This is a genomic window from Roseovarius sp. SK2 (assembly GCF_028807495.1).
In the GTDB taxonomy this organism is placed as follows: domain Bacteria; phylum Pseudomonadota; class Alphaproteobacteria; order Rhodobacterales; family Rhodobacteraceae; genus Roseovarius; species Roseovarius confluentis.
The window spans coordinates 166,749-223,896 of sequence record NZ_JARAMK010000001.1 but is presented as its reverse complement, the minus strand read 5'-3'; the positions used below and the strand labels follow the sequence as shown (position 1 = coordinate 223,896).

The following is a 57,148-nucleotide window of genomic DNA, read 5'->3' as shown; positions in this document are numbered from 1 at the left end:
AACAGGTCTCGATGCGGTCAAGATCCAGCCGCTCGCCAGCCGCTTGAACATTTCCCGCACCAGTTTTTATTGGTTTTTCAAAGATCGCGGCGCACTTCTGGACGCGCTGCTGGAAGAATGGGATGCCAAGAATACAGGAGCCTTCGCCGATGCCTCCGACGCCTATGCCGAGACGATCACCGAGGCCATTCTGAACCTGATTGCGGTCTTTCATGACGAGGCTTTGTTCGAGCCCCAGCTTGATTTTGCGATCCGCGGCTGGGCACACCAATCGACAGAGGTGATGATCAGGGTGAATGCATCGGACAAAATCCGGCTTGACGCGATCAGGCGCATGTTCGAACGGTTCGGGTATGACAGAAGTGATGCCGACGTGCGTGCAAGGACCGTCTATCTGACGCAGATCGGGTATATCTCGATGCAGGTTCAAGAATCCCCCGAGCTCCGTATGGCGCGGGTGCCCGGCTATGTCATGACGTTTTGTGGCATTGAGCCTGCGCCGAACGAACTCGCCAGGTTCCACGCGCGCCTTGGTGCGCGTCCGGCGGGGCAAAGTACTGAACGCTGAAAGAAAAGGCAGCTCTCAGGACATTAAGCGTACAGAGCAAATTGCACACTGCATGTGCGGCGATGCACCTTGCCATTAAGGACAGGTTCGCTGATTGCGTCGATTAACAAGAAGTTTCGACATGGGCATGGCTCGCTGTTCTTGGCGCGGTTCGTTTCAGCGGCAGCGAAAGCTCGGATCCGATGTTGTCGCATGGCACGGCGCGACGGAGTGCTGGAACGCGTGATCGGAGAATGCGAGTCAGCTGTGCAAATTGCGAAGCCGAGCCGAAAGCGACTGCCGCGCGCGTTAGTTCGGTTAAGGAAGAATAGTACGCGGGACTGTTTCAGATTCCGCCAAGCTTTGGGAGAGTGCGACGATGCCGGCGCCGAAGAACGAAAAATTCCCATTTGCCGGGTCCGGCCTGCGCGCACTTGCACTTATTGCATGTCTGTCCGTTTTGTCGCACGACGCTGCGGCCCAGTCGGACGATGCCGGAGCGGCGGCGTCGCAATCCAAGCCGGTCGGCGTGATTGTCCTCAATGCGCAGGACGTGCCCTTCGTGCTGACCGTGCCCGGCCGTGCCGTGGCTTTCCGCGAAAGCGATATTCGCCCACAGGTGACTGGTGTGATCGACGAGATCACCTACACGCCCGGCACTGAGGTTGCGGCGGGTGATCCGATGTTCCGGATCGAGAGCGACACATTTGCCGCCGACAAACGCGCCGCCGAAGCCTCGGTTACGCGGGCGGAGGCGGCGCTGGTCACCGCCAGAAACACACTGGAGCGCTATCAGACACTGAGCGGCCGGTCGGTCAGCCAGACCCAGGTCGACGATGCGGAAGTGGCCGTGCTTTCCGCGGAAGCCGACCTTGAACAGGCCCGCGCCAACCTTGAAATCGCTCAACTTGAGCTCAATCGGACCGAAATCCGCAGCCCCTTCGCCGGCGAGCCCAGCGTGGCCGCGATTTCGATTGGAGCGGTGGTCACCGCGAACCAGGCCGAGGCGTTGGCGACAGTCACGCAACTGGACCCGATTTACGTTGACCTCATTGAATCGAGCGCCCGCGTGCTTCGAATCGAAGAGATGATCCGGTCCGGCGCGCTGCGCGTCAACGGCGACATCGGCTTTTCATTGACGCTTGAGACAGGCGAGACCTACCCGGAGCCTGGGCGCCTGGTGTCCGACAGCGCCCGGGTGTCCGAGACCACCGGCACGCTCGCCTACCGCGTCGAGTTTCCCAACCCTGATCGGGTTATCCTTCCGGGACAGTTCCTGCGCGCTGACGTTACGCTGGGAATGCGCGAGGCCTTTCTTGTGCCGCAACGCGCCGCACGTCGCACAGCCGAAGGACTGCTGACATTCTACGTGGCCCGCGAAGGCAAAGCCGTGCTGGTCGAAACTCGCGATCTGGGAAGCTTTGAGAATGCCTGGGTCGTGGCCGAAGGGCTGCAGGAGGGCGATCAGTTGATTGTGGACGGGCTGACACGGTTGCGCAGTGGCGCGCCAGTGGCCCCCAAGCAGGTCAGACTGGATGACGCCGGACGCGTCGTTGAAGAAGAGGGCTGAACGTGGGAGCCTTCTTTGTCCACCGCCCCGTCTTTGCATGGGTAATTGCCATCGTCACGTCGATCGTGGGCACCTTCGCCATGATCAGTCTGCCGGTATCGCAATATCCCGAGATCGCCCCGACGACCGTGCGCGTGGAGGCGACCTATCCTGGCGGTACCGCAAGCACGCTTGAAAGCACGGTAACACGGGTGATCGAGGACCGACTGACCGGCCTGGACGGTTTGCTTTACACGACGTCGACATCTACCGCTGGCAGTTCGTCGATCACTATGGTTTTCGACGGCTCCATCGAACCCGTGACTGCACAGAATGATGTGCAGGTTCGCGTCACCCAGATCGAGTCCCAACTGCCTCAGACGGTGCGGGACCAGGGTGTGAACGTAACCCGGTCCAGCTCGTCGCTGCTTCTGGTAGGTGCCTTGGTATCCGAAAACGGGGCGCAAACCTCGACCGACCTTGGCAATATCTTCACAGGCCAAATCGAAAGCACGCTTTTGCGACAGGATGGCGTCGGTGGTGTGAACCTTTTCGGCTCGGGCTACGCAATGCGCATCTGGCTCGACCCGTTGTCGCTCGCGCGTTACCGGCTGACTGCGTCGGACGTTGTATCGGCGGTCGAGGCGCAGAACACTGCCGTCGCGGTCGGCGCTTTGGGCGACCTGCCGCTGGCGGACGGCCAGCAGGTCACAGCGACGATCACCGCGCAAAGCCAGCTTCGCACGGAGGACGAGTTCGGCCGGATCCTGCTTCGCTCCGGGCTGGGCGGGGACGCGGTCTATCTCAGCGATGTTGCCCGCATCGAGATCGGCAACGAAAGCTATGCCACCGAGGCGTGGCTCGACAGGCAATCCGCGGTAGGATTCGGCGTCAATCTGCGCACCGGCGCCAACGCGCTCGACACGGCCGAGGGGGTGCGCGAACTCCTTCGCTCGATCGAGCCCAGTCTGCCCGAGGGGGTCGCGGTCGAGATCCCCTATGACACCTCGCCTTTCGTGGAGCGGTCGATCAACCAAGTTTACATGACCCTGGTCGAAGCGGTGGTGCTGGTCCTGATCGTGCTGCTGATTTTTCTGCAAACCTGGCGTGCGACGATCATTCCGATCATCACGGTGCCCATCGTCCTTCTGGGTACGTTCGCGGCGCTGTCGGTGCTGGGATACACCGTCAACACTTTGACCATGTTTGCGCTGGTGCTGGCGATCGGCCTACTGGTGGACGACGCCATCGTGGTGGTGGAAAACGTGGAACGGCTGATTGCGGAAGAGGATCTGGACCCGGTTACCGCGACTGTGCGCAGCATGAAGCAAATCACTGGCGCGCTTATCGGGATCCTGGTGGTACTTGTCGCTGTGTTCGTGCCGATGGCGTTTTCCGCGGGTTCGGTCGGGGTGATATATCGGCAATTCTCGATCACGATAATCACCGCAATGGTCCTGTCGCTCCTGATCGCGCTCAGCCTGACACCGGCGATGTGCGCGCAGCTCTTGCGCAAACGCGGCGACGCGCGGTTCTTCGCCGCGCGGTGGTTCAACAGCGGCCTGTCCGGCCTGGTCGCAGGGTTCACCGGCTTGGTCAAGCGGCTGGTGCCTCTGCGCTTTGTGATGCTACTGGTCGTCGGCGCCATAGGCTACGGTGGCTATCTTGTTTACGAGCGCATGCCAGGTTCGTTCATTCCGACCGAGGACCAGGGCGTCGTTCTGAGTCTTATCTCTCTGCCTGCGGGAACCACGGCGCCGGTCACCGAGGCGGTGCTGAACGAGGTCGAGACGCATTTCCTGGAAAACGAACCCGACGCGGTCGAGGCGGTCTTCGGCGTTCGCGGTTTCAGCTTTGCCGGCAGCGGTCAGCATCAGGCGATGCTGTTTGCCCGGCTAAAGGATTTCGACCTACGCGAGGATCCAAGTCTTTCGGCAGAGGCGGTTGCAGCCCGCGCAAACCAGGCGCTTTTCGGTCATCGCAGTGCGCAGATCTTCACCATACAGCCCCCCGCGATTCCCGGCCTGGGCACGTCGGGCGGATTTAGCATGTATCTGCTCGATCAGGGCGGGCAGGGGGCGGATGAACTGATCGAGGCCGCGCAGCGCCTGACGGGGGCCGCCGCGCAGGACCCGCGCCTGACGGCGGTTCGGGCCGACGGGATCGACACCGAAGCCTCGCTGTCACTGGATATCGACCGGCCCAAGGCCGAGAGCTTCGGCCTCTCGGTCGACTCCGTGAACGCGATGCTGTCGATCATCTTCGCCGGACGTGACGTGAATGACTTTCTTCTGGGCAACGATCTGCGGCCAGTGATCGTTCAGGCCGATGCGCCTCACAGGATGCAGCCCGAGGATGTCGCGTCCTGGTACGCGCGAAACAGCGATCAGGAGATGGTGCCCTTCGCCGCCTTCATCCAAAGCCGGTGGGAGCAGATCGCGCCGGCGCTGACCCGATATGACGGGCTTGGCGCAATCGCGATCTCCGGCAATCCCTCGCAAGGAGGCAGTTCGGGCGACGCGATGGCGGCGATGGAGGAACTCGTAGCCTCTGAGACACCGGAATATGGCGTCGGCTGGGCCGGTATAAGCTTTCAGGAACGCGCCGCTGGCAGCAACGTGGCGATGCTTTATGCCATTTCCGCATTGATCGTCTTTCTTGCCCTGGCTGCGCTTTACGAAAGCTGGATGGTGCCCCTGTCGGTAATGCTGGCCGTACCGATCAGCCTGACCGGTGCGCTGACAGCCTCTTGGTTGACCGGGCAATCGAACGATGTCTACTTCACCGTAGGGCTACTGACGACAATCGGCCTGGCATCACGGAACGCCATCCTCGTTGTCGAGTTTGCGGAAGAAGTGCTGCGCGAGACGGGCGATATCGTGCAGGCCGCCGTCACGGCGGCACGCCAGCGGCTGAGGCCGATCCTTATGACCGCCCTGACCTTCATGCTCGGCGTCATGCCACTTGCGACCGCCAGTGGCCCCGGCGCACAGGCTCAAAACGCGATCGGTATTGCGGTGCTGGGTGGCATGGCAGCTTCGACCTTCGTGGCAACACTGTTCGTGCCGCTGCTATACGTACTGGTCAAGACGTTGGCCGCGCGGGTCTCGAAACAGGTCAGTTGAGGATGCGTTTTGCCGGTCGCCCAGCAATCCGATACGTTTCTCTCAACACAACATTGAGGGGAGCGCATGAAACCAATTCGTTCAATTGACCGGCGTGTAGCAAATATACGGGACGCAACTGCTTTCGAACCCTATGACCCCGTCACGGAACCGGGAACCTCGATCCTAAAGCTGAACACCGCGATGCCGCGCGACGTGGGTTTCTACATCTACAGGATGGAGCCGGGGGCAAGGTCGACCCCGCACCGTCATGGCGGGGCCGAGGAATTCGTGATGCTCGAGGGTGAATTGATCGACAATGACGGCACGGTCTATCGGCAAGGCGATGTCGTCTGGCTGGCACCGGGAACCGACCATGTTTCACATACCGAGACGGGATGCCTGATCGCCGTTTTCTCGGAGGGCGAGGAAACCCCGCTGGTGGGGTAAGGTGAGCGACGCCCGCCTACATTGCGGCGCGGGTTTCGGAAAGTTCGCGGTCGAGCCGTCTCTCCAGCGTACCCTGCGGTCGTGTGAACCGCGCCAGCAGATCGTAAAGGACAGGCGTGACGACCAGCATGAGCACCGCCGACAGAGACAAGCCCGCCACGATCACGGTGCCTATGGCCTGACGGCTTTCAGCGCCGGCGCCCGTGGCCATGACAAGGGGCAGGGCGCCCAGAATGGTCGATATCACCGTCATCACGATCGGACGCAGACGCAGTGTGGCCGCGCGGATCACAGCCTCGCGGGTTTCAAGGCCGTCGCTGCGCAGTTGATTGGCGAACTCCACGATCAGGATGCCGTTCTTGGCGACCAGTCCGACCAACAGGATGATCCCGATCTGGCTATAGACATTGAGTGTGAGTCCCCCAAGCGCCATCGCATAGATCGCCCCGGCCAGTCCCGCCGGAACGGTCAGCATGATCGTGACCGGGTGCACAAAGCTTTCGAACTGGGCGGCAAGTACCAGGAAGACGATCAGCAGCGACAGCGCAAGCACGAAGCCGACGCCCGCTGACGTGTCCTTAAAGGTACGTGACTGACCTTCGTACCCCAACTTGGCCTCGACCGGCAGGATATCCCGCGCGGCGGTCTCGATCGTGTCAAGCACGGTGCCAAGCTGTGCGCCGGGCTCCAGAGCTCCGGAAAGCTGAACGGATGGGAGGCGGTCGAAGCGGCGCAGGCTGGGGGCGGCGGCATTCTCTCGCAGATCGACCAGGGCCCCAAGCGGCACGAGTGTTTCGCCGTCGCCCGCCCGCACGAAGATATTGTCGATATCCGACGGCGTATTGCGGTCGTCATCCTGCGCCTGAAGGATCACCGGGTACTCTCGGCCCCGGCTGACAAAGCCTGTGACCTCGCGCGAGGCCAGTAGCGTTTGCAAGGTACCGGCGATCGTTTCCACCGATATGCCGAGGTCGTCCGCACGCGCGCGATCGATCGTGACATCGAGTTGCGGCAGATTCTGGTCGAAGTCGATCTCGGGATTGACCAGCCCCGGAATGGTCTCGGCCTCCGCTTGCAGGCGTTCGGCCCATTCCTTGACGCTCTCGAAATCTGGACCGCCCACGACCACACGCACCGGGGTGGAGTTGCCGCGCAGGCCAAGGCCGGCCGGGGTTACCGGAAAGCCACGGGCGATTGTCACGTCTCCCATTTGGGGTGCGATCTGTCCGACCACCTCTGAAACCGACATGTCACGTTCATCCCACGGGGCAAGGCGAAACACCACGAAAGAGCGCCAGGCCCGGTTGCCCCAGCCGGTAAAGGTGAAAACCGTCTCGATCACGCCGGACTGGCGCAGCGGTTCAAGAATCCCCTCGACCTGCCGCGCGGCGATATCGGAATGCTCCACCGTGCTGCCTTGGGGCGCGGTCAGCGGCACGAAACCCACCCCGCGATCCTCGCGCGGGGCCAACTCGCGAGGGAGGCCCTCGTAGAACAGCGCAGCACCCCCGGTCACGGTGAGCGCCACGGCAAGCACCACCAGTGGTGCCTGCACTGCGCGTTTCAGCAGCGCTTCGTACTTGCATTGCGCCCAACCCAGGCTCTCGGCGTCGTCTGCGGACACCCCGTCGCGCTGACGCAGCACCTTCGAGGCCAGCGCCGGGCAAGCGGTCAGGGCCACGAAGGTCGATATCGCCACTGTCCCCGCCATGACCCACCCGAATTCGACGAAAAGGCGCCCGACCTGTCCGGGCATGAAAGACAGCGGCACGAAGACGGCCATCAATGTCAGCGATGTGGCGATGACTGCAAAGGTCACCTGACGCGCTCCGCGATAGCTGGCGGCAAGCGGACTTTCCCCCATCTCGATCCGGCGCTGGATGTTTTCCAGCACCACAATGGCGTCGTCGACCACGAGGCCAATTGCAAGAAGCAGCGCCAGTAGCGTCAGCGTGTTAAGCGAGAACCCCCAGGCCGAAATCAGGATGAAGCAACCAATCAGTGACACGGGGATCGCTACGAAAGGGATCAGTGTGGCGCGAGGGCTGCGCAGGAATACGAGAATCACAAGAACTACCAGCGCCAGCGAGATGCTGAGCGCGATAACCACCTCGCGGATCGAGGCTCCGACGAACAACGCATCATCCGATCCGACGATCAGTGTCATGCCCTGGGGCAGGGTCGGCGTGATCGCCTCTATCTCGGCGCGCACGGCCTGGGAAATTGCCAGGGTGTTCGACTTGCTTTGGCGCAGGACGGCGATGCCCACCGCGTCAGTTCCATCAGTGCGTACGATGGTGCTGTCATCGGCCACGCCCGGCTCGACCCGCGCCACATCGCCCAGGCGCACGGGAAAGCCCGCCACGCGATCCAGCACCACGTCGCGGAAATCCTCGATATTACTGAGGCGGGAGTTCAACCGGACGGTCAACTGCCGGTCCTGCGATTTGACCTCGCCAGCCGGCAGCTCGAGGTTGTTGCGTCGCAAAGCGGCTTCGACATCGGCCACCGTCAGCTTGCGTGCCGCCAGCGAGCGCCGGTCAAGCCAGATGCGCACTGCGAAGGGACGCTCGCCATAAATGTTCAGATCCGCCACCCCATCAACCGTGGCGATGCGGTCGGCTATGAAGCGGTCGATGTAATCGGTGATTTCGGCGGTCGTCATCCGGTCCGACGTCACGGCCAGCCGCATGACCGGATCCGCGTCGGCGTCGGACTTGACCACTCGAGGCTCGTCGGCCTCTTCGGGCAGTTGTCCGGTGACCCGTCCGATCGCATTGCGCACGTCGTTGGCCGCATTGTCCAGATCGCGCGAGGTTTCGAATTCAAGAGTGATGCGGCTGCGGCCCTGGCGCGATTCCGAACTGATCGAGCGCAGGCCGGTGATTGCGGCAACCGCGCCTTCCAGCGTTTCGGTAATATCGGTGTCGATCACCTCGGGTGCCGCGCCACGATACTCGGTCGTGATCGTAACCACGGCGTTGTCGACATCGGGCAATTCGCGCACGGGGATGTTCTGCACTGCCGCAAGGCCGAAGACCAAGATCAGTAGGCTGGCCACCGCCGCCAGCACCGGCCGGCGTACCGCGATGTCCGACAGCGTCACGTGTCACCCTCCGACCCGTCCGATACTGGTTCTGTAGATTTGACTGTGACCACGGCGCCGTCGCGCAGCCGGCCGAGCCCGCGTATCGCCACCTCCTGGCCTTCGTCGAGCCCGGCCAGTACGGCCACCTTGCCGTCCTGCCGCGCCCCGGTTCGAACAGGCGTGCGCGTGGCCACCCCTTCGTTGATCGTGAAGACATAAGTATCGGCGGCCTGAAAAATGATGGCTTCTTCCGGCACCACCAGCGCGTCCGCTTCAGAAAGGGTGAGGGTCAGTGACATGAACATGCCCGCAGGCAAAAGACCATCAGGATTGGGTATAACGGCGCGCGCCCGAAAGGCCCGCGACACTGGATCGATCCGGCTGTCCACCGCGTCTATCTGACCCGTGAACACGCGATCGTCGAAGGCCACGCTTTGCGCTTCAACCGGCATACCACGCTGGACTTTCGCGAACAGGGTTTCCGGAAGCGAGAATTCAAGTTCTACCTGGCTCAGGTCGTCGAGGCGCGTGATCATGTCGTCGCTGGTCACACGTGCGCCGCGATCCACTTCGGCCAGACCCAGAACGCCGCCGAACGGGGCAATTATTGTCCGCCGGTCCAGCCGTTGTTGGGCCCGTTCCAACTGTGCCTCGGCCTCCGCCAGCCGCGCTACAGCTTCCTCCTGCGAAGCCTGACTGACCGCGTTTGTGCTGCGCAATTGCTCGACCCGCTCAAGAACCTGCCGGCGCTCGATCAGCCGTGCCTCGGCTTCGGCAAGATCGGCCCGCTCTATCGCATCGTCCAGCCGGACCAAAACCGCGCCTTCCTCCACCCGCCCCCCCGGCGTGATCGCCAGCTCCACGATGCGGCCATCCGCTTCCGGGACAATCTGAACCGAGTTGGCGGCGCGCGTCGTGCCGACCGCCTCGACCTTCTGATAGATGCGCTCGGTTTCGGCTCGCGCCGTTTCGACCGTGACCGGGCCCGAGCCACGAGCCTCTGCCGCTTCAGCCGGAGGCGCGAGGTAGGTCGCGTACCCCCAGTAGGCGGCGTAGCCGATCGCACCCAGGAGGCAAATCAGCAATAGCTGTTTGAATACGGACATTCGGTCGCTCCACGATCCCGCGCTGCGGGCACGGCGCCGCAATAGACAGGTCCGTGCAGGTTAGATTAACCGCGCTGAATAGCAAGCTTGGCCAAGTGTTGCATCTTGAACGGGCAGTGTATTCTTGGCCCGCCTGTCTTCAAATGTGCGTGAACGCAAACATAATCGGGTTTGGTGCACAAGTCGTGCCCACAGATGTTAATTGATGGTGCCGATCGGATCCGGTGTTATACTTAGCTTGAGATGTGCCCCAGCCCTGTCCGGACCGGTGGCGCCAACGCAACGTCAACCGACGGACCTATCGCGGCGTATGAAAAGGATTTTGCTGGCCGACGACCATACCCTGGTCCGAGAGACGATCGCGGATTTCATCAAGCGCCAGGCCGCATTTGAGGTGGCGCAGGCCGCGTCTCTGGACGAAGCGTTGAAGGTCAATGCCGAGCAAGGTCCGTTCAACCTGATCATGCTGGACTACACCATGCCGGGAATGGAGGCGCTTGCAGGGTTGACCCGAATGCGCGCGGAGTCGGGATGTCCGGTGGCGATCCTGTCGGGCACGGCTCCACCAGATATCGCGCGGCGGGCTTTGCGGGCGGGCGCGTCAGGCTTTCTGCCCAAGACACTTGCTGCGCAGCAGTTTGTGGCGGCCATTCAGCAGATCCTGGGCGGCGATGTCTACCTTCCGCAGGATTTCCTGAGTGAATCCTTGGCAGGAACCCGCGCCACGCATCTTACACCGCGCGAACTGGAAGTGTTGCATTGTGTCGCGGAAGGCAAGCTAAATAAGGAAATCGCCCGCGAGCTGGACATTCAGGAAGTGACCGTCAAGTTGCATGTGAAAACTCTTTCGCGCAAACTTGGCGCGCGTAACCGGACCCATGCCGCGATGATGGCCCGCGATCTGGGACTGCTGTAACGCTCAACCATCCGGGCAACCCCAATTACAGCTATTGTTCGCGGCGCGCCAACCTGTTCTGGGAGTCTGGCGCGCATTTCCGGATCAACCCGTTGCTTACCCAATTCTTGCTCTGGTCTCTGCCGCAAATGTCTTTGACACGGACACTCTGTCCGCGGGCGTCAGGGAACTGGACCGTGCCACATCTGAAACAGGGTGAGAAGCACCGCGACCGGCCGGATGCGCAGAACGACGTTTTGATACAGTTTTCAAAGCGAAACTGGCGGAGAGACAGGGATTCGAACCCTGGGACCCCGTGAAGGGTCAACGGTTTTCGAGACCGCCCCGTTCGACCACTCCGGCACCTCTCCGCGGGGGTCTGGAGGGTGCGTTTAATCGCCTTTGAACGGGGTGACAAGGGGTTTGCCTTGTTTCGCCACGGATTTTGCCTACGTTGGGGTAAACAACGCCACGTCAGGAGGTATCGTGACCCGGACGCGCTCAATCCGACCCCTTGTTTTCATAGCTTTCCTCGCAATCGCGCTGATGGCCGCGCTTCAGACCCGAGCCGCGGATCGCGATCGGCTCGACGCGTTTCTCGAAGTGACCGGCTTTGGTGTCGCGCTCGACTCTATCGCGCTTGCCGCCGGGGATGCGCCCGCAATGCTGGGAATGCAGGCCAGCGATTTCGGATCAGATTGGTCGCGCGTTTCAAAAGATGTGTTCGATACCGAAAAGATGCAGACAATGGCGCTCGACATCCTGTCTGAAACTCTGAGCGACGAGCATCTGACCCACGCCGCGGAATTCTACGCTTCGCCGCTGGGACAGCGTCTGGTGGAGGCCGAGAACGCCTCGCACATGGTCGAGGATGACGAGGCAAAGCAGCAGCAGGGCCGCGCCCTCGTGGCCGAAGGTGTGGAGCAGGGCGACGAACGCATCGAAACCCTTCAGAACCTCAACCAAGCGGTGGATTCCGACGGAAATTCGGTTCGCGCTGTACAGGAAATTCAGGTTCGCTTTCTGATGGCCGCATCGAATGCCGGCATTCTGAACCAAGAGGTTGACGAAGACGCCTTGCGCGCGGCCATGAAGGCCGGTGAGGAAGAGATGCGGATGACCATGAAGGCTGGCGCGCTGGCCAATGCCGCATACACCTACCAGGATTTCTCGAACGGGGAGCTAAAGGAATATCTGGCCGCGCTCGAACATCCCGACATGCAGACTGTGTATCAACTGATGAACGCGGTCCAGTACGAGATCATGGCCAATCGCTTTGAGGTGCTCGCTTCGCGAATGGCTGAAATGCACCCCGGGCAGGAGCTTTGAACTGATATGCATATAGCAAGAACCCTGGCCACCCTAGGCGCACTTTCGGCGGTGCTTCTGGCCTCGGATGCCGCCACCGCGCAGGACGACGATCGCCAGCGCTTGATCGAGTTGATGCGGATTGACGACACTGTAGTGGTGATGCGCAAGGAAGGTCTGCGCTACGGCGCCGAGATCGGCGCGGAGATGCTGCCCGATATTCCAAAGGACGACTGGGAACGCACAGTATCGCGCATCTATGATGCCGAGAAGATGGAGGCGGTGATCACCCAAGGGTTCCAAACTTCACTCGAAGGGGAGGAACTGGGCTCCTTGGTCGAATTCTTCGATAGTGGTCTCGGGGAAGAGATCATTGGGCTCGAAATCTCGGCTCGTGAGGCTTTTCTCGACGAGGAAACCGAGATTGCGGCGATGGACGCCTTTGAGGTGGCCCGCGGTGACGAAACAGAGCTTTACCAGCAAATCGAGACGATCATCTCCGACAGCGACCTTGTGGAATACAACGTCATGGGCGCGATGAACGCCAACCTCATGTTCTATCGTGGCCTGGCCGATGGCGGCGCCATCGATCTTGGGGAATCGGACATGCTGGCCGATGTCTGGGCGCAAGAATCGGACATCCGCGCGGAGTCCGAGGCTTGGCTTGGGTCCTTTCTGATGATGGCCTACCGTCCGCTGGAGGCGGAGGAACTCGAAGCTTACGCCGCACTATACCGCACACCCGAGGGGCGCATTCTGAATACCGCGGTTTTCAACGCCTATGACCGCATGTACGACGAAATCTCCTACCTTCTGGGGCAGGCGGTCGCCGAGCACATGCGCAGCCAAGAACTGTGACCGAACCCGGCCGGAGCCGAACTGCGCCGGTCGGCCTAAAAAAACTGGGCTTTTGCAGGGTGCAAGGCTTGACTTTGAGGGGCGCCCCTAGGATAAGCGGCCATCCCGGCGGGGCGACTCGTGCGGGATTTGTTTTTTTGACGCCCGAAGGGTGCGCCGTTCGAGGCACCAAACGCCGGTTGATCCCGGGGCCACAGAACGCGGATGAAAAAAGGAAAGAGATATGTTTGCGGTTCTGAAAACCGGTGGCAAGCAGTACAAGGTTCAGTCGGGCGATATGCTCCGGGTGGAAAAGCTTGCTGCAGACGCGGGTGAGAAAGTTCAGTTCAACGAGATCCTGATGCTGGGTGGCGACGCGCCGGTCATCGGTGCTCCGCTTGTCGACGGCGCGGCCGTGCAGGCTGAGGTCGTGGACCAGATAAAGGGCGACAAGGTCATCAACTTCGTCAAGCGCCGCCGGAAGCACGGCTCGCAACGGACCCGTGGCCACCGTCAGCAACTGACCCTGCTGCGCGTGACCGAGATCCTTGAGAAGGGCGCCGACAAATCGGGCGTGAAGGCCGCTGTAGGCGCAAGCGCACTGGCCGCCGGCTTGGGCACGACCCGTTACGCCGACAACAAGGCCGAGCAGGCCGAGATGGCCAAGCGCGTGAAGAACAACGAGGCCGAGGAAAAGAGCGTCGCCAAGAAAGCCGAAACCAAAGCCGAGAAGAAGGCCGAGGAAAAGAAGGCTGCTCCCAAGAAAGCCGCGAAGGCCGAAGGTGGCGACGACCTGAAAGAGCTGTCCGGCGTGGGCCCGGCGCTCGAAAAGAAACTGCAAGAGGCAGGCGTGACCACGTTTGCCCAGATCGCGGCATGGACCGCCGATGACATCGCCGAGATGGACGAGAAACTGTCCTTCAAAGGCCGCATCGAGCGTGAAGGCTGGGTCGAGCAGGCCAAAGAACTGGTCAAAGGCTAAGGAGAGACGATATGGCACACAAGAAAGCAGGCGGTTCATCCAGAAACGGTCGCGACTCGGCCGGTCGTCGTCTGGGCGTCAAGAAATACGGCGGCGAGGCCGTGATTCCGGGCAACATCCTGGTGCGTCAGCGCGGCAACAAGTTCTGGCCGGGCGACGGCGTGGGGCAGGGCAAGGATCACACCCTCTTTGCGACCGTCGAGGGCTCGGTGCATTTCCGCAAGGGCCTCAAGGGCCGTACCTTTATTTCGGTTCTCCCGGTGGCGGAGGCCGCCGAGTAAGCCGAACCTTCAAGGTGTGAAATTCAGGGGGATCGGCACATCGCCGGTCCCCTTTTCTGTTTTTCGGAGGCACGTCATGAGCGTAGCCGTTACATCCTTTCTGGTCTTTGGCGCGTCGCAAGTCGGCACGCCGGGACCGGCCAACATGGCGCTTCTGGCGACGGGCGCGCGGTTCGGGTTTCGCGCGGCGTTGCCCTTTGTTGCGGGGGTGGTCATCGGCAAGCAGTTCGTGATCTGGCCCGTAGGCTTCGGCCTGATGGAGCTGGCCGACCGCGCGCCTTACGTGTTCGACATTCTGAAGTGGGTGTCGGCGGCGTACATCTGCTGGCTCGCATGGAAGGTCGCGCACCTGCGCCTCGGTCCGGCCGACGCGCAGGTCGCCGCGCCCGGCTTTCTGGCAGGGCTAATCGTGCATCCGCTCAACCCCAAGGCCTGGGCAATGATCGTCGCCGGCTTCACCAATTTTGTCGCTGCGGGCACGCCCGCCTTGCAGGCCACGCTGACCATATCCATCTGCCTTCTGAGCCTGCAATTGCTACTGCACCCGATCTGGACACTTGGAGGAGACCGGATCGCGCGCACCGTGGCGGGAACCCCGGCCGAGCCGCACCTCATGCGTGCCCTGGCCGCGCTGACCGTCGCATCCGTCCTGTTCGTGCTTTTCGGAGGAGACAGCATATGAAGCTTGAAACCATCGCAACCGACACCCTTCTGGAAACCGAACGGTTCGACCTGCGACCCGTCCGCGACTCCGATGAGGGCCTTATCTCGCTCTATGCCGGCGACGAGCGTGTGGCCCGGTTCACCACGTCTATCCCGCATCCTCTTCCGCCAGGCACATCTGAGGCCTTCATCGCGCGCGTCAAGGATCCGGACCACCCCGAGGATGTCTGGGTGATGGACGGCACGCGTATCGGTGGCGGCGAGGTCATGGGCCTGATCGGCCTGGAGCGGATGGACCGCGATCAGTCCGAAATCGGGTACTGGGTCGCACCGGCCTACTGGAACAGCGGCATCGCCTCGGCTGCAGTCGAGGCTATCCTGTCGGCCAATCCCCAAAACGCGCAGACAATCTTTGCCAGCGTGTTTCAGGACAATGCCGCCTCGGCCCGCGTGCTGACGAATTGTGGTTTCCGTTATCTCGGCGATGCGGAGAGCTTTTCGGTCGCGCGCAAGGCCAATGTCCCGACCTGGACCTACAGCCGGGCGATGGACAATGGCTGAAACGGTCTTTGCCCGCACACCGCGCCTTATCTGGCGCGCAGGCACGCCGGATGACGTAGGGGCGCTTGACGCGATCGTCAGCGATTTCGACGTGGTTCGCCAGACCGAGACCTGGCCCTGGCCCGCGGACCTGTCCTTCACGCGCTCGCGCTGTGTCGTCACCGCGTCGGATCCGGGCGCATCAGGTGTGGTTTGCCAAGGCGACGAGGTCGTCGGCTATCTCGGTCTCAGCCTCGAGGGCAAGATCGGCTATATGTTCGGCAAATCCCATTGGGGCCAGGGCCTGGCCACCGAGATCGGAGCCGCCGCGGTTGCATACGCATTTGACCGCTTTGACTGGCAACGTCTCGAGGCTTGCGTCTTTGCCGACAACCCCGCTTCGGGCCGGGTTCTGGAAAAACTGGGATTCGAGGAGGGCAACGCCTGCCAAGGTCCCTGCCGTGCACGTGGCGGTGTTCACCCAATTCGCACCTTCCGGCGTCCCCGGGCTTGAGCCAGACCGCATTTGGTTCTACGGACGGTCTCTGACGCCATCTGAGGCAATGACATGAAGTTTCTCGATCTCGCCAAGGTTTACATCCGCTCGGGCAGCGGCGGCAACGGATGCATCAGCTTCCGGCGCGAGAAGTATATCGAATACGGCGGCCCCGACGGCGGCGACGGTGGCGGCGGCGGCTCGGTCTGGGCCGAGGCGGTCGACGGGCTGAACACGTTGATCGACTTTCGCTACCAGCAGCATTTCTTCGCCGACAACGGCACGCCCGGCATGGGCAAGCAGCGTACCGGAGCGGACGGCGACGACATCGTGCTGCGCGTGCCCGTGGGCACCGAGATCCTGGACGAGGACCAGGAAACGGTGATCGCCGACCTGACCGAAGTGGGCGAGCGCGTGTGCCTGGCCCGGGGCGGGAATGGCGGCTGGGGCAATTTGCGGTTCAAAACCTCTACCAATCAGGCGCCGCGCCGCTCCAACCCGGGGCAGGAGGGCGTCGAACGCACCATCTGGCTTAGGCTCAAGCTGATTGCCGATGTGGGTCTGGTCGGGCTGCCCAACGCGGGCAAGTCGACCTTTCTGGCCGCGACGTCGAACGCGCGACCCAAGGTCGCCGACTATCCGTTCACGACGCTGCATCCCAACCTCGGCGTCGTCGGCGTCGACAATACCGAGTTCGTCGTGGCTGACATTCCCGGCCTGATCGATGGCGCGTCCGAGGGGCGGGGACTCGGCGACCTGTTTCTGGGCCATGTCGAGCGTTGCGCGGTGCTTTTGCATCTGGTCGACGGGTCTTCGGGCACCTTGATCGAAGACTACCAGACGATCATCCGAGAACTGGAAGCCTACGGCGTGGGGCTGTCGGACAAGCCCCGCGTGACGGTGCTGAACAAGATCGACACGCTAGACGAGGAAGAGCGCACGTTCCTGCGCGAAGAGCTCGATGCTGTGGCGGGCACGCCAGTCCTGCTGATGTCGGGAGTGTCGCGCGAGGGTGTCACCGAGGTGCTTCGTGCCTTGCGGGCCCATATCGACGAGGGCCGACTGCGGCAACGGCCGGACGATGACGAGGACGCACCGTGGCAGCCGTAGCCGACGCCAAGCGTCTCGTGATCAAGATTGGCTCGGCCCTTCTGGTCGACCGGAAAACGGGCCAATTGCGCCGTGACTGGCTGGTGGCGCTGTCCGAGGACGTGGCCCGCCTGCGGGCGCGGGGCACGGACGTTATCCTTGTGTCTTCCGGCTCCATCGCACTGGGGCGAGGTGTCCTGAAACTTCCCTCCGCCGACTTGTCACTGGAACAGTCGCAAGCCGCTGCCGCCGTGGGCCAGATCCAGCTCGCCACCGCATATACCGAGGCGCTGGCGGCCCATGACATCATCGCGGCACAAGTGCTGGTCACATTAGAAGACAGCGCCGATCGCCGCCGCTACCTCAATTCTCGCGCGACGATGGAACAGCTGTTGTCACTGGGCGCGATCCCCATAGTGAACGAAAACGACACGGTCGCCACGGACGAGATCCGCTATGGCGACAACGATCGGCTGGCCGCGCAGATCGCCGTGACCGCCGGGGCCGATCAACTGATCCTGCTCAGCGACGTGGACGGCTTTTATTCCGCCAATCCGCAGACCGACCCGACCGCTAAACGCTTCGACGTTATCTCGGAAATCACACCCGAGATCGAGGCCATGGCCGGTGCCGCAGGCTCCGGCCTGTCGAAAGGCGGCATGAAGACCAAGCTGTTGGCGGCGCGGACGGCCACCGCCGCCGGATGCGACATGGCGATCACCGAAGGGTCAGTGCTTCACCCGGTCCGGGCATTGGAAAATGGCGCCCCCGTTACGTGGTTCACCGCCCAGGGCGACCCGCAGCAGAAACGCAAGCAATGGATTGCCTCGATGAAGCCCAAGGGTCGGATCGTCGTCGATGCCGGGGCGGTCAAGGCGCTTCGGGCAGGCTCCAGCCTGCTGGTCGCCGGCGTGGCGCAGGTTTCGGGCCGGTTCGAACGCGGTGACGCGGTCGAGGTCGCCGACGAGACGGGCGGTATTCTGGGTCAGGGGCTGACGCGCTACGACGCACTGGACGCCGAACGCATCAAGCGACTGCGCTCGGACCAGATCGAGAACGTGCTGGGGTATCCCGCTCGCGGTCCGTTGATCCATCGCGACGATATGGCCATATGACCGAACGACTGCTAGATTCCGCTGAACGAACAGGTGCCTTGATGAAAGATCTCGAAAATATTCCAGCACTTATGGCCGAGATAGGTCAGCGGGCCAAGACCGCCGCCGCGGTGCTTGCCACCGCCACGGCAGAGGCCAAGACCCGTGCGCTGACGGCCGCGGCGGATGCGGTGTGGGACAGCCGCGCCGACATCCTCGAGGCCAACGCCAAAGACCTCGAGTTCGGTAGCGATAAGGGCCTGTCGGATGCTATGATGGATCGCCTGATGCTGGACGACGACCGGATCCGGGGCATTTGCGACGGGCTGCGCGCCGTCGCCGCTCAGGACGATCCGGTGGGCGAGGTGATCGACGAATGGGACCGCCCGAACGGGCTGCATATCCGGCGCGTGCGCACTCCGCTCGGCGTGATCGGGGTGATCTATGAGAGCCGTCCCAATGTCACGGCGGATGCGGGCGCGCTCTGTCTGAAATCCGGTAACGCGGCGATCCTGCGCTGCGGCTCGGAAAGCTTTCATTCCTCCGGTGCCATCCATCGCTGCCTATGCGCAGGCCTGACCGAGGCCGGTCTGCCGGAGGACGCGATCCAGCTCGTCCCGACCCGCGACCGCGCGGCGGTGCAGGCTATGCTGACGATGACCGGGGCGATCGATGTGATCGTACCGCGCGGCGGCAAGGGGCTTGTCGGCCTCGTTCAGCGCGAGGCACGGGTGCCTGTCTTCGCGCATCTCGAAGGCATCGTGCATATCTACATCGACAAGCATGCGGACCCGGAAAAGGCGCTGCGCGTCGTAATGAATGCCAAGACCCGCCGCACCGGCATCTGCGGCGCCGCCGAATGTCTGCTGGTGCACGAGGACGCTGTCGATACGATCGGGCAGGGCGTCATACGGGCCTTGGTCGAAAAGGGGGTCGAGGTCCGTGCCGATACTGCCCTGCAATCGGTCCCTGGCACGGTTCCGGCCGGCGATGGCGACTGGGGGTTCGAGTTTCTGTCGATGGTCATGGCCGCGAAAAAGGTGGGCGACGTCTCAGACGCTATTGATCATATTCGGAAATATGGGTCGCAGCACACGGACTGCATTATTACCGAGGACGACGCGACTGCAGAGCGCTTCTTTGCCGAACTCGACAGCGCGATCCTGATGCGCAACGCCTCGACCCAGTTCGCGGATGGTGGAGAGTTCGGCATGGGCGCGGAAATCGGCATTGCGACCGGCAAGATGCACGCCCGCGGCCCCGTCGGCGCCCGGCAATTGACCAGTTTCAAGTATCTCGTGGACGGCGACGGCGCTATCCGCGCCTGAGCCGCACTTCCGCCGCTTCGTCCGACAGGACCGCTGAACAATCCAGCCGCGCGTCCCATGCCGCAGCGGGCAGGATCAAGAATTGCACATGCGCCGGCGCCGGAAGCGACGTACCTTGTATGCCGTTCAGCATGTCCCACAAGGTGGCGTCCACGTTCATCCGTTCAGCCGTAGCCCGGATGACCCAGCCGTCCTCGGATCGTGTCATGACAATGCGGCCCCCATAGGGCACCGCCTGTTCGGCGCAGAGCAGCGCCAGCAGCACCGCGCGCACCTCGGCACGCGGGTAGTGGCCTGAGGGAAAGGGGGCAATCTCGGTTCGGTCGTCTGCATGAAGGTCCCTGAGGATCGAGTTGACCTCTTCCGCGCCTGTTTCCTGTTCCTTGCAGGCCATCCCGAAGGCCAAGCGAAAAAAACGGATGCGGGCATTGGCATGGGCCACGCTGTCCGCGACAAGCGACAGTTCGGGCGAACCGGCGGCGTCCGACAATTCCAGCAATTCGAGCCCGTTGCTGACTGCGCCGATAGGGCTGATCAGGTCATGACAGATACGAGAGCCTATCAAAGCTGCGATAGCGTTGGTATCGTTTGCCAAATCGTTTCCTTTCCCGCGGAGCCCGCCGATGTCCGACATGAACAGCATTCTCGAGCCCGGCATGCTCGTGGTCCACCCCGATCAGCCTGATTGGGGCACCGGGCAGGTCCAGTCCAACATCGGTGGAAAGATCACGGTGAATTTTCAGGATGTCGGTAAAGTGGTGATAGACGGCTCCCGCGTTGAGTTGATGACGGTGACTGAACCATAAGCAACGTTGCCAAAACGTTAACACGCAAAGGCGCGCTCGCAAGCCTCCTTCTTGCTGCGGGCAAAGATACGCCGCGGGACTTGAAGTGGTTGCAGCGCGGGACTGAAAGGCATTAAAACCCGCGCAGCCAATCTGAACGGACCCATTGATGTATTCGCGCGACGTGCAGTTCACCGTAAGACTCGCCCGCTCCGAGCAAGACCTGCACGCGGCGCAACGACTCCGCTACGACGTGTTCGTCGCGGAACTGGGCGGCGACGGCCCGCTCGTCGACCACGACGCGAAGTTGGAGCGTGACCGGTTCGATGCCTATTTTGATCATCTGCTTCTGGCTGACGAGTCCCGCGGCGGTGAAATTGTCGGCGTCTACCGTGTCTTGCGCGACGACCAGGCCGCCGAGGCGGGTCAGTTCTACTCCGAAGATGAATACGACATTTCGGTCCTCAAGTCCTCGGGCCGGCGCATCATGGAGCTGGGCCGGTCCTGCCTTGCCGAGGGCTATCGCGGTGGCGCGGCCATGTACCACCTGTGGAACGGCCTTGCGCACTATGTCGCCGATCACGGCATCGAGATCCTGTTCGGCGTCGCCAGCTTTCATGGCACCGATACCAGCGCCCTGGCGCAGCCCCTTTCATTGCTCCACCACCGCCACCTGGCGCCCGAGGCATTGCGGGTTCGTACCGTGCCCGCCCATTACCAGCCGCTTAACCTGGTGCCGGAAGATCAGATCGACCGGCGGGCGGCCATGTTGCAGGTGCCTGCGTTGATCAAGGCCTATCTGCGGCTTGGCGGCTTTGTCGGTGACGGTGCGTTCATCGACCACACATTCAACACAACCGATGTCTGCCTCGTTATGGACACCGCGCAACTGAACGCCCGGCAAAAGGCGATCTATTCCAAGGGTGCCGGCCTGTGAGCAACACCTGGGAGTCCCAGCGTCCCGCGCGCGTGGTCCGTGTCACGGGGGCAGGTTGGCTGATACTGGCGCTGCGCCTTGTGGTGCTTTTGGCGATCATCTTGCCAGGTGTCTTCGCGGTGCTGGTTCTGCGCCTTGCCGAGCCATTTTTTTTCGACCGCAGCCGCCCATTGACCGCGCGCTTGCAACGCTGGGCCATCTGTGCCGGATTGCGCGTGATCGGATTGCGCTATCGCCGCGAAGGCCAGCCCATACAAAGCCATGGCGCCGTGGTGGCCAATCACGCTTCGTGGTTGGATATCTTCGCTCTCGGGGCAGGGCAGGCGATCACGTTCGTGTCCAAGGCCGAGGTGGCCGGTTGGCCCGGCATCGGTTTTCTTGCGCGGATCGTCGGCACCGTATTTATCAGCCGCAATCCCCGGCAGGCCGACGCACAACGCAACCAGCTGAAAGCCGAGCTTGATGCCGGTCGAAAGCTCTTGTTCTTCCCCGAAGGCACGTCGACCGACGGAATGCGCGTGCTGCCGTTCAAGTCGAGCCTCTTTGCCGCGTTTTCGGATCTCGAAGCGGGGATGCTGATTCAGCCGGTCACGGTTGTCTACATCGCGCCAGACGGGCTGGAAGAGCCGCGCTTTTACGGCTGGTGGGGCGACATGGATCTCGGGCCACACATGCTGCAGGTCCTGTCGCGGTTTCCTCAGGGTGGCGTGCGCGTGATCTATCACGAGCCGCTCAGTGTCAGCGACTATCCCGATCGTAAGACGTTGGCCCGAACGCTCGAGGCTAAAGTGCGTAGCGCGATGCCACCCGAAGTCGCTTTGCCGGGCTGAGACTGCCGCGCAATCCCGCCTCAGCGCATTGCCGCGACCAGTTCGCCCAAGGCGGCGCTCGGGTCGTCCTCGCGCCAGATTTCGTCGCCGATCCCGAAAAAATCGGTCATAGAGGACAGCTGTGATACCGTGGCAGCGTCAAGTGCTCCCTCTGCCACCACCGGCACTTCTATCACCTGAGACCACCATTCGAAAAGCTCCGCCTCGGCCTGCGACCCGTCTCCAAGGGCGGAGACGCCGGCGGGGCCGAAGCTGACGTAATCGGCGCCGGCCTCGCCCGCGGTCATACCGTCATGGCGCGAGGTGCCGCAGAAAGCGCCGACGATGGCATCCGGTCCCAGTTCCTTGCGCGCCTTGCGTACGGTGCGGGACCCGTCCGTCAGGTGCACGCCGTCCAGCCCCAGCCGTTCGGCCAACACAAAATGCGTGTCGATTACGATGGCCACGTCCTGCCCATGCGCAACCTCGCGGCACGTATCGGCGGCGCGGCACAACGCGGTCTCGTCATGGGTCGACAGCGCCAGCCGCACGCAGGCGATCTCGTGGTCGCGCAGGACCCGGTCGAGAATGGCGGGGAAACGCGCCAGCTCGATCTCGGGCGGGGTGATCAGATAGATTTGCGGCTGCTCGGGGTCTGCCATGGTCTTGTCGTCCTGTTTTTGCCCCTATAACCGGGATTTGCGAACGCGTCTACGGGACGCGAACGCGGTCTTTTGCGCTTTCCCGCACGGCCAGGCTGGATTATGGCGGGCACGTTGGAGGAACAGGATGCCAAGCGAAAACACACAGCCGCGCATTGTACTCGTACGTCCGCAAATGGGCGAGAATATCGGCGCCGCCGCGCGCGCAATGTGGAACTTCGGCCTCGACCGTATGGTCGTCGTGGCCCCGCGTGATGGTTGGCCCAATCCCAAGGCGGTGGCCATGGCCAGCGGCGCGGGTCGGCTGCTGGACGACGCGCGCCTTGTCCCCGACCTGCCGGCGGCTGTCGAGGACGAAAGTTTCGTGATGGCCACAACCGCCCGGGTGCGCGGCCTGACCAAGCCCGTATTCAGCCCCGAAGAGGCCATGGTGGAGGCCGCGACGCGCCTGTCGCGAGGCGAACGTGTCTCGGTGCTGTTCGGGCCGGAACGGGCCGGGCTGGAGAACGAGGATGTCGCCCGCGCCAACGCCATCATCAGCGTGCCGGTGAACCCTGAATTCCCAAGCCTGAACCTTGCCCAATGCGTGCTCTTGTGCGGCTACGAGTGGCGCCGTGCGTCGCAGGCGGTCGAGGCCGCCAGCGTCGATATGGCCGGCACCGACTGGGCCAACCAGAAAGAGATCGAGGCGCTGTCGACGCATTACGAGGAACGCCTTGAAGACGCCGGTTTTTTCTTTCCCGAAGCCAAGGCGCCCGGCATGAAGATCAACCTGCGCAACATGTGGAGCCGGATGCCCCTGACGCGAGCCGACGTGCAGACACTGCACGGCGTACTGCGGCAAATGGTGCGCTGGAAGGAGCGCGGTTGAAGCGCCGTGCGACGCGGATTAACGTCACGCCAAAGTCAGAGGGCGGAACATGAGCGAAAAACGCAGCATTTTCCAGGAAGTGTCAGATGCGGACACCCCGCGGCAGACACCGCAAGGCGGGATGATCGACGCAGGCCGCCGTGGCGCGCGCGGTGCCGTTCGGGTGTGGCTGATGCTTCTTTTCGCGCTGGTGGTCGTGATGATCGCCGTGGGCGGCCTCACGCGCCTGACCGACAGCGGCCTGTCGATCACCGAGTGGAAGCCGGTGACCGGCGCGCTGCCTCCGATGGACGCCGCTACATGGGAATCCGAGTTCGAGAAATACCGCGCAATTCCCGAGTACCAGTTGCAGAACAAGGGCATGAGCCTTGCCGAGTTCAAGGTGATCTACTGGTGGGAATGGGGTCATCGCCAGCTCGGCCGCGTGATCGGCCTTGTTTGGGTCTTGGGCTTTCTGGGCTTCTTGCTGCTGCGCAAGATCCCCCCAGGCTGGACAGGTCGCTTGTTGCTATTGGGAGGATTGGGCGGCGCTCAGGGCGCCATCGGCTGGTGGATGGTCAGTTCTGGCCTTTCCGGGCAGATGCTGGACGTGGCGAGCTACAGGCTGGCCGTGCATCTTGGCCTCGCCTTCGTGATATTGGGCTTCATCGCGTGGTACGTGATGTGCCTCGGACGAGAAGAGCGCGAACTGATGCAGGCTCGGCGCAGCCGCGAGGGCAAGCTTTTCGGCCTGTCCACTGGCTGGCTGCATTTCGCCTTCCTGCAGATCCTGATCGGCGCGCTTGTTGCGGGCATCGACGCCGGACGCACCTTTACCGACTGGCCGCTCATGGCTGGAGGGTTCCTGCCCGTGGATTTCTGGATGCCGGAGCTGGGTGCCAGAAACTTCTTTGAAAACCCGGGCATGGTTCAGTTCATCCACCGCATGACCGGTTATCTTCTGCTGATTTTCGGCATCGTCGTCTGGCTGAAGGGGCGCCGGTCGGCCCATGCTCTGACCCGCGGCGCGTTCAATTTCGCCTTCCTCGCACTTTGCCTGCAGGTCGTGCTCGGGATCATGACAGTGCTGTATATCGCGCCCTGGCAACTCGCCATCGCACACCAGTTGCTGGCGGTGATCCTCTGGGTCCTGATCCTCAGGGCACGGTTCCTCAGCCAGTATCCCATTGTGCGGTCGGTGCGCGGATGAGCCTGCCCAATGCATTCGACGCGCTCATGGCCTATGAGCGGGAAACCCAAGCCCTGGCCCGCATCTCCGGGCGGCTGAGCTGGGATCAGGAAACTGTGATGCCCCGCGGCTCGGCCGGGCAGCGGGCAGAGGAACGCGGTGCGATGGAAAGCGTGCTGCATGCAAGGCGCACCAACCCGCAAATCGGGGAGTGGCTGGAGCAGGCCGACCCGCCCGACGCGGACGGCGCTGCGCAACTGCGCCTGATCCGCCGCAGCTATGAGCGGTCGGTCAAGGTGCCGGCCGATCTGGCCGCCGCGCTGGCCCGGCTGACAAGCCGGTCGCAAGGCATATGGGCCGCCGCGCGTGCCGATGACGATGTCGCCGCCTTCCTTCCCACGCTGGCCGAGGTGGTCAAGCTCAAGCGGGAAGAGGCCGCGGCGCTGGCGGGCGAGGGCGACCTCTACGATGCGCTGGTCGACGATTTCGAGCCGAACGGCAAAGCGGCCGAATTCGCCGCGATGTTCGACGAGATGCGCCCGGGGCTGGTAAGCTTGCGCGAACGCGCCCTGAACGCACCCCAGGTGACGGCGCTTTCAGCTACGTTCGACGCCGACACACAGATGGCGCTTGGCCGGGAACTGGCAGAAACCTTCGGTTATGACCTGACTCGGGGTCGCATCGACCGGGCGGTCCACCCGTTTTCCAGCGGCTCCGGCGAAGACGTGCGCATTACCACCCGCACCGCCGAGGATGATCCGTTCAACTGCCTTTACTCGACGATCCACGAGGTCGGCCACGCATGCTATGAACAGGGTATCGACCCGAAATTCCTTCTGACCCCGGCTGGGCAAGGGGTGTCGATGGGCGTACATGAAAGCCAAAGCCGGATCTACGAGAACCAGCTTGGCCGCAGCCGCGCCTTCTGTGGCTATCTTTATGGCCGGATGCGAGACCTGTTCGGCGACTTCGGCGTGCCGGACGAAGACGCCTTCTATGCGCTCGTGAATCGCGTACACCGGGGCTATATCCGTACCGAGGCCGACGAGGTGCAGTACAACCTGCACATCATGCTGCGGTTCGATCTGGAGCGGGCGCTGTTCGCCAATGACCTTCAGGTGGACGATCTCGAAGCGGCCTGGAACGATCGGTTCCGGGCGGATTTCGGGTATGACGTCAACCGCCCCGCGAACGGCGTGCTTCAGGATGTGCACTGGTCCGTGGGGCTCTTCGGGTATTTCCCAACCTACAGCCTTGGCAATGTCTATGCCGGCTGCCTGCATGAGGCCCTGCGCAAGGATCTGCCCGACCTGGATGACCAACTGGCGAAAGGCGAGCTCTCCGCCGCCACGGGCTGGCTGCGCGAGCGGGTTCAGTGCCACGGTGGACGTCATGAACCCAAGGACGTCATCACGCTCGCATGCGGCAGCGCGCCTAGTGCGACACCGCTGATGTCCTACCTGGAAACCAAGTTCGGCGCGCTCAGCGACAGTTGACTCATCACTGCATCCGCAACGCGCCATCAAGACGGATGACCTCGCCGTTCAGGTAATCGCATTCGACGATGAACCGTGCCAGCGATGCGTACTCGTCCGGGTCACCCAGCCGCTTGGGAAAGGTCACGTCCTGCGCCAACCCGTCTTGCACCTCCTGCGGCAAGCCTTTCAACATGGGCGTGGCGAAAATCCCAGGAGCAATGGCCATCACCCGGATACCATCGCGGCTCAGGTCCCGCGCCATGGGCACCGAAAGGCCAACGATACCGCCCTTGGAGGCGGCGTAGGCGGTCTGGCCCTTTTGCCCTTCGAAGGCGGCAATGGACGCCGTGTTGATGATGACCCCACGCGTGCCGTCGGGCGCGGCGACATTCTGCGCGATTTCCTCGGCGGCAAGACGAGCCACGTTGAACGTGCCGACGAGGTTGATGTCGATGGTACGGCGAAACCCGTCAAGGCTGTGGGGCCCGTCGCGCCCCAGCGTCTTCTCTCCGGTCGCGATGCCCGCGCAATTCACGGCAGCGGTGATCTTGCCCATGGCGTCCTTGGCCGCAGCTATGGCAGCGCGGACCGAGTCCTCGTCGGTAACGTCCGTTTCGGCAAAACCGGCCCCGATCTCGGCGGCCACGGCGCCGCCGCGCTCGGCATCGCGGTCCAGCAGGGTGACTTTGGCCCCATGCGCGCGAAAGTGCCGTGCCGTCGCTTCGCCCAGGCCGGAGGCGCCCCCGGTGATGATTGCGGCGGTGTCTGAGATTTGCATGGAGCCTCCGGCGGTTTGAAATGAACAAGTGTTCAGGTATTCCAGAAGCCGTGCCCTGTCAAAGCCGTCGCCGAACCAGTTTGGAGCTGAGGCCAAGGCCGACCACGGTGATCAGAATCCGAAAGATGTGATGCAGCGTCACGAAGGCCGGGTTGGCCGAAAGGCTGAGGGCCACCAGCGACATCTCGGTCACGCCCCCGGGCGCGAAGCTGATCAGCAGCACGTCGAAAGGTTGCTCCAGCACCTGCATCAGTGCCAGCGCGAAGATGATGGCCAGTCCCAGCATTCCCCCGACGCAAAGGACAGTCAGCCCGACGCCCCGGAGTACCAACCCGCCGGACAGCCCCGTGAACCGCATGCCAAGCGCCGTGCCGACGACGATCTGAGCCGCGTTGATCAGCCATTGCGGCACATCGACGTGGTAAAGGCCGGTCAGCGACAGGATCGCGGCCACGGACAAAGGCCCGGTCAGTTGTTTGGCCGGCAGGCGCAGCAAATGCCCAAGGCCAAACCCCGCCGCGCCGGCGCAGGCTATCAGTGGAAAGGCAGACCAGGGCACTTCATCGCGGCCCAGCGTGACGCCTGCGGAACTTCCGACCGGATGACCGACCCAGAGCGAAAGGCCGATGGGCAAGAGAGTGACCACCGCGATGATTCGCAGGAACTGCTGCAATGTCAAACGAGCCGGATCGGCACCGGCCTCCTCACCCAGGGCAATCGATTCGAACAAGCCGCCAGGCGCCGCGCCATAGAAAGCCGTCGGTCGGTCATACCCACCTATGAACCGCAAGACGGTGTAGCCGTAGCCATGGGCGACGATGACGAACAGCATCAGGGCCGTGAAACTGACCGCCAGGCGCGAGGCCTGTCCGAAAAGTTCGGGCGTGACCTGCGCGCCGATCATCAGGCCGATGACCGAAATGAAGACCAAGCGCAGCATGGGGGGGAAGTGGTATCCATCCGGTAAACGAGCCGATACGGTTGTCGCCACGATACCGGACGCGACCAGAGGCCCGATCAGGAACGGAAGCGGTATGGAGGCCGCTTGCGCGCCGAAGGCCGCGGCGCAAGCCAGGGCGAGCAGCGCAAGTGTGGTCAGGATGGATCCCATGCGCCCCTTCAACCACCCCGCGCGGGGAACGGCAAGGTGGCGCCGCGTTGGATGCACCTTAACTTACGCGAACTCCACGAATTTCGAGAACGGCATCTCGCGCAGCCGCGTCCCCGTGGCCGCGAAAATAGCCGCCGCAAGGGCAGGGGCGGCAGGCGGCACGGGGGGTTCACCCACGCCCAGCACCTTGTCGCCATTCTCAAGTCCGCGCACTTCGATCGCCGGGGCCTGGTAAAGGCGCAGCCCCTGGAACGTGTCGAAATTGGTCTGCTCGGCGCGACCGTCGGCATAAGTCAGCTCGCAGTTCATCGCATGACCCAGTCCAAAAATGACACCGCCCGCCACCTGGTTCTCGAAGTTCAGCGGATCGACCACCGTGCCGACCTCTGCCGCGACCCAGGCGCGCGTTAGCTTCAGTCCGGCCTCGGTGGTCTCGACCTCGATGACCTCGGCGCAGGGCACGCCAAAGGACTTGGTAAAGGCCACCCCGCGCCCCACGCCGTCGGACGGGTTCGGTCCGGACCAGTCGCTCATCTCGGCCACGGCCTCCAGCACGCCACGGGCCAGCGCGTCATCGCAAAGCCGCAGGCGCTCTTCCATCGGGTCGGCTCCGGCGGCGTGGATCAACTCGTCCAGTCCGGTATTGTAGAAAAACCCGTTCGTCGACGCGCCGACCGAACGCCATGACGAGATTGGCGCCAGTGCTGGCGCCCGGTACCCTGTTACGCGGTGATGCGGCACGGAAAAAGGCTGCTCGAAAGCGCCGGCCACGATCTGGCTGTCGGGGCCGGGCACGCTCAGCCCCTGCCGCCCCATTTGCGAGACTATGACCGACGGCATCGCGATACCGAGGTCAAAGGCCTCGACCCGCCCCTCGCGCACGGCACCGCGCATCCGCGCCATGGCGATCTGGCGCGGGAACTCGTGGGTCATGTCCTCTTCGCGGGAATAGGTCAGCTTGACCGGCGTGCCTTTCATCTGCATGGCGATCTCGGCGGCGTGGCGCACCACCATGTCTTCCAGCCGGTGCCCGAAACTGCCGCCGATCATCTGCACATGCAGGGTGATGTTGTCCTCCGATACGCCGGTGATGCCCGACACATTGGTCAGGACATTGCGCGGGATCTGCGTGCCGGTCCAGATCTCGACGGCATCATCATCGACGCGCACGGTGGCGTTGACCGGTTCCAGCGGGGCATGGGCCAAGTAGGGCGCGCGATACTCCGCCTCGATGACATCACCCGCGCCAAGCGCCGCGTCCATGTCGCCGTCGTCGCGCTTGCGGCTGTCCTGCGTGTCTTCGCTGAAACTGTCGGAAAGCGCCTGCCAATGCGCCTCCATCGTTTGCGGCAATGGCCCGTCGGGCCAGCTTGCCACGATGGCCTTGGCCCCTTCCATCGCGCGCCAGGTGTTATCGGCTGCGATACCCAGGCCGCCGGAAATCTCGACCACGGATTGCACGCCGCGAATCTTGAACGTCTCGGCAGTGTCATAGCTGCCAAGCGCTCCGCCAAGCGCAGGGTTCAAAAGCACCGTCGCGTGGACCATCCCGGGCAGGTGTACGTCAATCCCGTAGTCTTGCGTGCCAGTGGACTTTGCGACCATGTCGAGGCGCGGCGTTGGTTTGCCAATCAGCCGCCATTCCGAAGCGGGTCGCAGGGCGACGTCCGTCACCGGATCCAAATCAGCGGCCCCAGCGGCCAACTCGGTGTAGGGCAGGGTGGTGCCGTCCGGCAGGATCACCGCTCCGTCCCGTGTGGTCAGTTCGCTTGCCGCGACCCCCGCCTGTGCTGCGGCGGCAGCTTTCAGTGTCTCGCGGGCCGATGCGCCCGCCGCGCGCAGCTTATCGAACCCGTCGGGCGTGGTGGTCGAGCCGCCGGTGATCTGCAAGCCCAGGAACTTCGCCCCCGCAGACACGACCGAGCCCGCGACCTGCTCCCCAAAGCCACCACCGGGAGCGAGGAAGGCCGCGGCCTCGTCGGCCAGCGCCCGGTTCCAATAGGCGACGTCCGGCGAGCCGGGATCAACCGCGATCTGGTCGAGCGTCACGTCCAGTTCCTCGGCCAGCAGCATCGCCTGCACCTGGTAGGCGCCCTGGCCCTTGTCGGCGCGGGGTGTGATCAGGGTGATGCCATCGGGGCGGATCAGCACATAAGGGGTCAGCGCCGCCTCGCCGTCGTTCAGCCCGCTCAGCAGCGGATTGCGGTATGGTGTCTTGTAACGCCAGACCCCAAAGGCAACGCCGCCCGCCGCGGCGACGGCACCTACCAGGAAACTTCGGCGCGCGATCTTACCGACCCGGCTCACTTTACGCCTCCTTCAGCTTGGCGGCCGCGACCTTTACGGCCGCACGGATGCGCGGATAGGTTCCGCAGCGGCACAGGTTGCCCGACATGGCGTCGTCGATATCCTCGTCCGAAGGATCGGGCGTTTCCGAGAGCAGCGCCGCAGCCTGCATGATCTGCCCCGACTGGCAATAACCGCATTGGGCCACCTGCGTTTCGATCCACGCCTGCTGCACGGCATGGCGTGTCTCGGGGCGGCCCAGCCCGTGAATGGTGGTGACCGGGCCCCACACGTCGCCCGCGGCAACCTGGCAGGATCGCACCGCCTCGCCATCGATATGCACCGTGCAGGCCCCGCATTGCGCGATCCCGCAGCCGTACTTCACGCCGGTTTTGCCCAGCACGTCGCGCAGCACCCACAGAAGCGGCATCGCGTCCTCGACCTCGATCTCGTGGTCCGTACCGTCGATCGTCAATTGCATGGTGCCTCCCGCCGCGTTCTGCGTTTATCGCAACGATAAGCCGCGCGGTTCAATTGTCGAGAAGAACGCCACGTGAGCCGCGCGTATCAAAGGCCACCGTCCAAGCGGTGTATGCAATTCCGGAAATTCGGGGAAGTGGCGGACCGAGGAACAGCAGAAAGCAGCACCGTCTGCGGGCTCACCTCACTATCGGCTTCTGCGATCTGGCGGTATGACATGCCCTCGGCGCGCATCGCCGCCCAAAGATCGCGGCGCTGGTCTATCAGCAGCTTATGTGTCTCGAAGAAAAGGCTTTAGCTCCTCTCTCGACCAGCCATCGGAAACGATTTGCTCAATCTGGGCGGAAACCTTGTTCAACGCGTACTCACAATTCTGAACTTGCCCGCGCGTTTCTTCGATTAGATCAATTACTTCTCGGAAAGTCTTGGGCTTCCGATGGTAAGAAAATGTGGTCGGTTCTTTTTCCCCTTCAAAAGGCTGAATCCGGCCAGAGAGTCTACGTACATCCTTACTTAAGCGTTCGGTTTCATGGCATAGCCGCTCAATCAATCCGACACTTTTGGCAAAAAGTTCTTTTTCCTTATTGTCCACGTATATGTCCTCTCTGAAGTAATACCGTCGCAGCTACTTAAGAATCGCGGGAAGCTGACTGTGAACTTGCGCACGCGATGTATCAAGCCGTTTTACGGTTGGCACGCATTATGGCAGGTGCGAAGGTACTGCGCAAAATACCTCTTTAAGAACATGCACTTGTAGGGAGAAGTGGCGGACCGAGGAGGATTCGAACCCCCGACCCCCTGATTCGTAGTCAGGTACTCTATCCAGCTGAGCTATCGGTCCGTTGAGGTCGAGCATCTAGACCCATGCGCCGGCCATTGCAAGGGGGTGGTACGGGATTTTCCGAGGAATTTCCCTCAGTCCACGTTCAACCCGCCACGGGGCAGGCTGACGCAGAACACCGTGCCGGTCTCATCCGTGCTTTCGAGTTCGAGCGTGCCGCCATGGCCACGGATCAGCTCTGCTGCAATCGAGAGGCCAAGGCCGGTGCCGCCCTTCGTGGCACCGCCGTGAAATGGCTGGAAAAGGTGGTCGCGCGCCTTGGGTGGAAGGCCCGGCCCGGTGTCGGAGACACGAATGAGCCACGCCTCACTGGTTTCCTGCCCGGAAATAGCGATCTCTCCGGGCTTGCCGCTATTGACGATGGCCTGACGGGCATTGCGCACGAGGTTGGCGATCACGCGGTAAAGCTGTTCGTGATCGGCGCGCAGGACAAGCCCCGTGGGCACGTCTTCGGCAAAGCTGACATCGGCGTCACCCACGGCAAGGCGCTCGCTTTCGATCACGTCCGAGACGACGTCGATCAGGCCAAACCGGCCCAGGGTCGGCGGTTGCTCCTCGGCCTTGCCATAGGCCAGGGTCGATTCGCACAGGTGCACCGCGCGAGCGATGGAATTGACCAGCTTGGGTGCCATGCGCTTGACCGCCGGGTCCTCGCTCATCTCGATCCGGTCGGTGAACAGCTGCGCCGAGGTCAGAATATTGCGCAGGTCATGGCTGACCTTGGCCACCGCGCCGCCCAGCTGGGCCAGCCGCTCGCGCTGCCGCAGGGACGAGGTGAGCTGCGTCTGCAACGACAGCAACGCCTCCTCGGCCTGCCGGATCTCGGTGGTGGTGGATCGGGGGGTGATCACGCGGTTGGCATCCTCGGGGGCCTCGGCATAGCGGGTCATGTTGCGCGCCACGCTGGCAATGGGCCGCACGAGAAAGCCACGCACGGCAAAATAAAGCAGGGCGGCGGTCACAACCGAGATCATCGCCGACAGCAGCAGGATACGCAGGCCGTAGTCGACCATCGCGGCGCGCAGGTCGTCTGTCAGCAGCGTGACCTCGATCAGCAGTCCGCCCATCTGTGACGGGTCGCCGATGACGCGGATCATCTCGGGCTCGGTCCGCACAAGGCGTGTCATCGCGTCCCCGATCAGTTCCAACGGCGGCGCGTCACGCAGATCGAACGTATCGACAATGGGTGAGGGCATGGGCGCCGACAGCATCAGCTGGCGCGCCTCGTCGCGGCGCAGAACCACGTTGAAGACCCCCGCGTTCTGCAACAGCTCTTCCTGCAACTCGTTCGAGATTTCATCGTTGGCCAAGAGCGCGAGCGAGGCAATCTGCGCCCGCTCCAGCCGGTCCATCAGGAAATCCTCGCGGTAGCGGGCGATGGAGGGCACGAAAATCAGAACCTCGGCCAGCATCACGAAGAGGACGGTCAGGATCAGGAACCGTCCCGAGAGTGATTTCAGAAACCCCATCTACCCGTTCCGTCGTCTTGTTTCCTAGGGCAGCCAGCGCTGGACCAGCCGCACGACCCGCTTGACGCCATCGCTTTCGAACAGTCGCGGCGTGAAATAGGCCCCCGCCGCACGCTTGTTGATTTCTCCCAACGTGGGATAAGGCGCAACCATGGCGCTGATATGCTTCATTTTCAAGTTGTTGGCGAGGGCCAAAGCCCATGTATGGATCAACTCGCCCGCTTGCGCACCGACGATGGTCGCGCCGACGGGGCGGCCGCCCACGACCATGACCTTGACGAAGCCCGTGGTTTTACGTGTGGCGATGGCCCGGTCGTTGCTGTCATACTCGGCCCGGACGACCTCCAGCTTAGAGCCATGTTCCTTGCGCGCCTGCGCCTCGGTCAGGCCGACCTGCGCCAGTTCCGGGTCGGTATAGGTGGTCCAGGGCAGATGCGCGGTACTTGCCTTGGCAGGCAGGCCCAGCACGGCAGAGCGGATGACGATACCCGCGTGATATCCCGCGACATGGGTGAATTGCAGGCCGCCGGCGACGTCGCCGATGGCATAAACCTTTGAATTGGTGGTCTTCAGCTTCGCATCGACCTTGATGCCCGCCTTCGTGGTGTTGATGCCCGCCGCGTCGAGGTTCAGGCTGTCGATATTCGGCTTGCGGCCCACGGCCATCAGCAAATGCGAGCCCTTGAAAACTTGCCCGTCCTTGGTTTCGACCTCGATTGCCCCTTGGGTTCCGCGCACTTGCGCCGCAGTGGCGCCCTCGACTATCTCCAGTCCCTCCGCGCGCAGGTGGTCCAACACAAGGGCGGCGGCTTCGGGATCGTCCTTGCCAAGCGCCTTGTCGCCTTCGATCACCGTGACCTTGCAGCCAAGCCGAAGATGCGCCTGCGCCATTTCCATGCCGATGGGGCCGCCGCCGATGACCAGCAGGTGCTCGGGCTTTTCGCGCAGGTCAAAGAGCGTCTCGTTGGTCTCGTATGGGACACCGTCCAGCCCTGGAATAGGCGGCACGAAAGGTGAGGAACCGGTGGCGATGACGATGCGGCGGGCGCGGATGACCGTGGCCCCGGCCTTGACCTCGGTGGGCGAGATGAATTGGCCGTATTCCCTGATGACCTTGACGCCAAGGCCCTCGAACCGGTCCTGGCTGTCATGCGGGGCGATGGTTGCGATCACGTCCCGCACGTGGTCCTTGACGGCGGCGTAGTCTACAATGGGTGCGGTATTCTCCACGCCATAAGGGGCGGCGTGTGCCGGGCCGTAGGCGGCCTTGGCCGAGGCGATGAGCGCCTTGGAGGGCACGCAGCCGAAGTTGAGGCAGTCACCGCCCATTTCGTGCCCTTCGAGAAGGACCACGTCAGCGCCCATCTGCACGGCGCCGGACGCCACGGAGAGACCGCCGGAACCTGCCCCTATGACGAGGATGTCAGTCTTGATATCGGCCATGGCTCAGATGTCCTTCTTGCCGCGCACGGTCTTGATGAGGATAGGTAGCGCGGCCAGCACGCAAAGCCCAAGGATTGGGCCGATCACCTGCGGCTCCCACAGCAGGGAGAGATCCGGACGCTCGCCACGGTCAAAGACCTCGCCCAGGCCGACGCCGATCCAGGTGAACACGATGGCACCGGGGATGATACCGATCGCGGTGGTCCAGAGGAAATTGAAGAAGCGCACGCCGACCAGTGCGGGCAGCAGGTTGGCCACGAAAAACGGCACCACGGGCACGAGGCGCATCAGCAAAAGAACATTGATTTCATGCTCATGCAGGCCGGTCTTGAACTTCTTGAGCGTCCCCTCGGAGGCGTCCATCTTGGCGGCGAGCGTTCGCCCAAGGCCCCAGCGCGCGGCGAGGAAGATGGCCGAGGCCCCGATGACGGCCGCCGTGACGTTGAACGTGGTGCCCAGAAAGAGGCCGAATAGAAAGCCACCGGTGACCGAGGCCACGGCCGCCCCCGGCAGCGAGAAGGCGACAATGGCCACGTAGACTGCCACGAAGATGCCTGCCAGGAGGATGTAGTTTTCGTCCCGGAACGCCAGCAAAGCCTCGCGATTGTTGGCCAGAGTGTCGAAGGTCAGGTAGTCGCCCAACGTAAAGTATCCCACGATGGCGGCGATCAGGATCACGGCGAGGGGCGCGTGGCGGATATAGGCGGGGCGCTTGGTGTCGTCGGCAGTGTCCATGTGGCGATCCGGGTCCGGTGTGATTGCGTGTCCTTCCTAGATGCGCCATCGTCAGGCCCCGCACCAGACGCTTCACGCGGGGGTGAAGCGGGGTGAAGGTTTTGGGGCCATTATGTCGGGTTCGGGCCCGGTTTGTAACAAAGCCAACCGTCCGGGCAGGGTTTTTGTTGCAAAAGCCAATCGGATGTTTGACTTGGGGCTCGGGCGCCCCTATAGACCGGGCTTCAATACGAATTCCGGCTTTCGCGATTCCTGAGCGAGGCCAAGAACACCGGAGAGCCGAGCGATGAAACGCACGTATCAACCTTCGAACCTGGTCCGCAAGCGGCGCCACGGTTTCCGCGCGCGCATGGCCACCAAGGCCGGCCGCAAGATCCTGAACGCGCGTCGTGCGCGTGGCCGCAAGTCGCTGAGCGCGTAAGCGCCAGCCAGGAACTGTACGGACATGACACCGCCGGAGGCCCTCGTGAATGACACGGGGAAAACGCCCCCGGCGGTTTCCGTTCGTCTGGAGGTTCTCAAGAAACGCCCCGATTTCCTGGCTGCCGCAAAGGGCCGCAGGCAGGCGGCGCGCGGCCTTGTGTTGCAGGCCCGGGACCGGCGCGATGACAGCATGGCGATCCGGGTGGGCTACACCTGTTCCAAGAAGGTGGGCAATGCCGTCACCCGGAACCGGGCCAAGCGGCGGTTGCGCGAAGTGGCCCGCAAGGTTTTGACAAGCCAAGGAAAACCCGGACATGACTATGTGCTGATCGGGCGCGCCGGGGGCACGGTGGAGCGCGATTTCCACGGGCTGTGCGAGGATCTGCGCAAGGCGCTGGCCGCGGTGCACAGGTGAGCCCGCTGGCCCACATGCTGGCCCTGCCGGTCAAGGCGTACCGGCTGATCTTCAGCCCCTGGGTGGGGTTCAATTGCCGGTATCAGCCGACATGCAGCCAGTACGCCTTGGACGCTTTGCGCACCCACGGGGGCCTCAAGGGCGGGTGGCTGGCCGCGCGTCGGATCGCACGGTGCAACCCCTGGGGCGGCTGTGGGTATGACCCGGTGCCGGGCGGTGAGGGCGCGCGCGATGAAGCGTCCTGAGACCCTGGCGCAGATGAACGCGGCGCTGGCGCGGTTCGCCACGGAGCATGGCGTCGAGACGGGGCTGGCCTATCGCCCCGATCCCACCGACATCTTCATTTCGCCCTACAGCAAGTGCGGCACCACATGGGTCAGCCAGATCGCGCATGGGCTGCGGTCGGGCGGGGACATGGCGTTTGACGAAATTACCGACGTCGTGCCGTGGCTGGAACTGGCCCACGATATGGGGCGGAACGTTAACGACCCGCAACCCTACCGTCCGAAGCTCTTCAAGAGCCACCTAGCATGGGGGGTGATTCCCGAAGGCGGGCGGTACATCGTGGTGCTGCGTGACCCGGTGGATGCGATGGTGTCGCTTTACCGTTTTTTCGACGGCTGGATGTTCGAGCGCGGGGCGATTTCGCTGGAGGATTTCGCGGAGTATTACCTGGATCGGATGGGCCGAGAGGATTACTGGAGCCACGCATCCTCCTGGTGGGCTGTGCGCGGGCGGGATGATGTGCTGCTGATAGCGTATGAACACATGAAGCGGGACTTGGCGAAGAGTGTCGCGCAAGTCGCGGATTTCATGGAGGTTTCCGATGAGTGGACACGCGCCGTCGCGCAGGCACAGGCGACGCTGGATTTCATGAAGGCGCATGGACGGCAGTTCGACGATCACCTTGTGCGGCAGGCGCGCGACGCGGCCTGTGGCTTGCCTCCGGGCGGTGAGGCCAGCAAGGTGGCCGGCGGGCAGGCCGGGGCGGGCCGCGCGCAGATCAGCGATGCGATGCGCGAGGCTTACGCCCGGAAGTGGCGCGAAACGATGGGTGCGGCGCATGGGCTTGAGGGCTATGAGGACGTGCTTGCCCGGCTGAAAGATTAAGCGGGCGTTGAAGCGCAGGGCGCAGATCCGGGCGCGTTAACCAGTGCGATTCAGCCCGAAACGGCACGTCGGTATTGCGTCGGTATCCGGGTGGTATCGCGACGGTGCGGATTTACGCGAATTGACGGTTTAACGCGGCGGCCGGTTGTGACGGATTGTTAACCGGTGCGCAGGTGGGTTTTCACCCACCCTGCGAGGTCCCGGGACGGGAGACGGAAACGCATCGCGGCGACGGGAGGGACCCCGCCGCCGCGACCCCGTGAGTGATACCAGACGTCAGCCCTTGGCGATGGGCGTGTCCTCGCGCGTGGGCACGTCGGGCTCCAGCCCCCAGCGCAGGCCGTCGAGACCGGCGGCCATTTCGTCGTCGGTGTTGCGCAGGCCGATCGTGACCTTGAGGATCAGCGCCGTCACGAGGCCGGTCACAAGGCCCGCGCCGAGGCAGACCACGATGCCGATGAGCTGCATGGTCAGGCCGATCTGGCCATGCTGGAAGGCATACTCGCCTTCCTCGAACCCGAAGTAGCCGCCGCGCGGGGTGCCGGCCTCGAGGATGCCGACCATGATCAGGCCGTAGCTGCCCGCGCCGAGGAAGAGCGGCAGCAGCTTGTGCTCGTCGAACTCGCGCTTCAGCGTGAATTCATAGACGATGTAGGCGATGACCGGCGCGCCGAGGGCCACCAGGAACATCTGCCCCGGCTGGTAGACGTCGAAGCCGCAGGCACCGGCCACGTAGCCCGCCAGGGGCCCCAGCAGTAGGTAGGCGTATTTGCGCGTGGCATAGGCGAGGATGCCGCCCGTCACCGCGCCGCCGGCCCAGGCCATGGCGTAGTTGTTCACCGCGAGGCCGACGCTGGTGTCGGCCATGGTGACGCTGACCGCCAGCGCCTCGGGGTCGAAGAAGAAGAGGCAGGAGACGATGACCATGGGCAGGCCCGCGAAGATGGTCAGCAGGCCCACGGCCGCCAGCCCGATGCTGGGCGCGTGGTAGCCCGAGACCATGGGGTGCGGATTGAACATGCCGGGGCGCTGGCCCAGCATGGGAACCAGCGCCAGCGCCATGCCGGTGGGGAAGAGATAGACGAAGCCCACGCCGAAGAAGTCGTGGAAGCCTGCATTGGTCAGCGGGCCGACCGAGCCCCAGGTATAGAAGCTGAGGATGGACGAGGCCACGGCGGCCACGACGCAGAGCACGTAATAGGCCGAAGCCTTGATCCGTTCGGACACGGCGAAGTGGAAGAGGATGTTCACGATCCCGGCAAAGACCGCGAGGAAGAACACGAAGATCTGGAAGGTGTTCAGCCCCGGGAACGTGGCCGGATCGGTGGTCGAGGCGTTGGCATTCAGCATCCCGCCGAAGAGCCACCAGTCGCGCAAGCTGTCGCCCATCGTGGCGCCTTCCATGATGTAATACTGCGCCGCCCAGAAGCCGAAGCCGATGGCAAAGTAGGTGGTGAAACCGAGAAAGAAGCCCATGACCTTTTCGATGGTCGAGTTGAACAGGCTTTTGCGCCGTGTCGTGCCGGCGTCGATCATCAGAAGGCCGACGACGACGGTGATCGCGCCGACCGTGCCGGAAAGATAGACGAGGTTCTGGACCAGGGAATTGAGTGTGACCTGGTCGGCCTGAATGGCTGCGAGATCCATTTTGGGTGTGTCCTCCACTGTTGGTTTTCCGTGTCCGTCCGGGCCTGGTAGTGCTGGCGCGCAATGGCGAACCAAAACTGTACCGAAAAATGGCCGGCGTCCTGTTATGTTTTTTGTTTTGATTAAATGTTGCGCAAAAAACTGCGTCTGTGAAGGTAAAAATAGCTAAAAGTGAAAATCCGGCGCAAGTCTGCGCTGATCTCACCTCTGGGAGAGGTCCAAATGTGAACCAAAAATGAAGTATCAGCCGCGGGCGTGGAAGACGAAGCCCAGAAGGTTCAGAAGCACCTGCGCGGCGAGGATCGAGGTGGAGCCGGTGGGGTCGTAATCCGGGGCGACCTCGACCAGGTCGATGCCGACGATCTCGTGGCTTTGTGCGACCTGTTGCAGGATCTCGAGCACGTCGTAATAGAGGAACCCGCCATGGCTGGGCGTGCCCGTGCCCGGCGCGATGGAGGGGCAGAAGGCGTCGATGTCGATGGTGATGTAGACCCGCGCACCTTCGGGGATGCGGGCGGCGGTGGCCTCGGGCCCCAGCTTGCGCACCTGCCGGACAGACAGGATATCCGAGCCGCGCGCGCGGGCGTCGTCATAGCCTTCCTTGGCGGTCGAGCTGACATTGCGGATGCCCAGCTGGGTGAGGCCGGTGACGAAAGGTTTCTCGGCGGCGCGGCGCATGGGGTTGCCGTGGCCAAAGCGGACGCCATGACGCTCGTCGACGAAATCGAGGTGGGCGTCGATCTGCAATACATGGATGTCGCCCTGATCGTCATAGGCGTTGATGCAGGGGATATTGATGGAATGATCGCCGCCGATGGTGACGGGCAGGGCGCCGGCGGCGAGGATGGCGCGGACGCCCGCCTCGATATTGGCATGGGATGTCATCGTGTCGGTGTGGACGATGTCGGCGTCGCCGATATCGACGATGCTGACAGAGCCGGGCAGGTAGGTGGCGTCGTCCTCGTGGTCATAAGCGCCGGCATGGCCGAAGCTGAAGAGCGTGGACGCCTCGCGCACGCCGCGGGGGCCGAAGCGGGCGCCCGAGCGCCATTGGGTGCCGGCGTCGAAAGGGGCGCCGAGGATGGCGACGTCGGCGTCGATGCGGCTCCAGTCGGCCACATAGGGGCGCTTGCCGAAAGTGGCGATGCCGACGAAAGGCAGGTCGAGCCGGCCGCTCTCGTATCCGTGGGTTGTCATGGGGCGTGTCCTCTGGTTGCAGGGACGCTAGCGTGCGGCGGGCGCGCAAGGCAAGGGGGCGTGCGTGGGTTTTCACCCAGCCTACGACGCGGCAAGTCGCGGCATGCGGTCCGGCCATGTCATCTGCGCGCAGGGGCCCATTCGCCCCTTTCCATTCCTGCCAACCCGTGTAATAGGGAACCGCCAAACGAGACACCCCAAGGAGATGCGCCATGGAGATTCGTGAGGCCCTCACTTTTGACGATGTTCTGCTGGTTCCCGCGAAGTCCAGCGTTCTGCCCACCACGGCGGACACGCGCACACGCGTGACCCGGTCGATCGACCTCAACATACCGCTTCTGAGTTCCGCCATGGACACGGTGACCGAGGGGCGCATGGCGATCTGCATGGCGCAGTCGGGCGGCATGGGCGTGATCCATCGCAACCTGACGGTGGAACAGCAGGCCAAGGAAGTGCGCCGGGTGAAACGCTTCGAGAGCGGGATCGTCTACAACCCCGTGACCCTGCGGCCCGACCAGACGCTGGCCGATGCCAAGGCGCTGATCGAACGCTACAACTTTACCGGCTTTCCCGTGGTGGATGAAAAGGGCCACGTGATGGGCATCGTGACCAACCGCGACATGCGCTTTGCCACCGATGACGACACGCCGGTTCACGTGATGATGACCAGCGACAACCTGGCGATCCTGACCGAGCCTGCGGATCGCGAGGAGGCCAAGAGCCTGATGAAGGCGCGGCGGATCGAGAAGCTGCTGGTGACCAACGGGCAGGGCAAGCTGACCGGCTTGCTGACGTTGCGCGATACCGAGCAGGCGGTGCTGAACCCGTCGGCCTGCAAGGACGGGCTGGGACGTCTGCGCGTGGCGGCGGCCTCGACCGTGGGCGACGCGGGCTTCGAGCGGTCCGAGGCGCTGGTCGATGCGGGCGTCGACATGATCGTGATCGACACCGCGCATGGCCATTCCGAAGGCGTGGCACAGGCCGTGGAGCGGGCCAAAAAACTGTCGAACGAGGTTCAGATCGTGGCCGGGAACGTGGCCACGGCGGAGGCGACCCGGACGCTGATCGGCGCGGGCGCGGATGCGGTGAAGGTCGGCATCGGGCCGGGCAGTATCTGCACCACGCGGATGGTCGCCGGTGTGGGCATGCCGCAGCTGACGGCGGTGATGGACTGCGCCGCGGCGGCGGGCGACACGCCGGTCATCGCCGATGGCGGCATCAAGTTCTCGGGCGATTTCGCCAAGGCGATCGCGGCCGGCGCGTCCTGCGCCATGGTGGGCAGCATGCTGGCCGGCACCGATGAAAGCCCCGGCGAGGTGATCCTGTACCAGGGGCGCAGCTTCAAGGCGTATCGCGGGATGGGCAGCCTGGCGGCTATGGCGCAGGGCTCGGCCGACCGGTATTTCCAGAAGGATGCCGCCAGCGACAAGCTGGTGCCCGAAGGGGTCGAAGGGCAGGTGCCTTACAAGGGCAGCGCCGGGACCGTGCTGCACCAGCTGGTGGGCGGCTTGCGGGCGGCCATGGGCTATACCGGATGCGCCACGGTGGACGAGATGCGCAAGGGATGCGAATTCGTGAAAATCACCGGCGCGGGCCTGAAGGAAAGCCACGTGCACGACGTTCAGATCACGCGCGAAAGCCCGAACTACCGCATTGGGTAAAGTGCGGTATCGCAAGGACTTGTGCGGCGATCCTGAGGTGATCTCGTGACCCCTTCAGCGCGCGTTCAGGCCGCGATCGAGGTGCTCGACGCCATGGCCGGCGGGCTGGCCGCGGAACAGGCGCTGACCCGCTGGGCGCGGGGAGCGCGCTATGCCGGGTCGAAGGATCGCGCGGCGGTGCGCGACCACGTCTTCTCGGTATTGCGCCGCAAGCGGTCCTGTGCCGCCCTCGGGGGTGGAGAGAATGGCCGCGCCCTGATGTTGGGGCATGTGCGTGCGGAGAAGACCGACCCAGAGACGATCTTTACCGGGGAGGGCCACGCGCCCGTGACCTTGACGGCGCAAGAGCGCGACGCCGGCGCAACGCCCGAAGAGGCAGAGAGCCGCGATTTGCCGGACTGGCTTTGGGCGCGATTCAAGGACAGCCTGGGGGAGGAGGACGCCGCCGCCGCCGCGGAGGCGCTGCGCCATCGGGCGCCGGTCTGCCTGCGGCACAATCCCCGCATGAAAAGTGCCGCTGAAGTCATTGATATGATGGAACAAGATGGAATTGTTGCCCGTCCCGTTTCGACTGTCAGGGGCGCCTTTCTTGTGACCGAGGGCGCGCGGCGCGTTGCGCAATCGGCCGCCTTCCGGGACGGTCATGTCGAGCTTCAGGACGCCAGCAGCCAGGCCGCGATGGCGGTCTTGCCAGACCCCGCGGGCGGGCGCGTGCTGGACTATTGCGCCGGTGGCGGCGGCAAGGTCCTGGCGCTGGCCGGGTGGCACGAGGGCGCCTGGTTCGCGCATGACGCCGCGCCCGAACGGATGCGCGACCTTCCTGCACGGGCCGACCGGGCAAAGGTACGTGTTTCGCGGCTTGAACCGGGGGACGTGGCGCAGGCCGCACCGTTCGATATCGTGCTTTGCGACGTGCCCTGTTCGGGCAGCGGCACGTGGCGGCGCACGCCCGAGGCGAAATGGGCGCTGACGCCCGGACGCCTGGATCAGCTTGGCGCGCTCCAGTGGGAAATTCTCGTGCAGGCGCAGGCGCTTGTGCGTCCCGGCGGATACCTGGCCTACACGACATGTTCGGTGCTGACCGAGGAGAACGAGCGCCAGGTGTCACGGTTCGAGACGGCGCATCCGGACTGGGCCCGGCAGGACACGCGCCGATGGCCCATCTCGGAGATTGGCGACGGGTTCTTTCTGGCGCTGTTGCGCAAACCGGAATAGCTGTGACCGCTCAGGCAGAAGCAACCTAGACGTGTTCTCTCTTTCAGCGTTAATCTAACTTTAAGCCCCGCCGCCTATGACGTCGGGCAGGAGCTTGTGATTGGGGAGGTGCCGGTTGGCATCCACTACCGGAACAGTATTGCCGTTGCGCGATGCCGCAGCCCGAATCAGGCCGCGCGCCAGGGCGGTGCTGATCGCCGCCGTCCTGTTCGGCGCAGCGGCGGTGGTCGTGCCCGACGCGACGTTGCGGATGGCGGCGGTCTTTACCTCGGCGATTCTGCTGATGTCGGCGCTGTGGATCGGCATTGTGAACGCGGCGGAGACGCGGTTTCGCAAGGCGCTGGTCGACGCGGCAGAGGAGTTCCTGGGCGAGGATGCGACCCCCGCGATCCTGACAGGGCGCGAGGGTGACATCCGCTATGCCAACCGCGCCGCGATGACCGCCTTTGCCGCCGACGAGGCGACGACGCTGGCCGGGGCGCTGAAACACGCGGTCGCCAATCCCGGGCCGATTCTCTATCGACTTGAAAGCCGTGCGCAGTTGCGCGGATCCGCGCATGAGGACGTGGTCACGCGGGCCGGGCACCTGCGCATCGGCGTACACCGTGCGGCGGCCGACCGGTATATCTGGCGGATCGAAAAATCCGCTGACCGCCCCTCGCGCGAGGCGGATCCCGTTCCGCTGCCGATGCTGACCGTGGGGCGGGGCGGGGCCGTCTTGTTCATGAACTCCGCCGCGCGGCAATTGGTGGGCGCGCGCGCGCGCTCGCTCGACCGCATTTTCCCCAAGATGCCCCTGCGCTCGGGACAGATCAACGACATCACCACAGTCGACGGCCTGAGCGCCTGTCTCGTGGTGGAGCTTGAGGGCGTGGCAGGCCGGCGCGAGATCTTCCTGTTGCCCGGTGTCGCGCCTACCGAACGTCAGCCGGATGGCTGGGCGTTTTTCGACGAATTGCCCGTGCCTTTGCTGAAACTCGCGCGTACCGGCGAAGTGCAGATCTCGAACCGGCCTGCGCGCGACCTGCTGGGCGTGGATGGGTGCTGCGGCAAGACGCTCTCGGAGCTGATGGAGGGGCTGGGCCGGTCGATCCCGGACTGGCTGGAGGATGCGGCCAAGGGGCGCGGCGGGGTGCAGTCGGAGTTTCTGCGCGTGAGGCGCGACGACCGTGAGACATTCGTTCAGGTCACGCTGAACCGCGCGTCCGAGGCGGGCGAAACCGTGCTGATCGCTGTTCTGAACGACGCGACCAAACTGAAGACGCTGGAAGGGCAGTTCGTGCAAAGCCAGAAAAAGCAGGCAATCGGACAGCTTGCCGGTGGTGTGGCGCATGATTTCAACAACCTGCTGACGGCCATTGCCGGGCATTGCGATCTGCTGCTGTTGCGGCACGATCAGGGCGATCCGGATTATGGCGATCTTATCCAGATCAACCAGAACGCCAATCGCGCGGCGGCGCTGGTCAGCCAGCTTCTGGCCTATTCGCGCAAGCAGACCCTGCGCCCCGAGGTGATGGACCTGCGCGACATGCTGTCGGACCTGACGCACCTGCTGAACCGCCTGGTCGGCGAGCGGGTGATGCTGTCGCTCAGCCACGATCCCACGCTGTGGTCGATCCGGGCCGACAAGCGGCAGTTGGAACAGGTGCTGATGAACCTGGTGGTCAACGCGCGCGACGCCATGCCCGAGGGGGGCGACATCCGCATCGCAACCGAAAACGTCACGTTCGACGAGCCCCTGCGCCGCGACCGGGCGGTGGTGGCGCCGGGCCGCTACGTGCGGGTTACCGTCACCGACGAGGGGGCGGGTATTTCGCAGGACAAGATCCAGAAGGTGTTCGAGCCGTTCTTCACGACCAAGCGCACCGGCGAGGGGACGGGGCTTGGATTGTCGACGGCTTATGGCATCGTCAAGCAGACCGGCGGCTTCATTTTCGCCGACAGCCAGCTTGGCGAGGGCACGACGTTCCAGGTTCTGCTGCCCGCTCACCTGCGCGAAGACACGGCCGAGACCGAACCACATGCCCCGGCGCGGCTTGCCTCCAAGACCGAGGGCGTCGTCCTTTTGGTCGAGGACGAGGCGCCGGTCCGGGCCTTTGCCAGCCGCGCCCTGCAACTGCGCGGCATGACCGTGCTGGAGGCCGAGTCGGCCGAGGCCGCGCTGGAGTTGCTGGAAGATAGCACGCTGGAGGTGGATGTCTTCGTTTCAGACGTTGTGATGCCGGGCATCGACGGGCCTGCCTGGGTCTTGCAGGCGCTGGAACGGCGCCCTGAGACGCAGGTGGTCTTCATGTCGGGCTATGCAGAGGAGACCTTCGGCGAGATACAGTCGCGCATTCCCAACTCGACGTTCCTGCCCAAGCCGTTCTCGCTGACGGAGCTGACCGAGACGGTGCAACACCAGCTTTCGCAGGGATGACACTGCGCCTGCCCGGCTTCGGCGGGCGGGAAACGCACCTGTGTCCGTTGTCGAAAATGCGCAGTCTCAAAGCCATTCCGGCTCAGGAAATGCGCCCCATTTCAGCGCGGGACCTCAGTGATGCGGCGGCAGGACGCCATTGGCGAGGGGCGCGAAGGCACCGTTCTCCGCGATCCCGTCATAAAGCTGGTACTCCACGGCGAACTTCCGGCGATAGCGCTGCTCGATTTCCGGATCGAGGGTCAATGCCATGGTCGGCGAACTGTTCATGCGCTGCGTATCGATCTCGACCTGCAGCCGATCTGACAGGAACCGTCGCAACCCGTCCTGATCTTCGTAGCGAAAAAGATGCGTGACCGCGGTGCCGTTTTTCTGCGGCTCCAGGAACTTGGTCTGCGAGCCGACTTGCGCGTAAGTGGCACGCTTGCCCTTCATGTACTCGGTCACGAACGTGTCGAAGCTGATCCCGTGGGTCGAATTGCAGGCCTGTTCCTGTCCCGGCCGCTGACGGTAGCGATACCACGACCCCAGCCAGTCGAGCGGCTCACGCATCACGGCCAGCACGTCGAATCCCTCGCCCATGAACTTCTCGATCGCGGGGCGGAAGAACCGATTGTAGCGAAAGACCGGCGCGTGTTTCAGTTCGGGCGGATGGCGCACGACGATGGCGGCCCGGGGCGCAAGGGCGGCCTCGTAGGCGGTGGTGCCGGTCTTGGGTACCGACAGGAAAACGAGCTTTTCGTTTGAAAACACCAGCATAGAAGATTTTGCCCGTTTGCCTGAATTCGGTAATTCCTCTTTAACCCATCGCTGCGAACATCGGAAAGGAACAATTTCGATTGAAATGTTCTCCTTTTGTCTTCATAACGGGCGGAACAAGAGGTGAACGAAAGCAGCCGCCAGACAGCGATAGACGCCCCGTCTGGCGTGTGAAATAAGGGAAATGACAGGTATGGCAACGGCAGATCTTTTGAACATGGACAGCAAGAAAAACGCAGACCGCCAGAAGGCGCTGGACAGCGCGCTGGCGCAGATCGAACGGCAGTTCGGCAAGGGCTCGATCATGAAGCTGGGCGCCGACAACCCGGCGCAGGACATCGAATCGACCTCGACCGGCTCGCTTGGCCTCGACATCGCGCTTGGCATCGGCGGCCTGCCCAAGGGCCGGATCGTGGAGATCTACGGCCCGGAAAGCTCGGGCAAGACGACGCTGACGCTGCATTGCGTCGCCGAGGAACAGAAAAAGGGCGGCGTTTGCGCCTTTGTCGACGCCGAGCACGCGCTGGACCCGGTCTATGCCAAGAAACTGGGCGTGGACCTGGACGAGCTGTTGATTTCGCAGCCCGACACGGGCGAGCAAAGCCTGGAGATCGTGGACACGCTGGTGCGCTCGGGCGCCGTGAGCATGGTTGTGGTCGACTCGGTCGCGGCGCTGACGCCGAAATCGGAGCTTGAAGGCGACATGGGCGACAGCAGCGTGGGCGTCCATGCCCGCCTGATGAGCCAGGCCATGCGCAAGCTGACCGGCTCGATCAGCCGCAGCAAGTGCACGGTGATCTTCATCAACCAGATTCGCATGAAGATCGGCGTCATGTTCGGCAGCCCCGAGACGACGACGGGCGGCAACGCGCTCAAGTTCTACAGCTCGGTGCGGCTGGACATTCGCCGGATCGGCTCGATCAAGGACCGCGACGAGGTGGTGGGCAACCAGACCCGCGTGAAGGTGGTCAAGAACAAGGTCGCGCCGCCCTTCAAGCAGGTCGAGTTCGACATCATGTATGGCGAGGGTATCTCGAAACGCGGCGAGTTGCTGGACCTGGGTGTCGCGGCCGGCGTGGTCGAGAAATCGGGCAGCTGGTTCAGCTATGGCGACGAGCGCATCGGCCAGGGGCGCGAGAATGCCAAGAACTTCCTGAAGGAAAACAAGAAGATCGCCTACGAGATCGAGGACAAAATCCGCGGCGCACACGGTCTGGATTTCGACATGCCAGGTGGTGCCGACGAGGCCGCCGAGGACGTGCTGGACGACTGACGGAACGGAGATGGCCCACTCCGGAAAGGGCCCGCGCCACCGACGGGTGGCGGAGAATATCCGGGCAAAAGCCATCCGACGGGGTGGCCTTTGCTCTTTCGGGGACCCATGCGCGCCGATGGAAACGCCCGGCTTCTGTGGACAGTCAAATGGCTTGGCGTTACACGGGTTCGACGCAACTTTTGCCTTCGGACCAGACGCCTATGCCCACGCTTAACGAGATCCGCTCGACCTTCCTCAGTTTCTTTGAACGCAACGGCCACGAGGTGGTGCCGAGCAGCCCGCTTGTGCCGCGCAACGACCCGACATTGATGTTCACCAATTCGGGCATGGTGCAGTTCAAGAACCTTTTCACGGGGGTCGAGAAACGCGATTATTCCCGCGCCACCACCAGCCAGAAATGCGTGCGGGCGGGGGGCAAGCACAATGACCTCGACAATGTCGGTTACACCGCCCGGCACCATACGTTTTTCGAGATGCTGGGGAATTTCAGTTTCGGCGATTACTTCAAGTCCGAGGCGATCCCCTATGCCTGGGACCTGCTGACCAAGGATTTCGGGATCGACAAGTCCAAGCTCCTGGTCACGGTCTATCATACCGATGACGAGGCGGCGGAGATCTGGAAGAAACATGCCGGCCTGAGCGATGACCGGATCATCCGCATCGCGACGGATGACAATTTCTGGTCGATGGGGGCCACGGGTCCTTGCGGGCCGTGCACCGAGATCTTCTATGACCACGGCCCCGAGATCTGGGGCGGTCCTCCGGGCAGCCCCGAGGAGGATGGCGACCGGTTCATCGAGATCTGGAACCTCGTTTTCATGCAGAACGAGCGGTTCGAGGATGGCAGCCAGGTGGATCTGGACATGCAGTCGATCGACACCGGCATGGGGCTGGAACGGATCGGCGCGCTGTTGCAAGGCAAGCACGACAATTACGACACCGACCTGATGCGCAGCCTGATCGAGGCGAGCGCGCATGTGACGGATGGTGCGCCGGACGGGCCGGGCAACGTGCATCACCGGGTGATCGCGGACCATTTGCGCTCGACCTCCTTCCTGATTGCCGACGGGGTGATGCCGTCGAACGAGGGGCGCGGCTATGTGCTGCGCCGGATCATGCGGCGGGCGATGCGGCATGCGCACCTGCTGGGCGCGCAGGACCCGGTGATGTACCGGCTGGTGCCGAACCTGGTGGGGCTTATGGGGCAGGCCTTCCCCGAGCTGGGCCGGGCGCAGCCGCTGATCGAGGAAACGCTGGAACTGGAGGAAAAGCGGTTCAAGCAGACGCTGGACCGGGGTCTGCGCCTGCTGGACGACGAGTTGGGCAAGCTGGGCGACGGCGCGGCGCTGCCGGGCGAGGCGGCGTTCAAGCTCTATGACACCTACGGTTTCCCGCTGGACCTGACGCAGGACGCGTTGCGCGAGAAGGGCCGTGAGGTCGACGTCGCGGGGTTCGATTCCGCGATGGAGGAGCAAAAGGCCAAGGCGCGCGCGGCATGGTCGGGCAGCGGCGAGGCGGCGGACGCCACCGTATGGTTTGACCTGGCGGAAAAGCACAGCGCCACGGATTTCCTCGGGTATGACACGGAGACCGCCGAGGGCGTGGTGCAGGCGATCGTATCGGAAGGCAAGGAGATTCAGTCGCTCCACACTGAAGGCGGTGCGGCGTGGGTGGTCTTCAACCAAACGCCGTTCTATGCAGAAGCGGGCGGACAAGTCGCCGACCACGGTTACGTTCGCAGCCTTGAAGGCGGGCGCGAAGAAGGCGAGGCACGTTTTTCTGGGCACGTAAGCGATGTGCAGAAGCGCGCCGGCGGACTTTCCGCACACTACTTAACGGTTGATTCCGGCAAACTGGAAGTGGGCGACCCGGTGAAGCTTGAGGTGGATCATGGGCGCCGCACGGCGATCCGGTCCAACCACTCGGCCACGCACCTGCTGCACGAGGCGCTGCGCAAGGCGCTTGGCGATCACGTGGCGCAGCGCGGGAGCCTGAACGCGCCCGATCGGCTGCGCTTTGACTTCAGCCATGCCAAGGGCATGACGCTGGAGGAGATCAAGCAGGTGGAGGAAGAGGTCAACGCCTATATCCGCCAAAACGGCAAGGTCGAGACGCGGATCATGACGCCGGACGATGCGCGCGCCATCGGGGCGCAGGCGCTTTTCGGCGAGAAATACGGCGACGAGGTGCGCGTGGTCTCGATGGGGTCCGAGGATGGCTCGGGCAAGGGGCTGGATGGCCAGACCTATTCGATCGAGCTGTGCGGCGGCACCCATGTGCGCCAGACCGGCGATATCGGCCTTTTCGTGATGGTGGGTGAGGGGGCGTCGAGTTCCGGCGTGCGCCGGATCGAGGCGCTGACCGGGCCGGAGGCGTTCAAGTACCTGAGTGAACAGGATCACCGCATGGCGGCGCTGGCCTCGGAACTGAAGGCGCAGCCGGGCGACGTGCTGGACCGCGTGCGTGCGTTGATGGACGAGCGCAAGGCGCTGGCCAACGAGGTGACACAGCTGAAACGGGAACTGGCAATGGGTGGCGGTGGTGCTGCCGGGCCGGAGGCCAAGGACGTGAACGGTGTGAAGTTCCTTGCCCAAGTGCTGTCGGGCGTGTCGGGGCGCGACCTGCCGCCGCTGATGGACGAGATGAAGACACGGATCGGATCGGGCGCGGTGCTGCTGATCGCCGATGCCGATGGCAAGGCCGCCGTGGCCGCAGGCGTGACGAAGGACTTGACCGACACGCTGTCGGCGGTCGATCTTGTCCGGGCCGCCGTGGCGGAGCTGGGCGGCAAGGGCGGCGGGGGCCGTCCCGACATGGCGCAGGGTGGCGCGGCGAGCACCGACAATGCCGAGGCCGCAATCGCGGCGGCGGAACAGGTGTTGCAGGGCTGACGCCCGCTTGAGAGGGGGAACGACATGGCGGCCTACCTGATTGCGCGGATCAACGTGACCGATCCCGAGGATTACAAGGCCTATGCCAGCCAGACCGTGGCGCTGGCCGAGGAATTCGGCGGGCGGTTCCTGGCGAAGGGCGGCACGCAGACGCAGGTCGAGGGGATCGGCCCGGACCGGCATGTGATCATCGAGTTCCCGGACCACCAGGCGGCGCTGGACTGGTACAATTCGGATGCGTATCAACGCATCCTGCCGATCGCGACCTCGTCGAGCGAGCGCGACATCGTTATCGTGGACGGAGTTTGAGGAGACAAGACATGCCCGCATTGTGGATTGCCCATGTGACCGTGACCGACGAGGAGGCCTATGGCCGCTATGCCAAGCTGGCCGGTCCGGCGATCGAGGCGCATGGCGGGCATTTCATCGCCCGTGGCGCGCGGTACGTGCAGCTTGAGGGCAATGACCGGGCGCGCAACGTGGTGGCGAAATTCCCGACGCTGGAGGCGGCGGAGGAGTGTTATCGCTCGGACGCCTACCAAGAGGCGCTGGACCATGCGCGGAACGCGTCCGAGCGTGATCTGGTGATCGTGGAAACCTCGGAATAGTGCAGGGCCAACTGGCCGAGATCATGGCGCGGCACGCGGGGGCGGGCCGCGTGGCGTGGATCGGGCTTCGCCCGGAAAGGCTGGCCGACTTGGTTGCGGTCGAGGCGGCGGAACTGGGCGAAGCCGGGCTGGAAGGCGATCATGCGCGCAAAGGCAAGCGGGCGCTGACGCTGATCCAGGCCGAGCATCTGCCCGTGATCGCGGCGCTGGCCGGGATCGGGGAGGTGACGCCTGAGGTTCTGCGGCGCAACGTCGTGGTGAGTGGCATCAATCTGACGGCGCTGCGCAACCATCCGGTTCGGATCGGTCAGGCCCTGATCGAGATCACCGCGCCTTGCGCGCCGTGCTCCCGGATGGAGGCCGCTCTTGGCGCTGGCGGCTACAACGCCATGCGTGGGCATGGCGGCTGGTGCGCGCGGGTGTTGGAACCGGGACGGATTGGCGTGGGCGATAGCGTCGCACGGGCTGGACCCCGGGACGGGCCGACCTAGGCTTTCCTTCGTTCCAAGCGGAGGTGCCGATGCGACTGATTTCCCTGATCCTGATGCTGCTCCTGCCCGGAGCCGTGGCGGCGCAGGACTGGAGCCTGCTGAAAGAGCCGGGGACGGTGGCGCTGATGCGCCATGCGCTGGCGCCCGGCGTGGGCGATCCGGCAAATTTCGATCTGGAGGATTGCAGCACGCAGCGCAACCTGGACGACCGGGGCCGGGCGCAGGCCCGGCAGATCGGCGCGGCGATGCGTGACGCCGGCGTTCGGTTCGATGCCGTATGGACCAGCCAGTGGTGCCGCTGCACCGCGACGGCGGAACTTCTCGACATTGGCACGCCCGAGGAGTTCCCCGCGCTCAACTCGCATTTCGCGGGGCAGGGCGACCCGGACGGTCAGGCAGCAGAGGTGATGACACGGATCGCGGACATGCCCGCCGAGGCGCGGCTGCTCCTGGTGACGCACCAGGTGAACGTGTCGGAACTGACCGGCACCGGCACGACCTCGGGCGAGATCGTCGTCGCGAGGCGTACCGGCGCCGGGCTTGAGGTTGTCGGGCGGATCGCGGTCGCACCCTGAGGGATGTCTTACACGCCGCAGCGCAGGAACACCGCGCCGTCGTCGCCGGAAATGTCGACGCCGCCCAAGGTTACATCCCGGTCGCCCGAGATGATGGCCATCCTGCCTTCGCCCCGGTTTTCCATTGGAAAGGCGCGATAGGGCTGGTCGAACACCGCCGCCGCCCCGTTGTCATTGAGCTTTACGCGCCCGGTACGCGGCGCGCCGTCGAGGCTGGTTTCGATGGTCAGACGGCCCTGCTGGCCGGTGATGTCAAAGTCGGGCCGGGCGCAATTGCCGGCCATGCGCACCCACGGGCCCTCGACCGCCTCGGCGTCCAGATCGGCGGTATCATCGGGCAGGTTGCCCGGGGCGCGGACCTCTTCGTAGCTGTCGACCGCGACGGTGCCGACGCCCTGTTGGCAGAACGACATCTCGGCGCGGGTGCCGCGGACCTCGGCATATTCACCGGGGGTGAATTCCATGTCGCCGGTCAGGGACCATACGTCGCCGTCGGGCGTGGTCAGCGTGGCGCATTCTACGCCCTGCCGGACGCGACCTTCGAGCGAGACCTGGTCGCCACCGCCGTCGCTGGTGTCTCGAGGCACCACGTCGAAGGCGCGGGATTTGAGCGTCACGCCGCGGTCGGTATCCACGACGAAGATCAGGTTGTCACCGGGCGAGGACCAGTCGGGAAGTTCGACAGACGCGGAAACCTCGCCGTCCGCGGCGACCTGGGCCTGGTCCACGGCGCGCCATTCCGAGGCCATGCGACCGACGCCGATGGTCACGTAATCCGCGGGACGCAGGTTGCTTGCGGTCACGCGGACCTCACTTCCGGGCGGGCCGGCCAAGGGCTGCACACGCACCGAGGCCGAAGGCTCGGACGCGTCGGGAAGATCGAGCGCGTCCCCCACCGCCATGGCCAGCGGGTCGAGGTCGGGGTTCTCGTTCAGCAATTCCACGACGGAAATACCCAAGGTCTGCGCAATGGAGAAGGCGGTGTCGCCTTCGCGTATCTCGTAAGTTTCCCGGGCGGGCGCGGGCATGTTGCTTCCGCCGGTATTCGTATCTGACGCGGCAAGCGTGATTGCTTCGCCCACCGGCAGGTCGCGTGGATCGAGGCCGGGGTTGAGATCCATGATCAGGCTCAACGGCACACGGCAGCTTTGCGAGACACGGTAGAGCGTGTCACCGGGTTGCAGGCGGTAGGCATCGCCGCAACGGCTTTGGGCGTCGGCGCTTGCGGTCAGGGCGAGACCGGCGGTCGCGGCGGCACTGGTGAGGGTCAGGGAACGGCGGAGCATCGGGCCTCCTTTCGGGGTTCGCGTTGATCCTTAGAGGAAAAACACGACGCCCAAGGACGATGTTCCATGCGTTTTGGGCGCCGGTGTCACTCGAAGCGTTCGCGGTCCAGCACGACCCGGCCTGACATGATCTCGCCGATATAGCCGCAGGGATCGGGGCGCTGTCGAAAATGCGCCCAGGCGCGGCCCAGGAAGGCGTCCGGCGCCATGAGGTAGATGAACGGGTTGATCGTGTCGCGGCCCAGCGGCGTGTCCATGTCGATCGCGGCCTCGAACCGGGCGATATCGGCGGCGGGCAGGGAGCGGACCTGCATCACGTGCGCCACGTATTCATGGGTCGCAAGGCAGCTGTCGAAGGGGCAGGGCACCGTGTCGAAGGCAGCATGAGCAAGCTCGTGAGCCAGAATGCTGTTGAAATACGCCTGCGTATCGACGAAGGCGAGGCTGTTGTCGGGGTCGCGGGCGGTTTCCATCGCGGCATGGGTCAGCAACTCGATTTCCTCTTCACCGCAATGATAAACGCCCATGCAGCCGGGTTGCAGCGCGTCGCGCTGGATGACGGTGACGCTATGGGTGAGCGGCACGTTGCAGGTGCGCAATGTCTGCAGGGCATCGGTGATGGCGGTGCATATGGGGGCCGCGGCCTCAGACGACTCCGCCTCGACGGTCACGGGGGTGCCGGGGCAGTCGAAGCTGTCCGCAAGACTGCCCGGTGCGCCGATGAGAAAGATCAGCGCAGATAGCAGAGCGGATCTCGGGTTCGACAGTACCATGTTGGGAGCTTAGCATAAACGGCCCGACGGGTCTTGATGCAGATCAGGGACTGCGGGCCGCGCGGCGCTATTCGAGGTCGGTCTGGATCCATTCGGGGCTGAGGTGGATGTCCGTCGACACCAGCCGCCCGGGGCCGAGATTTACGAACTTGTGTGGAACTTCAGCGGGCGCAAGCAGAACGTCGCCCGCTTCGGCTTCGATTGTGTTTTCGCCGATGGTATAGCGGGCGCGGCCTTCGCGGACGATAAAGACTTCGTCGTACGGGTGCGTATGCAGGCGGGCGCCTTTGCCGGCTTCCTCGATCTCGACAAAGAGCACTGTGACGTCCGTACCGAGGCTCTTGCCCTCGAAATGACCCGCCCAAGCATCGGGGCTCTTGGCCCAGTCGGCGCGGGTCAGTTTGCGAGGGGTATCGGCCATGCGTTACGCGGTTTTGGCGGCGCGCTTGCGCTCGTGCGGGTCAAGGTGGCGCTTGCGCAGGCGCAGGGCGTTGGGCGTGACCTCGACCAGTTCGTCGTCGTCGATATAGGCGATGGCCTCTTCCAGCGACATCTGGACATGCGGCGTCAGGCGCACGGCCTCGTCGGTGCCCGACGCGCGGACGTTGGTCAGTTTCTTGCCCTTCAGCGGGTTCACTTCCAGATCGTTTTCGCGGCTGTGCTCGCCGATGATCATGCCCTGGTAGATCTTTTCCTGCGGACCGATGAACATGCGGCCGCGCTCTTCGAGATTCCACAGCGCATAGGCCACGGCCTCGCCCGATTCCATCGAGATCAGCACACCGGCGCGGCGGCCCGGGATCGGGCCCTTGTGCGGCGCCCAGCCGTGGAAGACACGGTTCAGAACGCCGGTGCCGCGCGTGTCGGTCAGGAACTCGCCATGATAGCCGATGAGGCCGCGCGACGGGACCAGCGCGATGATGCGGGTCTTGCCGGCGCCGGCGGGTTTCATCTCGGTCATCTCGCCTTTGCGGGGGCCGGTCAGTTTTTCGATCACGGCACCGGAATGGTCGTCGTCGACGTCGATGATGACTTCCTCGATCGGTTCCAGCTGTTCGCCGTTCTCGCCTTCGCGCATCAGGACGCGAGGGCGGGAAATGCTGAGCTCGAAGCCTTCGCGGCGCATGTTCTCGATCAGGACGCCCATCTGCAATTCGCCCCGGCCCGCGACGTCGAACGCCTCGCCGCCCGGCGTGTCGGTGACCTTGATGGCGACGTTGGTTTCCGCCTCTTTCATCAGGCGTTCGCGGATGACGCGGGACTGCACCTTCTTGCCGTCGCGGCCCGCCAGCGGGCTGTCGTTGATGCCGAAGGTGACAGAGATTGTGGGCGGATCGATGGGTTGTGCCGACAGCGGCTCGTCCACCGCCAGCGCGCAGATCGTGTCGGCCACGGTGGCCTTGGACATGCCCGCAAGGCTGACGATATCGCCCGCCGTCGCCTCGTCGATGTCCTGAAGTGTCAGGCCGCGGAAGGCCTGGATCTTGGCGACGCGGAACTGTTCGATCTTTTGGCCCACGCGGCTGAGCGCCTGAACGGTCGCGCCGACCTTGAGACGGCCCGATTCGACGCGCCCCGTCAGCAGGCGGCCCAGGAAGGGATCGGCGCCCAGGGTGACGGCCAGCATGCGGAAATCATCATCGGCGCGCTTGACCTGCTTGGGCGCCGGCACGTGATTGACGATCAGGTCGAATAGCGCGGTCAGGTCCTTGCGCGGGCCGTCCAGCTCGTGATCCGCCCAGCCGGAGCGGCCGGAGGCGTACATGTGCGGGAAATCCAGTTGATCCTCGTCTGCATCCAGCGCCGCGAAGAGGTCGAAGCATTCGTCCAGCGCGCGATCGGGCTCGGCATCGGGCTTGTCGACCTTGTTGAGCACCACGATGGGGCGCAGGCCAAGGGCAAGCGCCTTGGAAGTCACGAACTTGGTCTGCGGCATCGGGCCTTCGGCGGCGTCGACCAGCAGCACCACGCCGTCGACCATGCTGAGGATGCGCTCGACCTCGCCTCCGAAATCGGCGTGGCCGGGAGTGTCGACGATGTTGATGCGGGTCTGCTTCCACTCCACGCTGGTGGCCTTGGCGAGGATGGTGATGCCGCGCTCGCGCTCCAGGTCATTGCTGTCCATCGCGCGTTCGGCCACGGCCTGGTTCTCGCGGAAGGCGCCCGACTGCTTGAGAAGCTCGTCCACGAGGGTGGTCTTGCCGTGGTCGACGTGGGCGATGATGGCGATGTTACGCAGGTCCATTGGGGTATCCTTGGTGATTTGAGGCAGGCCCTAAGGGCTTTGCGCGCCGATTGCCAGAGGGAAAAAGGTGTTACGCGGCGATGCCCGCGCCGCGATGCGGCAAAAGCTGCAGTAGTGTTGCGCCGAGGGGGCGGGCGGTGGCTCCCGTGCCAAGCTTGAAGCGGGCGAGGCCGGGGGCGGCCTCGGTATCGACAGTACCGAGGTCGAGCCGGGTGACGCCACGCTGGTGCAGGTCGGTGATGGCCTGCCACATCAGCAGGGTATGGGCGTGGGTTCGGCGGGCGGCGGGAGCGGCCCAGCCGATGTGATAGGTGGCGGTGGCGCCGTGCAGAAGGAACAGCAGGTAGGCCAGCATCCCGGCGCGGTCATGGGCGGTGAAAAGCCGCGTGGCTTGGCGATGGGTGCCGGCATAAGCGCAGGTGAAGCCCGGAGGCAAGGCGCGGTAGCCGCGGGCGCGTTGCTGGCGCTGGTCGAGGATCAGCAGGTCGGCGTCGCGGTCTGGATCGAACGGGCGGTGATGCGTGCGCAGTTGTCCGGCCTTTGCCGCGCGCAGGCGGTTGCGCCATTTGCCGTGCAGGCCTGCGAATAGAGCTTTCGGGCCGGGCGTGAGGTCCAGTTCGGCCACGTGGGCCGGCGTGAGCAGGGCGCGGTAGCCGTTGGACCGAAAGAGGCAGTCCATGGCGGGCGTGTCCGGCTGAACAATCGAAGGGCCGGGCAGGTGCATCCGGGCGCTCCCCGGATCGGTGCGGGGCGCAAGCACCGGGCCGCGCGGCAGCCATGTCACGCGCAAGGGGCCCAGCCGACGGCGCAGCAGTTGCGCGGTGCCCGGCGTGTCAGCGCCGTGTTTCAGAGCCAACCACCCGACCTCGGCCCCGATGGCCTGCATCGCGGCGCCTTAGCGCGGGTGCTGGTGTAGCGCACAGGGAGCAGGCGGATCGGGGGCGGTG

Annotated in this window: 54 protein-coding genes and 2 tRNA genes (1 of these 56 running past the window's edge); 34 read left to right on the top strand and 22 right to left on the bottom strand. The window is 63.9% G+C overall.

The features are described 5' to 3' along the window. The 4 genes from PVV74_RS01130 to PVV74_RS01115 form a co-directional block, all read left to right on the top strand. Positions 1–568, top strand: the 3' portion of a protein-coding gene (locus tag PVV74_RS01130; protein WP_274591940.1) for a TetR/AcrR family transcriptional regulator. The gene continues 95 nt to the left of window position 1, outside the view; the window shows 568 of its 663 coding nt (coding positions 96–663); the start codon falls outside the window, past its left edge; the stop codon is at positions 566–568. A gap of 358 nt (positions 569–926) precedes the next feature. Next, positions 927–2,117 (top strand): efflux RND transporter periplasmic adaptor subunit, encoded by a 1,191-nt coding sequence (locus tag PVV74_RS01125; protein ID WP_274591939.1) that lies wholly within the window; start codon positions 927–929, stop codon positions 2,115–2,117. 2 nt (positions 2,118–2,119) lie between these two features. Then, complete coding sequence (locus PVV74_RS01120) at positions 2,120–5,221, top strand: multidrug efflux RND transporter permease subunit (RefSeq protein ID WP_274591938.1); 3,102 nt, start codon at positions 2,120–2,122, stop codon at positions 5,219–5,221. Positions 5,222–5,287: 66 nt separating this feature from the next. Next, positions 5,288–5,650: a cupin domain-containing protein gene (locus PVV74_RS01115; protein WP_211286094.1), complete on the top strand. Its 363-nt coding sequence runs from the start codon at positions 5,288–5,290 to the stop codon at positions 5,648–5,650. Positions 5,651–5,666: 16 nt separating this feature from the next. Here PVV74_RS01115 and PVV74_RS01110 read toward each other — a convergent pair whose 3' ends face one another. Together PVV74_RS01110 and PVV74_RS01105 are read right to left on the bottom strand one after the other, a co-directional pair. Further along, positions 5,667–8,756, bottom strand: coding sequence for an efflux RND transporter permease subunit (locus PVV74_RS01110; protein WP_274591937.1), 3,090 nt, complete (start codon positions 8,754–8,756; stop codon positions 5,667–5,669). Next, on the bottom strand, positions 8,753–9,844 hold the full coding sequence (locus PVV74_RS01105) for an efflux RND transporter periplasmic adaptor subunit (protein WP_274591936.1): 1,092 nt from the start codon (positions 9,842–9,844) through the stop codon (positions 8,753–8,755). Before PVV74_RS01105 ends, PVV74_RS01110 begins: the two co-directional genes overlap by 4 nt. Before the next feature lie 205 nt (positions 9,845–10,049). Here PVV74_RS01105 and PVV74_RS01100 point away from each other — a divergent pair, with 205 nt between their 5' ends. Then, a complete protein-coding gene (locus tag PVV74_RS01100; protein ID WP_338020410.1) occupies positions 10,050–10,760 on the top strand; it encodes a response regulator transcription factor in 711 nt (236 codons plus the stop codon). A gap of 260 nt (positions 10,761–11,020) precedes the next feature. Here PVV74_RS01100 and PVV74_RS01095 read toward each other — a convergent pair. Then, positions 11,021–11,110, bottom strand: a tRNA-Ser gene (locus PVV74_RS01095). 115 nt (positions 11,111–11,225) lie between these two features. Between PVV74_RS01095 and PVV74_RS01090 the strand changes: the two genes are divergently transcribed. The 10 genes from PVV74_RS01090 to PVV74_RS01045 all read left to right on the top strand — a co-directional run bounded on the left by PVV74_RS01090 (position 11,226) and on the right by PVV74_RS01045 (position 19,357). Continuing rightward, positions 11,226–12,068, top strand: a complete 843-nt coding sequence (locus PVV74_RS01090) for a DUF2059 domain-containing protein (protein WP_338020409.1) — start codon at positions 11,226–11,228, stop codon at positions 12,066–12,068. A 6-nt stretch (positions 12,069–12,074) separates the two neighbouring features. Further along, on the top strand, positions 12,075–12,905 hold the full coding sequence (locus PVV74_RS01085; protein ID WP_274591935.1) for a DUF2059 domain-containing protein: 831 nt from the start codon (positions 12,075–12,077) through the stop codon (positions 12,903–12,905). Between the two features lie 223 nt (positions 12,906–13,128). Further along, positions 13,129–13,866, top strand: coding sequence for a 50S ribosomal protein L21 (locus PVV74_RS01080; RefSeq protein WP_274591934.1), 738 nt, complete (start codon positions 13,129–13,131; stop codon positions 13,864–13,866). A gap of 11 nt (positions 13,867–13,877) precedes the next feature. Continuing rightward, positions 13,878–14,147 carry a 50S ribosomal protein L27 gene (gene rpmA, locus PVV74_RS01075; protein ID WP_103761335.1) on the top strand — a complete coding sequence of 90 codons (270 nt, stop codon included), beginning with the start codon at positions 13,878–13,880 and terminating at the stop codon, positions 14,145–14,147. A gap of 76 nt (positions 14,148–14,223) precedes the next feature. After that, a complete protein-coding gene (locus tag PVV74_RS01070) occupies positions 14,224–14,829 on the top strand; it encodes a LysE family translocator (RefSeq protein WP_274591933.1) in 606 nt (201 codons plus the stop codon). Beyond that, positions 14,826–15,371 (top strand): GNAT family N-acetyltransferase, encoded by a 546-nt coding sequence (locus PVV74_RS01065; RefSeq protein WP_274591932.1) that lies wholly within the window; start codon positions 14,826–14,828, stop codon positions 15,369–15,371. Before PVV74_RS01070 ends, PVV74_RS01065 begins: the two co-directional genes overlap by 4 nt. Further along, entirely contained in the window at positions 15,364–15,864 is a 501-nt protein-coding gene (locus PVV74_RS01060; RefSeq protein ID WP_274591931.1) for a GNAT family N-acetyltransferase, read from the top strand. Before PVV74_RS01065 ends, PVV74_RS01060 begins: the two co-directional genes overlap by 8 nt. Before the next feature lie 54 nt (positions 15,865–15,918). Then, on the top strand, positions 15,919–16,956 hold the full coding sequence (obgE, locus tag PVV74_RS01055) for a GTPase ObgE (protein WP_274591930.1): 1,038 nt from the start codon (positions 15,919–15,921) through the stop codon (positions 16,954–16,956). Continuing rightward, the gene (gene proB, locus PVV74_RS01050; protein ID WP_274591929.1) at positions 16,944–18,050 is read left to right on the top strand and encodes a glutamate 5-kinase; all 1,107 of its coding nucleotides are present in this window, start codon (positions 16,944–16,946) and stop codon (positions 18,048–18,050) included. Before obgE ends, proB begins: the two co-directional genes overlap by 13 nt. A 41-nt stretch (positions 18,051–18,091) precedes the next feature. Continuing rightward, a complete protein-coding gene (locus PVV74_RS01045; RefSeq protein ID WP_274591928.1) occupies positions 18,092–19,357 on the top strand; it encodes a glutamate-5-semialdehyde dehydrogenase in 1,266 nt (421 codons plus the stop codon). Here the strand turns inward: PVV74_RS01045 and PVV74_RS01040 are convergent. Beyond that, positions 19,344–19,952 carry a histidine phosphotransferase family protein gene (locus PVV74_RS01040; RefSeq protein ID WP_274591927.1) on the bottom strand — a complete coding sequence of 203 codons (609 nt, stop codon included), beginning with the start codon at positions 19,950–19,952 and terminating at the stop codon, positions 19,344–19,346. The two genes, PVV74_RS01045 and PVV74_RS01040, sit on opposite strands and share 14 nt — an antisense overlap. Positions 19,953–19,980: 28 nt before the next feature. On the opposite strand from PVV74_RS01040, the gene PVV74_RS01035 reads away from it, so the two are divergent. From PVV74_RS01035 to PVV74_RS01025, 3 genes are all read left to right on the top strand, one after another. After that, complete coding sequence (locus tag PVV74_RS01035; RefSeq protein WP_274591926.1) at positions 19,981–20,163, top strand: DUF3553 domain-containing protein; 183 nt, start codon at positions 19,981–19,983, stop codon at positions 20,161–20,163. Between the two features lie 148 nt (positions 20,164–20,311). Continuing rightward, positions 20,312–21,079, top strand: a complete 768-nt coding sequence (locus PVV74_RS01030; RefSeq protein WP_274591925.1) for a GNAT family N-acetyltransferase — start codon at positions 20,312–20,314, stop codon at positions 21,077–21,079. After that, positions 21,076–21,909, top strand: a complete 834-nt coding sequence (locus PVV74_RS01025) for a lysophospholipid acyltransferase family protein (protein WP_274591924.1) — start codon at positions 21,076–21,078, stop codon at positions 21,907–21,909. The genes PVV74_RS01030 and PVV74_RS01025 overlap by 4 nt, the downstream gene beginning before the upstream one ends. Positions 21,910–21,929: 20 nt before the next feature. On the opposite strand, the gene PVV74_RS01020 is transcribed toward PVV74_RS01025, so the two are convergent. Continuing rightward, on the bottom strand, positions 21,930–22,550 hold the full coding sequence (locus tag PVV74_RS01020; RefSeq protein ID WP_274591923.1) for a thiamine phosphate synthase: 621 nt from the start codon (positions 22,548–22,550) through the stop codon (positions 21,930–21,932). Between the two features lie 127 nt (positions 22,551–22,677). On the opposite strand from PVV74_RS01020, the gene PVV74_RS01015 reads away from it, so the two are divergent. The 3 genes from PVV74_RS01015 to PVV74_RS01005 are packed head-to-tail and all read left to right on the top strand — an operon-like array spanning position 22,678 to position 26,085. After that, positions 22,678–23,421 (top strand): RNA methyltransferase, encoded by a 744-nt coding sequence (locus PVV74_RS01015; protein ID WP_274591922.1) that lies wholly within the window; start codon positions 22,678–22,680, stop codon positions 23,419–23,421. 49 nt (positions 23,422–23,470) lie between these two features. Continuing rightward, entirely contained in the window at positions 23,471–24,610 is a 1,140-nt protein-coding gene (gene ctaA, locus PVV74_RS01010; protein ID WP_274591921.1) for a heme A synthase, read from the top strand. Continuing rightward, the gene (locus tag PVV74_RS01005; RefSeq protein ID WP_274591920.1) at positions 24,607–26,085 is read left to right on the top strand and encodes a carboxypeptidase M32; all 1,479 of its coding nucleotides are present in this window, start codon (positions 24,607–24,609) and stop codon (positions 26,083–26,085) included. The genes ctaA and PVV74_RS01005 overlap by 4 nt, the downstream gene beginning before the upstream one ends. A 4-nt stretch (positions 26,086–26,089) precedes the next feature. On the opposite strand, the gene PVV74_RS01000 is transcribed toward PVV74_RS01005, so the two are convergent. The 9 genes from PVV74_RS01000 to PVV74_RS00960 all read right to left on the bottom strand — a co-directional run bounded on the left by PVV74_RS01000 (position 26,090) and on the right by PVV74_RS00960 (position 35,210). Next, positions 26,090–26,845, bottom strand: a complete 756-nt coding sequence (locus tag PVV74_RS01000) for an SDR family NAD(P)-dependent oxidoreductase (protein ID WP_274591919.1) — start codon at positions 26,843–26,845, stop codon at positions 26,090–26,092. Positions 26,846–26,903: 58 nt separating this feature from the next. Then, a complete protein-coding gene (locus PVV74_RS00995; RefSeq protein WP_274591918.1) occupies positions 26,904–27,956 on the bottom strand; it encodes an AbrB family transcriptional regulator in 1,053 nt (350 codons plus the stop codon). A 63-nt stretch (positions 27,957–28,019) separates the two neighbouring features. Then, positions 28,020–30,263 (bottom strand): xanthine dehydrogenase family protein molybdopterin-binding subunit, encoded by a 2,244-nt coding sequence (locus PVV74_RS00990; protein ID WP_274591917.1) that lies wholly within the window; start codon positions 30,261–30,263, stop codon positions 28,020–28,022. 1 nt (position 30,264) lies between these two features. Further along, positions 30,265–30,723, bottom strand: a complete 459-nt coding sequence (locus PVV74_RS00985) for a (2Fe-2S)-binding protein (protein ID WP_274591916.1) — start codon at positions 30,721–30,723, stop codon at positions 30,265–30,267. Between the two features lie 270 nt (positions 30,724–30,993). Beyond that, complete coding sequence (locus PVV74_RS00980) at positions 30,994–31,314, bottom strand: hypothetical protein (protein WP_146049946.1); 321 nt, start codon at positions 31,312–31,314, stop codon at positions 30,994–30,996. A gap of 172 nt (positions 31,315–31,486) precedes the next feature. Further along, a tRNA-Arg gene (locus tag PVV74_RS00975) sits at positions 31,487–31,563 on the bottom strand. A gap of 74 nt (positions 31,564–31,637) precedes the next feature. Beyond that, positions 31,638–33,032 carry a sensor histidine kinase gene (locus PVV74_RS00970; protein ID WP_274591915.1) on the bottom strand — a complete coding sequence of 465 codons (1,395 nt, stop codon included), beginning with the start codon at positions 33,030–33,032 and terminating at the stop codon, positions 31,638–31,640. Positions 33,033–33,056: 24 nt separating this feature from the next. Continuing rightward, positions 33,057–34,475 (bottom strand): dihydrolipoyl dehydrogenase family protein, encoded by a 1,419-nt coding sequence (locus PVV74_RS00965; RefSeq protein ID WP_274591914.1) that lies wholly within the window; start codon positions 34,473–34,475, stop codon positions 33,057–33,059. A gap of 3 nt (positions 34,476–34,478) precedes the next feature. Further along, positions 34,479–35,210 carry a TVP38/TMEM64 family protein gene (locus PVV74_RS00960; protein ID WP_103761314.1) on the bottom strand — a complete coding sequence of 244 codons (732 nt, stop codon included), beginning with the start codon at positions 35,208–35,210 and terminating at the stop codon, positions 34,479–34,481. 286 nt (positions 35,211–35,496) lie between these two features. On the opposite strand from PVV74_RS00960, the gene rpmH reads away from it, so the two are divergent. The 4 genes from rpmH to PVV74_RS00940 are packed head-to-tail and all read left to right on the top strand — an operon-like array spanning position 35,497 to position 37,158. After that, on the top strand, positions 35,497–35,631 hold the full coding sequence (rpmH, locus tag PVV74_RS00955) for a 50S ribosomal protein L34 (protein WP_005980833.1): 135 nt from the start codon (positions 35,497–35,499) through the stop codon (positions 35,629–35,631). Between the two features lie 24 nt (positions 35,632–35,655). Beyond that, positions 35,656–36,048, top strand: a complete 393-nt coding sequence (gene rnpA / locus PVV74_RS00950; RefSeq protein WP_103761313.1) for a ribonuclease P protein component — start codon at positions 35,656–35,658, stop codon at positions 36,046–36,048. Next, the gene (yidD, locus tag PVV74_RS00945) at positions 36,045–36,293 is read left to right on the top strand and encodes a membrane protein insertion efficiency factor YidD (RefSeq protein WP_103761312.1); all 249 of its coding nucleotides are present in this window, start codon (positions 36,045–36,047) and stop codon (positions 36,291–36,293) included. The genes rnpA and yidD overlap by 4 nt, the downstream gene beginning before the upstream one ends. Beyond that, positions 36,280–37,158 (top strand): sulfotransferase domain-containing protein, encoded by an 879-nt coding sequence (locus PVV74_RS00940; protein ID WP_274591913.1) that lies wholly within the window; start codon positions 36,280–36,282, stop codon positions 37,156–37,158. Before yidD ends, PVV74_RS00940 begins: the two co-directional genes overlap by 14 nt. Before the next feature lie 276 nt (positions 37,159–37,434). Here PVV74_RS00940 and PVV74_RS00935 read toward each other — a convergent pair whose 3' ends face one another. After that, positions 37,435–38,805, bottom strand: a complete 1,371-nt coding sequence (locus PVV74_RS00935; protein ID WP_274591912.1) for an ammonium transporter — start codon at positions 38,803–38,805, stop codon at positions 37,435–37,437. Positions 38,806–39,048: 243 nt separating this feature from the next. After that, positions 39,049–40,002 carry an agmatinase gene (speB, locus tag PVV74_RS00930; RefSeq protein ID WP_274591911.1) on the bottom strand — a complete coding sequence of 318 codons (954 nt, stop codon included), beginning with the start codon at positions 40,000–40,002 and terminating at the stop codon, positions 39,049–39,051. A gap of 212 nt (positions 40,003–40,214) precedes the next feature. On the opposite strand from speB, the gene guaB reads away from it, so the two are divergent. From guaB to PVV74_RS00915, 3 genes are all read left to right on the top strand, one after another. After that, a complete protein-coding gene (guaB, locus tag PVV74_RS00925; protein ID WP_103761308.1) occupies positions 40,215–41,663 on the top strand; it encodes an IMP dehydrogenase in 1,449 nt (482 codons plus the stop codon). 45 nt (positions 41,664–41,708) lie between these two features. Next, on the top strand, positions 41,709–42,878 hold the full coding sequence (locus PVV74_RS00920) for an RsmB/NOP family class I SAM-dependent RNA methyltransferase (protein ID WP_274591910.1): 1,170 nt from the start codon (positions 41,709–41,711) through the stop codon (positions 42,876–42,878). Between the two features lie 115 nt (positions 42,879–42,993). Beyond that, the gene (locus tag PVV74_RS00915) at positions 42,994–45,297 is read left to right on the top strand and encodes a hybrid sensor histidine kinase/response regulator (protein ID WP_274591909.1); all 2,304 of its coding nucleotides are present in this window, start codon (positions 42,994–42,996) and stop codon (positions 45,295–45,297) included. A gap of 114 nt (positions 45,298–45,411) precedes the next feature. On the opposite strand, the gene PVV74_RS00910 is transcribed toward PVV74_RS00915, so the two are convergent. Further along, positions 45,412–46,056: a gamma-glutamyl kinase gene (locus PVV74_RS00910; protein WP_103761305.1), complete on the bottom strand. Its 645-nt coding sequence runs from the start codon at positions 46,054–46,056 to the stop codon at positions 45,412–45,414. Positions 46,057–46,249: 193 nt separating this feature from the next. Between PVV74_RS00910 and recA the strand changes: the two genes are divergently transcribed. From recA to PVV74_RS00880, 6 genes are all read left to right on the top strand, one after another. Next, a complete protein-coding gene (gene recA / locus PVV74_RS00905; protein WP_274591908.1) occupies positions 46,250–47,329 on the top strand; it encodes a recombinase RecA in 1,080 nt (359 codons plus the stop codon). A gap of 203 nt (positions 47,330–47,532) precedes the next feature. Continuing rightward, positions 47,533–50,223, top strand: a complete 2,691-nt coding sequence (gene alaS / locus PVV74_RS00900) for an alanine--tRNA ligase (protein WP_103761303.1) — start codon at positions 47,533–47,535, stop codon at positions 50,221–50,223. Between the two features lie 24 nt (positions 50,224–50,247). After that, positions 50,248–50,532 carry a DUF1330 domain-containing protein gene (locus PVV74_RS00895; protein WP_103761302.1) on the top strand — a complete coding sequence of 95 codons (285 nt, stop codon included), beginning with the start codon at positions 50,248–50,250 and terminating at the stop codon, positions 50,530–50,532. An 11-nt stretch (positions 50,533–50,543) separates the two neighbouring features. After that, the gene (locus tag PVV74_RS00890; protein ID WP_274591907.1) at positions 50,544–50,831 is read left to right on the top strand and encodes a DUF1330 domain-containing protein; all 288 of its coding nucleotides are present in this window, start codon (positions 50,544–50,546) and stop codon (positions 50,829–50,831) included. A 23-nt stretch (positions 50,832–50,854) separates the two neighbouring features. Continuing rightward, positions 50,855–51,322 (top strand): MOSC domain-containing protein, encoded by a 468-nt coding sequence (locus PVV74_RS00885; RefSeq protein WP_274592347.1) that lies wholly within the window; start codon positions 50,855–50,857, stop codon positions 51,320–51,322. Between the two features lie 29 nt (positions 51,323–51,351). Next, positions 51,352–51,897, top strand: a complete 546-nt coding sequence (locus PVV74_RS00880) for a histidine phosphatase family protein (RefSeq protein ID WP_274591906.1) — start codon at positions 51,352–51,354, stop codon at positions 51,895–51,897. 8 nt (positions 51,898–51,905) lie between these two features. On the opposite strand, the gene PVV74_RS00875 is transcribed toward PVV74_RS00880, so the two are convergent. The 5 genes from PVV74_RS00875 to PVV74_RS00855 all read right to left on the bottom strand — a co-directional run bounded on the left by PVV74_RS00875 (position 51,906) and on the right by PVV74_RS00855 (position 57,087). Next, positions 51,906–53,183, bottom strand: a complete 1,278-nt coding sequence (locus PVV74_RS00875; RefSeq protein WP_274591905.1) for a LysM peptidoglycan-binding domain-containing protein — start codon at positions 53,181–53,183, stop codon at positions 51,906–51,908. An 86-nt stretch (positions 53,184–53,269) separates the two neighbouring features. Then, positions 53,270–53,956, bottom strand: coding sequence for a DUF6639 family protein (locus PVV74_RS00870; RefSeq protein WP_274591904.1), 687 nt, complete (start codon positions 53,954–53,956; stop codon positions 53,270–53,272). Positions 53,957–54,023: 67 nt separating this feature from the next. Next, positions 54,024–54,377 (bottom strand): cupin domain-containing protein, encoded by a 354-nt coding sequence (locus PVV74_RS00865; protein WP_274591903.1) that lies wholly within the window; start codon positions 54,375–54,377, stop codon positions 54,024–54,026. Positions 54,378–54,380: 3 nt separating this feature from the next. Further along, positions 54,381–56,201, bottom strand: coding sequence for a translational GTPase TypA (gene typA / locus PVV74_RS00860; protein WP_274591902.1), 1,821 nt, complete (start codon positions 56,199–56,201; stop codon positions 54,381–54,383). A gap of 70 nt (positions 56,202–56,271) precedes the next feature. Then, positions 56,272–57,087: a GNAT family N-acetyltransferase gene (locus PVV74_RS00855; RefSeq protein WP_274591901.1), complete on the bottom strand. Its 816-nt coding sequence runs from the start codon at positions 57,085–57,087 to the stop codon at positions 56,272–56,274. Positions 57,088–57,148 lie beyond the last annotated feature (61 nt).

Coding starts and splice junctions, on each gene's coding strand:
- PVV74_RS01125 (WP_274591939.1), top strand. CDS start 927: ATGCCGGCGCCGAAGAACGAAAAATTCCCATTTGCCGGGTCCGGCCTG.
- PVV74_RS01115 (WP_211286094.1), top strand. CDS start 5,288: ATGAAACCAATTCGTTCAATTGACCGGCGTGTAGCAAATATACGGGAC.
- PVV74_RS01105 (WP_274591936.1), bottom strand. CDS start 9,844: ATGTCCGTATTCAAACAGCTATTGCTGATTTGCCTCCTGGGTGCGATC.
- PVV74_RS01100 (WP_338020410.1), top strand. CDS start 10,050: ATGGTGCCGATCGGATCCGGTGTTATACTTAGCTTGAGATGTGCCCCA.
- PVV74_RS01085 (WP_274591935.1), top strand. CDS start 12,075: ATGCATATAGCAAGAACCCTGGCCACCCTAGGCGCACTTTCGGCGGTG.
- PVV74_RS01080 (WP_274591934.1), top strand. CDS start 13,129: ATGTTTGCGGTTCTGAAAACCGGTGGCAAGCAGTACAAGGTTCAGTCG.
- rpmA (WP_103761335.1), top strand. CDS start 13,878: ATGGCACACAAGAAAGCAGGCGGTTCATCCAGAAACGGTCGCGACTCG.
- PVV74_RS01070 (WP_274591933.1), top strand. CDS start 14,224: ATGAGCGTAGCCGTTACATCCTTTCTGGTCTTTGGCGCGTCGCAAGTC.
- PVV74_RS01065 (WP_274591932.1), top strand. CDS start 14,826: ATGAAGCTTGAAACCATCGCAACCGACACCCTTCTGGAAACCGAACGG.
- PVV74_RS01060 (WP_274591931.1), top strand. CDS start 15,364: ATGGCTGAAACGGTCTTTGCCCGCACACCGCGCCTTATCTGGCGCGCA.
- obgE (WP_274591930.1), top strand. CDS start 15,919: ATGAAGTTTCTCGATCTCGCCAAGGTTTACATCCGCTCGGGCAGCGGC.
- PVV74_RS01045 (WP_274591928.1), top strand. CDS start 18,092: ATGAAAGATCTCGAAAATATTCCAGCACTTATGGCCGAGATAGGTCAG.
- PVV74_RS01035 (WP_274591926.1), top strand. CDS start 19,981: ATGTCCGACATGAACAGCATTCTCGAGCCCGGCATGCTCGTGGTCCAC.
- PVV74_RS01030 (WP_274591925.1), top strand. CDS start 20,312: ATGTATTCGCGCGACGTGCAGTTCACCGTAAGACTCGCCCGCTCCGAG.
- PVV74_RS01020 (WP_274591923.1), bottom strand. CDS start 22,550: ATGGCAGACCCCGAGCAGCCGCAAATCTATCTGATCACCCCGCCCGAG.
- PVV74_RS01015 (WP_274591922.1), top strand. CDS start 22,678: ATGCCAAGCGAAAACACACAGCCGCGCATTGTACTCGTACGTCCGCAA.
- ctaA (WP_274591921.1), top strand. CDS start 23,471: ATGAGCGAAAAACGCAGCATTTTCCAGGAAGTGTCAGATGCGGACACC.
- PVV74_RS01005 (WP_274591920.1), top strand. CDS start 24,607: ATGAGCCTGCCCAATGCATTCGACGCGCTCATGGCCTATGAGCGGGAA.
- PVV74_RS01000 (WP_274591919.1), bottom strand. CDS start 26,845: ATGCAAATCTCAGACACCGCCGCAATCATCACCGGGGGCGCCTCCGGC.
- PVV74_RS00995 (WP_274591918.1), bottom strand. CDS start 27,956: ATGGGATCCATCCTGACCACACTTGCGCTGCTCGCCCTGGCTTGCGCC.
- PVV74_RS00985 (WP_274591916.1), bottom strand. CDS start 30,723: ATGCAATTGACGATCGACGGTACGGACCACGAGATCGAGGTCGAGGAC.
- PVV74_RS00970 (WP_274591915.1), bottom strand. CDS start 33,032: ATGGGGTTTCTGAAATCACTCTCGGGACGGTTCCTGATCCTGACCGTC.
- PVV74_RS00965 (WP_274591914.1), bottom strand. CDS start 34,475: ATGGCCGATATCAAGACTGACATCCTCGTCATAGGGGCAGGTTCCGGC.
- PVV74_RS00960 (WP_103761314.1), bottom strand. CDS start 35,210: ATGGACACTGCCGACGACACCAAGCGCCCCGCCTATATCCGCCACGCG.
- rpmH (WP_005980833.1), top strand. CDS start 35,497: ATGAAACGCACGTATCAACCTTCGAACCTGGTCCGCAAGCGGCGCCAC.
- rnpA (WP_103761313.1), top strand. CDS start 35,656: ATGACACCGCCGGAGGCCCTCGTGAATGACACGGGGAAAACGCCCCCG.
- PVV74_RS00940 (WP_274591913.1), top strand. CDS start 36,280: ATGAAGCGTCCTGAGACCCTGGCGCAGATGAACGCGGCGCTGGCGCGG.
- PVV74_RS00935 (WP_274591912.1), bottom strand. CDS start 38,805: ATGGATCTCGCAGCCATTCAGGCCGACCAGGTCACACTCAATTCCCTG.
- speB (WP_274591911.1), bottom strand. CDS start 40,002: ATGACAACCCACGGATACGAGAGCGGCCGGCTCGACCTGCCTTTCGTC.
- guaB (WP_103761308.1), top strand. CDS start 40,215: ATGGAGATTCGTGAGGCCCTCACTTTTGACGATGTTCTGCTGGTTCCC.
- PVV74_RS00910 (WP_103761305.1), bottom strand. CDS start 46,056: ATGCTGGTGTTTTCAAACGAAAAGCTCGTTTTCCTGTCGGTACCCAAG.
- recA (WP_274591908.1), top strand. CDS start 46,250: ATGGCAACGGCAGATCTTTTGAACATGGACAGCAAGAAAAACGCAGAC.
- alaS (WP_103761303.1), top strand. CDS start 47,533: ATGCCCACGCTTAACGAGATCCGCTCGACCTTCCTCAGTTTCTTTGAA.
- PVV74_RS00895 (WP_103761302.1), top strand. CDS start 50,248: ATGGCGGCCTACCTGATTGCGCGGATCAACGTGACCGATCCCGAGGAT.
- PVV74_RS00890 (WP_274591907.1), top strand. CDS start 50,544: ATGCCCGCATTGTGGATTGCCCATGTGACCGTGACCGACGAGGAGGCC.
- PVV74_RS00885 (WP_274592347.1), top strand. CDS start 50,855: ATGGCGCGGCACGCGGGGGCGGGCCGCGTGGCGTGGATCGGGCTTCGC.
- PVV74_RS00880 (WP_274591906.1), top strand. CDS start 51,352: ATGCGACTGATTTCCCTGATCCTGATGCTGCTCCTGCCCGGAGCCGTG.
- PVV74_RS00875 (WP_274591905.1), bottom strand. CDS start 53,183: ATGCTCCGCCGTTCCCTGACCCTCACCAGTGCCGCCGCGACCGCCGGT.
- PVV74_RS00870 (WP_274591904.1), bottom strand. CDS start 53,956: ATGGTACTGTCGAACCCGAGATCCGCTCTGCTATCTGCGCTGATCTTT.
- PVV74_RS00865 (WP_274591903.1), bottom strand. CDS start 54,377: ATGGCCGATACCCCTCGCAAACTGACCCGCGCCGACTGGGCCAAGAGC.
- typA (WP_274591902.1), bottom strand. CDS start 56,201: ATGGACCTGCGTAACATCGCCATCATCGCCCACGTCGACCACGGCAAG.
- PVV74_RS00855 (WP_274591901.1), bottom strand. CDS start 57,087: ATGCAGGCCATCGGGGCCGAGGTCGGGTGGTTGGCTCTGAAACACGGC.